The 57671-nt window shown below is 36.4% G+C and carries 62 protein-coding genes and 1 tRNA gene (1 of these 63 running past the window's edge); 8 read left to right on the top strand and 55 right to left on the bottom strand.

Translation table 11 applies throughout. The features are described 5' to 3' along the window. Positions 1-38, bottom strand: the 5' portion of a protein-coding gene (locus I215_RS02060; RefSeq protein ID WP_008990286.1) for a GNAT family N-acetyltransferase. 421 nt of this gene lie to the left of the window's left edge; 38 of the gene's 459 nt are visible here — the first part of the coding sequence; the start codon lies at positions 36-38; the stop codon falls past the left edge of the window. A gap of 91 nt (positions 39-129) precedes the next feature. On the opposite strand from I215_RS02060, the gene I215_RS02055 reads away from it, so the two are divergent. Further along, the gene (locus I215_RS02055; protein ID WP_040459721.1) at positions 130-582 is read left to right on the top strand and encodes a MarR family winged helix-turn-helix transcriptional regulator; all 453 of its coding nucleotides are present in this window, start codon (positions 130-132) and stop codon (positions 580-582) included. Positions 583-608: 26 nt separating this feature from the next. Here I215_RS02055 and egtB read toward each other — a convergent pair whose 3' ends face one another. The 9 genes from egtB to I215_RS02010 all read right to left on the bottom strand — a co-directional run bounded on the left by egtB (position 609) and on the right by I215_RS02010 (position 14546). Next, positions 609-1802 carry an ergothioneine biosynthesis protein EgtB gene (egtB, locus tag I215_RS02050; RefSeq protein ID WP_040459719.1) on the bottom strand — a complete coding sequence of 398 codons (1194 nt, stop codon included), beginning with the start codon at positions 1800-1802 and terminating at the stop codon, positions 609-611. A 19-nt stretch (positions 1803-1821) separates the two neighbouring features. Next, entirely contained in the window at positions 1822-2814 is a 993-nt protein-coding gene (locus tag I215_RS02045; protein ID WP_008990283.1) for an L-histidine N(alpha)-methyltransferase, read from the bottom strand. Between the two features lie 265 nt (positions 2815-3079). Then, positions 3080-4096: an LLM class flavin-dependent oxidoreductase gene (locus tag I215_RS02040; RefSeq protein ID WP_008990282.1), complete on the bottom strand. Its 1017-nt coding sequence runs from the start codon at positions 4094-4096 to the stop codon at positions 3080-3082. 315 nt (positions 4097-4411) lie between these two features. After that, positions 4412-6946 (bottom strand): cellulase N-terminal Ig-like domain-containing protein, encoded by a 2535-nt coding sequence (locus tag I215_RS02035; RefSeq protein WP_156800176.1) that lies wholly within the window; start codon positions 6944-6946, stop codon positions 4412-4414. 42 nt (positions 6947-6988) lie between these two features. After that, positions 6989-8569, bottom strand: coding sequence for a carboxylesterase/lipase family protein (locus I215_RS02030; protein ID WP_008990280.1), 1581 nt, complete (start codon positions 8567-8569; stop codon positions 6989-6991). A 783-nt stretch (positions 8570-9352) separates the two neighbouring features. Then, positions 9353-10720: an NAD-dependent succinate-semialdehyde dehydrogenase gene (locus tag I215_RS02025; protein ID WP_008990279.1), complete on the bottom strand. Its 1368-nt coding sequence runs from the start codon at positions 10718-10720 to the stop codon at positions 9353-9355. Positions 10721-10729: 9 nt separating this feature from the next. Then, a complete protein-coding gene (locus I215_RS02020; protein ID WP_008990278.1) occupies positions 10730-12388 on the bottom strand; it encodes an acetolactate synthase large subunit in 1659 nt (552 codons plus the stop codon). 268 nt (positions 12389-12656) lie between these two features. Beyond that, positions 12657-13595: a helix-turn-helix domain-containing protein gene (locus I215_RS02015; protein WP_040459717.1), complete on the bottom strand. Its 939-nt coding sequence runs from the start codon at positions 13593-13595 to the stop codon at positions 12657-12659. A gap of 108 nt (positions 13596-13703) precedes the next feature. Continuing rightward, positions 13704-14546: an SDR family NAD(P)-dependent oxidoreductase gene (locus I215_RS02010; protein WP_008990276.1), complete on the bottom strand. Its 843-nt coding sequence runs from the start codon at positions 14544-14546 to the stop codon at positions 13704-13706. Between the two features lie 274 nt (positions 14547-14820). Between I215_RS02010 and I215_RS02005 the strand changes: the two genes are divergently transcribed. Then, the gene (locus I215_RS02005) at positions 14821-15318 is read left to right on the top strand and encodes a hypothetical protein (protein WP_008990275.1); all 498 of its coding nucleotides are present in this window, start codon (positions 14821-14823) and stop codon (positions 15316-15318) included. A 315-nt stretch (positions 15319-15633) separates the two neighbouring features. On the opposite strand, the gene I215_RS16455 is transcribed toward I215_RS02005, so the two are convergent. Then, positions 15634-16152 (bottom strand): putative quinol monooxygenase, encoded by a 519-nt coding sequence (locus I215_RS16455; RefSeq protein ID WP_237738912.1) that lies wholly within the window; start codon positions 16150-16152, stop codon positions 15634-15636. A 230-nt stretch (positions 16153-16382) separates the two neighbouring features. On the opposite strand from I215_RS16455, the gene I215_RS01995 reads away from it, so the two are divergent. The 3 genes from I215_RS01995 to I215_RS01985 all read left to right on the top strand — a co-directional run bounded on the left by I215_RS01995 (position 16383) and on the right by I215_RS01985 (position 18390). Beyond that, positions 16383-16751: a YidH family protein gene (locus tag I215_RS01995; RefSeq protein WP_008990273.1), complete on the top strand. Its 369-nt coding sequence runs from the start codon at positions 16383-16385 to the stop codon at positions 16749-16751. A gap of 275 nt (positions 16752-17026) precedes the next feature. Then, positions 17027-17100 (top strand) — tRNA-Arg (locus I215_RS01990). A 90-nt stretch (positions 17101-17190) separates the two neighbouring features. Beyond that, entirely contained in the window at positions 17191-18390 is a 1200-nt protein-coding gene (locus tag I215_RS01985; RefSeq protein ID WP_008990272.1) for a site-specific integrase, read from the top strand. On the opposite strand, the gene I215_RS01980 is transcribed toward I215_RS01985, so the two are convergent. The 6 genes from I215_RS01980 to I215_RS01955 all read right to left on the bottom strand — a co-directional run bounded on the left by I215_RS01980 (position 18385) and on the right by I215_RS01955 (position 26707). Next, complete coding sequence (locus tag I215_RS01980) at positions 18385-20172, bottom strand: hypothetical protein (RefSeq protein ID WP_008990271.1); 1788 nt, start codon at positions 20170-20172, stop codon at positions 18385-18387. The two genes, I215_RS01985 and I215_RS01980, sit on opposite strands and share 6 nt — an antisense overlap. Beyond that, on the bottom strand, positions 20172-22103 hold the full coding sequence (locus I215_RS01975) for a BACON domain-containing protein (RefSeq protein WP_008990270.1): 1932 nt from the start codon (positions 22101-22103) through the stop codon (positions 20172-20174). Before I215_RS01975 ends, I215_RS01980 begins: the two co-directional genes overlap by 1 nt. Next, the gene (locus I215_RS01970; RefSeq protein ID WP_008990269.1) at positions 22103-24898 is read right to left on the bottom strand and encodes a phage tail tape measure protein; all 2796 of its coding nucleotides are present in this window, start codon (positions 24896-24898) and stop codon (positions 22103-22105) included. The genes I215_RS01975 and I215_RS01970 overlap by 1 nt, the downstream gene beginning before the upstream one ends. Continuing rightward, positions 24876-25292, bottom strand: coding sequence for a hypothetical protein (locus I215_RS01965; protein ID WP_008990268.1), 417 nt, complete (start codon positions 25290-25292; stop codon positions 24876-24878). The genes I215_RS01970 and I215_RS01965 overlap by 23 nt, the downstream gene beginning before the upstream one ends. 114 nt (positions 25293-25406) lie before the next feature. Beyond that, positions 25407-25910, bottom strand: coding sequence for a hypothetical protein (locus I215_RS01960; protein WP_008990267.1), 504 nt, complete (start codon positions 25908-25910; stop codon positions 25407-25409). Continuing rightward, on the bottom strand, positions 25907-26707 hold the full coding sequence (locus I215_RS01955; RefSeq protein ID WP_008990266.1) for a hypothetical protein: 801 nt from the start codon (positions 26705-26707) through the stop codon (positions 25907-25909). Before I215_RS01955 ends, I215_RS01960 begins: the two co-directional genes overlap by 4 nt. A 128-nt stretch (positions 26708-26835) precedes the next feature. On the opposite strand from I215_RS01955, the gene I215_RS01950 reads away from it, so the two are divergent. Further along, positions 26836-27213 (top strand): hypothetical protein, encoded by a 378-nt coding sequence (locus I215_RS01950; RefSeq protein WP_008990265.1) that lies wholly within the window; start codon positions 26836-26838, stop codon positions 27211-27213. Here the strand turns inward: I215_RS01950 and I215_RS01945 are convergent. Together I215_RS01945 and I215_RS01940 are read right to left on the bottom strand one after the other, a co-directional pair. Further along, the gene (locus tag I215_RS01945; RefSeq protein ID WP_008990264.1) at positions 27203-27763 is read right to left on the bottom strand and encodes a hypothetical protein; all 561 of its coding nucleotides are present in this window, start codon (positions 27761-27763) and stop codon (positions 27203-27205) included. The genes I215_RS01950 and I215_RS01945 overlap by 11 nt on opposite strands. Further along, a complete protein-coding gene (locus I215_RS01940) occupies positions 27760-28332 on the bottom strand; it encodes an N-acetylmuramidase family protein (RefSeq protein ID WP_008990263.1) in 573 nt (190 codons plus the stop codon). The genes I215_RS01945 and I215_RS01940 overlap by 4 nt, the downstream gene beginning before the upstream one ends. A 48-nt stretch (positions 28333-28380) precedes the next feature. Here I215_RS01940 and I215_RS16080 point away from each other — a divergent pair, with 48 nt between their 5' ends. Beyond that, positions 28381-28518, top strand: a complete 138-nt coding sequence (locus I215_RS16080) for a hypothetical protein (protein ID WP_156800174.1) — start codon at positions 28381-28383, stop codon at positions 28516-28518. 7 nt (positions 28519-28525) lie between these two features. On the opposite strand, the gene I215_RS01930 is transcribed toward I215_RS16080, so the two are convergent. From I215_RS01930 to I215_RS01755, 35 genes are all read right to left on the bottom strand, one after another. Then, positions 28526-28786: a hypothetical protein gene (locus I215_RS01930; protein WP_008990261.1), complete on the bottom strand. Its 261-nt coding sequence runs from the start codon at positions 28784-28786 to the stop codon at positions 28526-28528. Between the two features lie 5 nt (positions 28787-28791). Continuing rightward, on the bottom strand, positions 28792-29172 hold the full coding sequence (locus tag I215_RS01925; RefSeq protein ID WP_008990260.1) for a tail fiber domain-containing protein: 381 nt from the start codon (positions 29170-29172) through the stop codon (positions 28792-28794). A gap of 20 nt (positions 29173-29192) precedes the next feature. Beyond that, positions 29193-32321, bottom strand: a complete 3129-nt coding sequence (locus I215_RS01920; protein WP_008990259.1) for a beta strand repeat-containing protein — start codon at positions 32319-32321, stop codon at positions 29193-29195. Between the two features lies 1 nt (position 32322). Next, a complete protein-coding gene (locus tag I215_RS01915; protein WP_008990258.1) occupies positions 32323-33006 on the bottom strand; it encodes a hypothetical protein in 684 nt (227 codons plus the stop codon). A 50-nt stretch (positions 33007-33056) separates the two neighbouring features. Further along, the gene (locus tag I215_RS01910) at positions 33057-33998 is read right to left on the bottom strand and encodes a DUF6712 family protein (protein ID WP_008990257.1); all 942 of its coding nucleotides are present in this window, start codon (positions 33996-33998) and stop codon (positions 33057-33059) included. 9 nt (positions 33999-34007) lie between these two features. Then, positions 34008-35351 carry a hypothetical protein gene (locus I215_RS01905; RefSeq protein ID WP_008990256.1) on the bottom strand — a complete coding sequence of 448 codons (1344 nt, stop codon included), beginning with the start codon at positions 35349-35351 and terminating at the stop codon, positions 34008-34010. Beyond that, a complete protein-coding gene (locus I215_RS01900) occupies positions 35351-35698 on the bottom strand; it encodes a hypothetical protein (protein WP_008990255.1) in 348 nt (115 codons plus the stop codon). The genes I215_RS01905 and I215_RS01900 overlap by 1 nt, the downstream gene beginning before the upstream one ends. Before the next feature lie 89 nt (positions 35699-35787). After that, positions 35788-36219 carry a hypothetical protein gene (locus tag I215_RS01895; RefSeq protein ID WP_008990254.1) on the bottom strand — a complete coding sequence of 144 codons (432 nt, stop codon included), beginning with the start codon at positions 36217-36219 and terminating at the stop codon, positions 35788-35790. Continuing rightward, entirely contained in the window at positions 36212-36445 is a 234-nt protein-coding gene (locus tag I215_RS01890; protein WP_008990253.1) for a hypothetical protein, read from the bottom strand. The genes I215_RS01895 and I215_RS01890 overlap by 8 nt, the downstream gene beginning before the upstream one ends. Positions 36446-36711: 266 nt before the next feature. Then, the gene (locus I215_RS01885; protein WP_008990252.1) at positions 36712-36978 is read right to left on the bottom strand and encodes a hypothetical protein; all 267 of its coding nucleotides are present in this window, start codon (positions 36976-36978) and stop codon (positions 36712-36714) included. Beyond that, positions 36975-37235, bottom strand: coding sequence for a hypothetical protein (locus I215_RS01880; RefSeq protein WP_008990251.1), 261 nt, complete (start codon positions 37233-37235; stop codon positions 36975-36977). The genes I215_RS01885 and I215_RS01880 overlap by 4 nt, the downstream gene beginning before the upstream one ends. A 549-nt stretch (positions 37236-37784) precedes the next feature. After that, entirely contained in the window at positions 37785-38141 is a 357-nt protein-coding gene (locus I215_RS01870; RefSeq protein ID WP_008990249.1) for a hypothetical protein, read from the bottom strand. A gap of 209 nt (positions 38142-38350) precedes the next feature. After that, on the bottom strand, positions 38351-39853 hold the full coding sequence (locus tag I215_RS01865) for a hypothetical protein (protein WP_008990248.1): 1503 nt from the start codon (positions 39851-39853) through the stop codon (positions 38351-38353). Next, complete coding sequence (locus tag I215_RS01860; protein ID WP_008990247.1) at positions 39846-40406, bottom strand: hypothetical protein; 561 nt, start codon at positions 40404-40406, stop codon at positions 39846-39848. The genes I215_RS01865 and I215_RS01860 overlap by 8 nt, the downstream gene beginning before the upstream one ends. Next, positions 40403-41686: a DNA modification methylase gene (locus tag I215_RS01855; protein ID WP_008990246.1), complete on the bottom strand. Its 1284-nt coding sequence runs from the start codon at positions 41684-41686 to the stop codon at positions 40403-40405. Before I215_RS01855 ends, I215_RS01860 begins: the two co-directional genes overlap by 4 nt. Beyond that, the gene (locus tag I215_RS01850) at positions 41683-42441 is read right to left on the bottom strand and encodes a hypothetical protein (protein ID WP_008990245.1); all 759 of its coding nucleotides are present in this window, start codon (positions 42439-42441) and stop codon (positions 41683-41685) included. The genes I215_RS01855 and I215_RS01850 overlap by 4 nt, the downstream gene beginning before the upstream one ends. A gap of 103 nt (positions 42442-42544) precedes the next feature. Beyond that, positions 42545-42856, bottom strand: coding sequence for a hypothetical protein (locus I215_RS01845; protein ID WP_008990244.1), 312 nt, complete (start codon positions 42854-42856; stop codon positions 42545-42547). Between the two features lie 5 nt (positions 42857-42861). Beyond that, entirely contained in the window at positions 42862-43440 is a 579-nt protein-coding gene (locus I215_RS01840) for a hypothetical protein (RefSeq protein WP_008990243.1), read from the bottom strand. Between the two features lie 2 nt (positions 43441-43442). Beyond that, the gene (locus I215_RS01835; RefSeq protein WP_008990242.1) at positions 43443-43973 is read right to left on the bottom strand and encodes a hypothetical protein; all 531 of its coding nucleotides are present in this window, start codon (positions 43971-43973) and stop codon (positions 43443-43445) included. A 20-nt stretch (positions 43974-43993) separates the two neighbouring features. After that, positions 43994-45010, bottom strand: a complete 1017-nt coding sequence (locus I215_RS01830) for a hypothetical protein (protein WP_008990241.1) — start codon at positions 45008-45010, stop codon at positions 43994-43996. A 20-nt stretch (positions 45011-45030) separates the two neighbouring features. Further along, positions 45031-46341 carry a S49 family peptidase gene (locus I215_RS15655; protein ID WP_156800173.1) on the bottom strand — a complete coding sequence of 437 codons (1311 nt, stop codon included), beginning with the start codon at positions 46339-46341 and terminating at the stop codon, positions 45031-45033. A 66-nt stretch (positions 46342-46407) separates the two neighbouring features. Further along, a complete protein-coding gene (locus I215_RS01820) occupies positions 46408-46944 on the bottom strand; it encodes a hypothetical protein (RefSeq protein ID WP_008990239.1) in 537 nt (178 codons plus the stop codon). A gap of 44 nt (positions 46945-46988) precedes the next feature. Next, positions 46989-47465 (bottom strand): hypothetical protein, encoded by a 477-nt coding sequence (locus I215_RS01815; RefSeq protein WP_156800172.1) that lies wholly within the window; start codon positions 47463-47465, stop codon positions 46989-46991. A gap of 48 nt (positions 47466-47513) precedes the next feature. Further along, entirely contained in the window at positions 47514-47759 is a 246-nt protein-coding gene (locus tag I215_RS01810; protein WP_008990237.1) for a hypothetical protein, read from the bottom strand. A 273-nt stretch (positions 47760-48032) separates the two neighbouring features. Continuing rightward, positions 48033-51212, bottom strand: a complete 3180-nt coding sequence (dnaG, locus tag I215_RS01805) for a DNA primase (protein ID WP_008990236.1) — start codon at positions 51210-51212, stop codon at positions 48033-48035. 53 nt (positions 51213-51265) lie between these two features. Next, the gene (locus I215_RS01800) at positions 51266-51742 is read right to left on the bottom strand and encodes a class I SAM-dependent methyltransferase (protein WP_008990235.1); all 477 of its coding nucleotides are present in this window, start codon (positions 51740-51742) and stop codon (positions 51266-51268) included. Further along, positions 51739-52260 (bottom strand): hypothetical protein, encoded by a 522-nt coding sequence (locus I215_RS15650; protein WP_156800171.1) that lies wholly within the window; start codon positions 52258-52260, stop codon positions 51739-51741. The genes I215_RS01800 and I215_RS15650 overlap by 4 nt, the downstream gene beginning before the upstream one ends. A gap of 28 nt (positions 52261-52288) precedes the next feature. Continuing rightward, positions 52289-52585: a hypothetical protein gene (locus I215_RS01790; RefSeq protein ID WP_008990233.1), complete on the bottom strand. Its 297-nt coding sequence runs from the start codon at positions 52583-52585 to the stop codon at positions 52289-52291. Continuing rightward, positions 52557-53534: an RNA-directed DNA polymerase gene (locus tag I215_RS01785; protein ID WP_040459755.1), complete on the bottom strand. Its 978-nt coding sequence runs from the start codon at positions 53532-53534 to the stop codon at positions 52557-52559. Before I215_RS01785 ends, I215_RS01790 begins: the two co-directional genes overlap by 29 nt. Before the next feature lie 208 nt (positions 53535-53742). Beyond that, positions 53743-54114, bottom strand: coding sequence for a hypothetical protein (locus tag I215_RS01780; protein WP_008990231.1), 372 nt, complete (start codon positions 54112-54114; stop codon positions 53743-53745). A gap of 6 nt (positions 54115-54120) precedes the next feature. Continuing rightward, positions 54121-54591, bottom strand: coding sequence for a hypothetical protein (locus I215_RS01775; protein ID WP_008990230.1), 471 nt, complete (start codon positions 54589-54591; stop codon positions 54121-54123). Positions 54592-54685: 94 nt separating this feature from the next. Beyond that, positions 54686-54889, bottom strand: a complete 204-nt coding sequence (locus I215_RS16075) for a hypothetical protein (RefSeq protein ID WP_008990229.1) — start codon at positions 54887-54889, stop codon at positions 54686-54688. A 298-nt stretch (positions 54890-55187) separates the two neighbouring features. Next, positions 55188-55442 (bottom strand): hypothetical protein, encoded by a 255-nt coding sequence (locus tag I215_RS01765; protein ID WP_156800170.1) that lies wholly within the window; start codon positions 55440-55442, stop codon positions 55188-55190. A 53-nt stretch (positions 55443-55495) separates the two neighbouring features. Beyond that, entirely contained in the window at positions 55496-56080 is a 585-nt protein-coding gene (locus I215_RS01760) for a helix-turn-helix transcriptional regulator (protein ID WP_008990226.1), read from the bottom strand. Between the two features lie 52 nt (positions 56081-56132). Then, entirely contained in the window at positions 56133-56405 is a 273-nt protein-coding gene (locus tag I215_RS01755; protein WP_008990225.1) for a hypothetical protein, read from the bottom strand. Between the two features lie 145 nt (positions 56406-56550). Between I215_RS01755 and I215_RS01750 the strand changes: the two genes are divergently transcribed. Beyond that, positions 56551-56958: a hypothetical protein gene (locus tag I215_RS01750; RefSeq protein ID WP_008990224.1), complete on the top strand. Its 408-nt coding sequence runs from the start codon at positions 56551-56553 to the stop codon at positions 56956-56958. Here I215_RS01750 and I215_RS16070 read toward each other — a convergent pair. Beyond that, on the bottom strand, positions 56932-57135 hold the full coding sequence (locus tag I215_RS16070; RefSeq protein ID WP_156800169.1) for a hypothetical protein: 204 nt from the start codon (positions 57133-57135) through the stop codon (positions 56932-56934). The genes I215_RS01750 and I215_RS16070 overlap by 27 nt on opposite strands. Between the last annotated feature and the right edge of the window lie 536 nt (positions 57136-57671).

Raw genomic sequence — 57671 nt, 5'->3', positions numbered from 1 at the left:
TGAGGATCATCTGTAGAAATTGTTTTTACCGTTATCATTTCTTATTCATTTTAAATTACATTTCGTATATTACTTGACAAAAGCAAATATAATTAAAATTGCTTGACAAAAGCAACAAAATTTGATCAAATGGATGAAATGGAAATCATACATACAATCCGAGCCTTCAACAGAAACTATGTAAGAAGTATCGGACTCTTAGAAAAAACAATGCTTAACTCCGATTATTCGCTAACAGAATCACAAATACTTTTTATAGTCCATCAACAAAAAAAAACAACCGCGACCGATATCAATAAAATCCTAAACCTTGATGAAGGCTACTTAAGTCGTATCATTAAAAAACTAATATCCAAATCCTTATTGACCAAAAAGCAATCCCCTGTAGACAAACGCTGCTATGAAATAATGATGACTAAAAAAGGGATTAAAGTACAAGAGAAGCTCGATCAGCTCTCTACAGAATCTGTTCGGAGAGTCATTTCAACTCTTGCTGTGGAAGATAGAACAGAACTCGCACTATTGTTTAATAGAATCATGAATATGTTATACAAAGACAAATCCACCTCATCCATAAATTAGTGCTGTAATTTACATCTATTGGCATCTTAGGTTAATGATTTTACAAGTCTTATACCAGAGAATTGCCACCTTTGGTGGGACTTAAAAAAATTACGGTAAGTATTGCGACTATGACCTTTCGAAGTGGCTACACTAGCGCCTCGCAATACCATTTGGTCTACCATGAATTTTCCATTGTATTCACCAATCGCTCCTGGTGCTTTTTTAAATCTAGGGTATGGTAAATAGGCGCTTTGAGTCCACTCCCATCGATGACCCCATTCCAATGATTTACTGGCAATCTCCCATTGGGCTTCTGTTGGCAATTCCATACCCTTCCAAGCTGCAAAGGCAGCCGCCTCGTAATAATTTACATGACAAACAGCCTGCTTACCCTCCATCTCCTTTAATCCATTTAAGCCAAAGACCATCCACTGTCCGTCTATAAAATACCAATATAAAGGAGCTTTGACATTATTAGAATTGACCCAATCCCAACCTGCGGCATGCCAAAATCTAAAATTCTCATATCCTCCATCTTCCATAAATTCTAGATATTCCTTATTACTCACAGGATAGGGATCAATCTCGAATGCATCCAAATATACCTGATGCCTACCTAGCTCATTGTCAAAACAAAAACCTTCACCTTGAAATCCGATCTCAAAGACACCCTCAGAAAAACTTAACTCTTTCACCTGTTCCCTAATAATCTCATCGAAAACCTTTTTATCGCTGTACACAGGAAAAAGAGGATTGTGTCCAAGAATATATTTAATATCCATATACAAAAGTTCCTGGTGCTGTTGTTCGTGATGGATTCCTAACTCCAGGATATCTTTTAGCTCACTTTGAGCACTTACATCTTTGAAAAGCAATCGCATATGTTCATCTACATAATGTCTATAAGAATATATTTCAGACACAGATGGACGACTCAGATTCCCTCGATCGGTTCGAATAACGCGCGCTCCAACGGTCTCATAATAACTGTTAAACACATAATTATATTTGGGATCAAAAACTTTGTAACCCTTTAAATTTGGAATAAGGATAAAGGTTTCGAAAAACCAAGTCGTATGACCTAGGTGCCACTTTGGAGGACTGACATCTGCTATTGGTTGAACAACATAATCCTCAATTTCTAAAAAAGAACAAATGTGCTCTGTACTCTGTCGAACGAATTCAAAATTTTTAAGTAACTCTTGTATTTTATTTTCTATTATTGTAGTTGACTCCATAAGCGTAAATTTAAAATTCTTATTCTCGTTTTTCCCAAATAGCATCTACGAACCACCCATTGGAATCTGCTATCATTCCTACGGTTTTAAATCCCGTCTTTGCCGCCAAATCACAGATACCATTTAGGTCATATTTTTGTGAAATTTCCATTTGGATGACTTCATTTTTTTGAAAGTGGATCTGATTCTCCCCGATGCAAACCTGCTGCTGATTTAAACTCACTAAAAAACTTCTACACGCACCACTTATCGGGTCATACACCGGATAATGCTCAAACTGATCCACGACAAAATCGGCATCAAGCTCGCGATTAATCCGCTCTAATAAGTTTAAATTAAACTGTGATGTAATCCCTGAGGTATCATTATAAGCCGCTAAAACTTTTTTAGGATCCTTCTTTAAATCAAATCCAACCAGCAAAAGATCTTTTGGTGAGAGTAAGGATTGTAACTCACCACAAAATTCATTTGCCTGTGGAAGTTCCATATTTCCAATATTGGCTCCAAGAAAAAGAACCACTTTTCGTCGTTTAGAGCTATAACATGCCTCAGCTAACATTTCGACATATTCTCCTTGAAAACTTTGGATTTCCATCCCTGGCAATTGATCATTCAAAGATTCACTCAAATACTCTAGAGCCGATTTAGAAATATCAATAGGCATATAGGTGAAATTCGTCTTGCTGTGAAATAAATAATCTAGTAAATGTTTTGATTTAAAACCATCCCCAGAACCCAATTCAATAAGGTCAAATTCCTCATTATGTTGAGTTATAAGTTTGGCAAGTTGAGCTGTTTTATGTTGAAAAATATCAAGTTCACAATCCGTTAAATAGTATTCTGGTAGCTTCATTATCTTTCTAAACAGTTCAGTGCCTACCTCATCATAAAAGTATTTTGGTTGTAGTTCTTTTGGACTAGCCTTTAAACCATTTAAAACATCCCTCTTAAATCTAATTATTGAATCTTTCTCTGATACGCTAGCCGTTGTATTTATTAAATGTCTTTCCACCTTTAATTGAAGTTTTTTCTTGCTTTTGCTTCTTCTGTAAATTTATCCGTAAATAAAATTACGGCTTTTCTTACATTTCAAGGTTCTCTATCCAAGAAGCTTTTGTTAATTTTTTCAAAATGAATCAATTAACTTATTCCTTTTGCTCTTGAGATAGTATTAGGGAAAAACACTCCATTTTTTAGACTCGAGTATGTCTTTTAAACAACGTTTACAAATACAAACAATTACATCATAAATCACATTTCTTAGTAATGGATTCTGATTAACCTTTCTCAATCAGTGGCATGAGCTCAGTCCCAATAAGTTCAATCGAATCTAATAATTGGCCATGGGTTAAGCCTGCATTATCCATTTGGAAAGTAAACCTATCGATTCCTCCAAGGGCTTCGCTATGTCTTAATATCTTTTCGGCAGCCTGCTCAGGGCTTCCAACTACTAAAACCCCTGACGGACCTATAAGTGAATCAAACTGTTGTTTAGTTACAGGTGGCCACCCCCGTTCCTTACCTAGTTTAGTCCATAATTCTGCATATCCAGGATAATAGTCACTGATGGCTTTCTCGTTTGATTGTGCTATATAACCAGGTGAATGGAGTCCAACCTTTAATTCATCAGATGAGAATCCAGCTTTCGCCCCAGCCTCACGATACAAATCAACCAAAGGACGAAAACGCTCGGTTTCTCCTCCAATGACCGCTACCATTAAGGGAAGACCTAAGGAACCTGCACGCACAAAAGAACCTGGGGTACCTCCCACCCCTAACCAAATTGGAAGTCTTTCTTGTAAAGCTCTAGGGTAAACAGGTTGGTTGTTTAGCTCTGGTCTAAACTTTCCACTCCAAGTTACAAATTCGTGATCCCTTACCTGAAGTAATAAACCTAATTTTTCGGCAAAAAGTGAATCATAATCATTGAGATCAAAACCAAAAAGAGGAAAAGCTTCCACGGCAGAACCTCGTCCAACCACAAGCTCGGCACGCCCCTTAGAAATTAAATCAAGCGTTGCAAAACTCTGATAAACTCTAACGGGATCATCGGTGCTCAATACCTTAACTGCACTACCTAGACGAATCCGACTGGTTCTGGCCGCCGCAGCAGACAAAATTACAGCAGGAGCGGAATCCAGAAATTCCTTTTTATGATGCTCACCAATACCATAGACATCGAGTCCAGCTTGGTCTGCCTTAACAATACGATCGATTAACTCCTGCATGGCATCAGCACTACTTAGTTCCCTGCCATACATTGCAGAGGCAAAACTATCAATTCCAATTTCCATTTGTTTGTTTTTACTGTTTTAAGAACATTTCAAAGTTTAGTCGTACCGTTTAAAGAAACCTTAGGCTTTGCCCTTGAAGATACAAAATCAATTTCAGCCAAAGAAATGCCGAACTCTAGTGCTTAGCATATTAATAATATTAAATCATAATTTGCAATTAACGGCATATAGATTCGATGGAGGTTCTGTTGCAACTACAAAACTCCTTTGAATAACAGGAACAAATGTGCATTAAAAAAGGACCTTAGAGTGGCTATAAAAAATCCCACCCACTTTTTCAAATGGATGGGATTGTTTACAAATTTAATTTCTAAGTTAATCAACAAGGCTTTTTAAAGCAGAGCCAAAGAAGAAATAACTGGTGTTACCCGCAATGGTTCCCTCGTTTTCGCCCCATAAAAATGGCCAATCATCATAATTTTCAAAATGATCAGGTTTTCTAAACAACACCCCTGGAGCAACATTCCCTGGAATAAATGAGAAGTCTGCACGATTGTTTCCGTAAAAAACAGCTTTTGGACGTGTAGCGCCAACAGTTGCCACAAAGGAATAATTATGGTATGGATGACAACCAAATAACCAACTCGCCGCTTTAAAAGCGTGATCAGACTCGATAATGTCAGGGAAATATTTATTAGCCCAGATCACGTTGGTTCCAAAATTCTGTATCATCCCATTGCCTGCCCAATTTCCAAGTCCAATAGGGACGCCATATGGATTGTCCTTTTCTAATTCCAAAATATAATCCTTGTATTTCAACATATATGGTCTTAGTTTTTCTTTAAAGGCATCATCCATGTGAGGTATCCCTTGTAATGCTGAAAAGATTACAAAACTGACATTTTTATCGAGTGCTGGCCAAAGAAGTTCTAGGTACTTGTCTGCGTATTGTTGTTCACCAGTGGAGATATACAATTGTAAGTTAGTAGAAACATCTGCAGCACCTCCTCTCCATCCAAAACGACGCGAATCAGGCTTTTCCTCCAGTAATTTTGTCGCTTCTTTTAGCAGTCTTTTAGATTGTTCTAATGCTCTATCCGCCAGGTCATCATTATATCCTTTTAAGGCTCTAGATACAGAGGCAAACATTGTTGCAGCCCACATATCACGTGAAGGATCACGGGTTGTAAACACCCACATATCATCCTTAACACCACTAGACAACCCATCGGAGGCTACCTCATAAGGACCTAGTTCTGGATTATAAGGAAGTCCATCGGTAATAGAGGCCGCATCTCCTAGGTGATGATAATTATAAAGTACGGAATTCGAGAGCGTTAAAGCCATATGCCCCAGAATTTCTGCCTGAGCTACCAGTTGTTGAGCACCGTGCTCGATAAATTGTAACATATCTGGTGTTCCATCTTGACGATGAAGCTCTACATAACGCTGATCTTGGTCCACAAAAGTTTGATCTCTTTGTGGTTTGAAGCTTTCCCAAATCCTTACAAAGTTTTGAACTACGCTGATATTAGCTCCAGTCTCAATATCGAAATCACCTGCATCAAAAAACCCTCCTATGTTCAAACCTGGAACTAACTCTCCTCCTTTGTATTTTGTGTCAGTAGTCGGTCCTTGCCAGTGCATATCAAAGTGGTCCGTATTTGGTGGCGCTTGGCGGTAACCTTCTTTAAATGGTTCTCCATGCCACACTCTGTACCCTTCTCTAACAAACATATGATTCATGTGAATAGGAATCCAATTATCGCTCGTAGCATTGGTAATCTCATCATAAACGCTATTGTCGATGATAAAGTTATTGGTTTTAACATCCCCATATTGGATATAATATATGCCTGGTGTGGTTAGGGAAGAAAAATCGAACTTAGCATATTGATACTTGTAGTAATCCCCCCAAAGTTCTACATCTCCAGTGAAAACAGTTGAGCTACTTCCGTCTGTATTTATTTTAACGATAGATGCCTTTGATTCTACCTGATCATTTTTATCGAGTTCAATAACGGACACCTTTGGCTGGGTTGGAATATAACCTACTTGTGATAATCCTACATTTGGTTCTCTTATCCATCCTTCTATAGCATTAGGCTCAATGGTCCAGGTTAAAACCTTCCCAGTCTTACCTTTGGGGAGTATACTACGTACTACATACCAACCGTTTTGCGCTAAAGCACGGCCATCAAATACCATTAATTCAACATCCTCAGAAGTGATCTTTACCCGTCGTTCGGGATCCTCTGGAGCCATTAAAAGGCTATGACCCGTCTCAAGTGGAAGTGGTTCGATGAACCTACCTGTCCCTCTGTCATCAGTTGTACTATAACCTTTAAATTGTTTTAGCTTTTCACTATTAGGTTTTGTGGTGTTGGACCCAGCCACATACCTTGAAAAACGATTCAAACGTCCATCCATAAGGTAGGTTTTACTCCAATACTTTGATGGAAGGAATTCCAAATTAAAACCCGCTTTCCCTTCGAGCTCCTCTGGAACAGGCTCTTGTAAATAAACAGAGAGTTCCACAGCATTTCCTTTAGCGGTTACCACCACTCGAGATTCAAAGTTATAATCTTCAAATCGTAAAACTGCTTCGATACTTTGCGAGCTGCGGTCTACCTTGCGATTTAAAACCTCTGGCACCAAATCCCATTGTTCTGGCGCACTCGAGAGTCGTACTGCACCTCCTTGGGCAGTTCTCACCCCGTGCATAATCATTTCTATTCCAGCGTTCTTTTCATCGTTAAATCCGCCATTAAAAATATTGCTGTACACTAGTACATTGAGCCCTTGCTTCTCAAAATACTCAAGGTCATTTATTTTTAATTCTTGTCCTATGGCGTCTTTTGGAACTGATAGAAACACAATTACAAAAGACACAAATAATAATCTCATCATTGGTTTGGATTGATAAATTAAATATTAATTCAAGTGCTTATATTAAAGACCTAGTTCAGGCTTAATAAAACTCATTAACGCTCTATCATGGTTGTGTATAATCTTGCTTTGATTATCAAAGTACATGGTGTTACCATTTTCTTTAGTATAAGTATCCCATTGTGGTAATTTACCTTCTACATTTGGGTTACCCGTTTTTGCAAAATTTAGCCACGCATCACTCATCTTATCTGATAATGCCCATGCCTCTTCTGTATCGCCAGTCCAACCTGGTCGTAGATCTACATTATAGAAAGCCAGGGGAATGTCCAGTCCATGAAAAGAACCTTTAGAGGCGTTGTCTACTTGACTTTTCCATGCTAAAAAGTAAACGTATAATGGAGCAGAAGATTCATCTGCTCTGGCATCAGCAGTTCTAATGGTAAATGGTCTAAATACCGTATCGACAGAAAGTAAATCCTGAGGGGTGTAGTCCGGGTATGCCTGGGCATATAATTCGACATACTGATTTGTTTTATCCCCATATGTTTTTTTCAAACGCTCTTTGGCTTGTTCTAAAGTGAGGTCTTTTTCACCATAAACCGTTGGCATCAATTCATTAAGAGTACTACCAATCATAAGTGGAATATCTTTGGACATATCTGGAAATCCAGGACTAAAAGGCTGCTGAATTAGATCGACGCCATCTTGTGATGGTGCAAAACCAAACATTTCAGGTGAACCTGGCTTTCGTTCACCGTTTATCTCAGCGACAGCTTCATGACCAGCCTTTACCAAATCAGCATAGTCCACATTGGTAATTTTATCCACTTGGTCAGGAGAAATTTCCAACTTTTCTAAAACTGCTAAACCTAGTTTCTGAGATTTTTCTTGTGTCATCACATTAATAAGGGTTCCACTTTGAATAATACTTTTATGGAAGAGTCCTTTTGCAGCTGGCATTCCCATTAAAGTACCCACTTTGCCTCCTCCACCAGATTCACCCAGTATCGTTACATTATTCGGATCTCCTCCAAAAGAGGCGATATTATTATTAACCCACTCCAATGCTTTAACCACATCTAGCATTCCAACATTTGCTGAATGAGCATACTTTTGATCTGCGGCGGATAAATCTAGAAACCCTAGAATATTTAGACGATGGTTCACAGATACCACAACCACGTCTCCTTTTTCAGCTAGAGCTTTACCGTAGGTCATAGGATCATTACTGCTTCCAACAAAGAAACCTCCCCCATGTAACCAAAACATCACTGGACGCTTTTTTGAATCTGATATTCCTTGAGTCCATACATTGACGCTAAAGAGCTTTTCTTCATCCATATTCGACTCATCAATCCATTCTACTACCTGTTTGGCAACTGGCCCAAATTCATTACACTCCCGCACATCATCCCAAGGTACAGGATCCTCTGGAGGCATGAATCGATCAGCTTGGGCATATGGAATTCCTTTGAAGGCGTAAACACCGTTGTCAAGGGTTCCAGATACCTTACCCGAATTGGTTTCAACAATTGGAATTTCTTCTTCTACAGTTTTCTCCTTTGCCTTTTCTTTACATCCTGTAATACAGAACAACGACACAGCCAGACTGCTTAAAATAAGTTTTTTGAAAGTTTTCATGTTTAATGTTTATGGTTAGTAATAGTTAATGGTGTGCTTTAAGGCAATTCATATACCTCACCATTTCAATCGGTGTTATATTCACTTTTAAAAATGATTTGTTTTAATCCTCAGGGATATTCCCTAGAATTAAAGGTATCGGCGGATCTCTCCCTATTTGTTTTTCTATTTGCATACATCCTTAATCTTAGTTTGATGGAATCGCAATTCGGCAAAACTTTAAATGAAAGACATATTTGTTAGCCAAGAACTCCTATTAGAGCTCCCAGTATTGGTTATAAGTGATGTAATATGGAGTTGTGCGAGCAGTTAAAAGACGGGGGAATATACATCAACTGATGTATTCATCTCTAGCGTAGACTATCCAAACTCATCAAAGATCACCATGTCAAACTTTAAAAATTCAGACCCATCGTCCGAAGACTGGGAATGCGATTCTTTTTTTGAATTAGAAACCTGGAAGGAATTTATGTGCTATAGATATAGCTTATAACCACCCCATGAATTCTAAATCAAAACGATATGGATGCTAGTTTGGATTGATATTACAAATGTAAAGAACACACTTTAATTTGAGAAAAACTAAACATTGCTTTAGAATTTCTCTACTTAAAACGAAATAACTCAAAAATAATTGGACAATTATCAAATGTTTTAAAAGGAACTATGGATTACTAGGCCGACATAAATGTGAATGAAATTTTATTAGAATAAGCTTTTAATGTTAAAAAGTTGTACGATCAATGTACTGATTTCCAACAAATCCCCGAGTTATGAGGATCTTTATGATATCCAAATAGATTTAATATTCACAAATTCATGGATTCCATAACTGGAAAGTTCTCTTCCATATCCACTATTTTTAATACCACCAAAAGGTAGTCTAGGATCTGAAACCACTAGTTTATTTACAAAGCTACTTCCGGCCTGAAGTTGAAGTGCTACTTTTTCACCGCGCTCATTATTTGAAGTAATCACACCAGAACCAAGACCAAATTGAGAATTATTAGCCAGATCGATGGCATGCTGTTCATCCTTGGCACGGACCACCGAGGCCACTGGTCCGAAGAGTTCATTATCAAAAGCCTCCATTCCAGGGGTTACATCGGCCAGTATTGTTGCAGGGTAATACGCTCCTTTACCTTGAGGAATAGTCCCTCCTATGACCAGACGCGCACCTTGAGCAATACTTTTTTCAACCTGCTGGTGTAACTCATCTCTTAAGTCTATTCTAGCTAAAGGACCATAATAGGAAGATTCCTCCGTAGGATCTCCCATAATGGCGGCTTCCATTTTTTTACTAAAAAGTTCTAAAAACTTCTCATATACCTCCTGCTGAACGATAAAACGTTTTGCTGCAATGCAGGTTTGTCCATTGTTTTGTAATCTACCCAAAGTGGCTAGTGTCGTTGCCTGGTCTAGATCAGCATCATCCAAAATTAAATAGGCATCACTTCCTCCAAGTTCCATTACGGTTTTCTTCAAGTTTGCGCCTGCGATAGAAGCTACAGAGCGCCCAGCTGCATCACTACCTGTTAGAGTAACAGCTACCACATTTGGATTTTCAATTACCCCTTTAACATCATTAGATCCTATATTAAGATTGGTAAATATTCCATCAGGAAACCCAGATTTTCTGAAAGCTTCTTCTAAGGCCAAAGCACAACCCTGTACATTAGAGGCATGCTTAAGCACCCCAGTATTTCCAGCCATAATGGCTGGTGCTGCAAAGCGTATCACTTGATAAAATGGAAAATTCCATGGCATTACAGCTAGAACTACTCCCATTGGTTGAAATGCAACATAGCTTTTTTGTGCCTCAGTTTCAACAGCTCTATTACTTAAAAACTCCTCTGCATGATCTGCATAATAATGGCAAATCCATGCGCATTTTTCAATTTCTTTCCTAGCTTGAGCGATGGTCTTTCCCATTTCCTGAGTTGCTAATTGAGCATACCTTTCTTTACTGTTCTCAAACTCATTCCCAAGAGCATTAAAAAGTCTAGAGCGTTGTTCGAAACTAGTATTTTTCCATAATTTAAATGCAGAATGGGATTTATTAAGTTTGTCGGCAGCCTGAGCGGCGTCAATTCTAATATATTCATCAATTTTTTCTCCAGTAGCCGGATTGATCATTGTTACAGTTGCCATAATTGCTGTTTATTTTTTGATGTTTTTTGAATATTCTTTTATCAACACATTGAGTATTTCATGGTTCAAGGAATAGTCTACCGCCAGATCTATCAGGTGTATTCCTTTAGAGGCCAAAGCAACCTCTAAGTTCTCTTTAAATTCTTCAACAGAGGTTGGACGGTATCCAGTTAACCCGAAACTTTCTGCATATTTAACAAAGTCAGGGTTGGTATAACTCAATCCATACTTGGCAAATCCTTCATCCTTTTGTTTCCACTGAATCATTCCGTAAGCGTTGTCATTTAAGATAATAACCACAAGATCCAAATTCAGTCGCTTTGCAGTTTCAAGTTCTTGTGAGTTCATCATAAATCCACCGTCTCCATTAATTGAAATCACTTTTTTATCCTGGTTTAATTCTTTTACCATAATAGCCGATGGTAAACCAGCTCCCATTGTGGCAAGAGCATTATCAAGTATTAGACTGTTTTGCACATAGGCAGGATAATTTCTAGAAAACCAAATTTTATACATCCCATTATCTAGTGTAATTATTCCATCTTGGGGAAGAGTTTCTCGAACGATCTTAACAACGCGCTGCGGCAACACTGGAAAACGATCGTCATGTTCATATTTGGAAAGATGACTAGCTACGTTTTCTTTGATCCTTTGAAAAAACTCCGTATCCCAACTCATCGCAATAGGTTTCAAAGCGATGGTTAATTGGGTTAAGTTACTAGCGATATCTCCAATTACGTTGAGTTGAGGGAAGTAGACCGCGTCGACTTCTGCAGGGAAAAAATTAAGATGGATCACTTTACGCCTTTGCTCGGGCTGCATAAAAAACGGTGGTTTTTCAATCGTATCATGACCCACATTTAAAATAAGGTCTGCACCATCAATAGCCTCATGAAGAAAGTCATCATCCGATAAGGCGGCAGTTCCGAGGTATAAAGGATGACGCTCATCTATAATCCCCTTTCCCATTTGGGTGTTGAAAAAAGGAATCCCTATGGTGTCAACAAAAGTAGTCAGGGCATCACTGGCTCTTTTTCTATTGGCTCCAGCTCCAATTAACAAAAGTGGTCTTTGTGCATTTTTAAATAATTCCGCAGCCTGATTTATGGTTCCAACACCGGCAAAAGGAATTTTGTAATCAACAACATCAAATAACCTTGGTTGTTCCACCTGTTCTTTTGCTATATCTTCTGGGAATTCAATATGGACAGCACCAGGTCTCTCTTGTTGAGATAACCGGAATGCTTCTCTTATTACCGCTGGTATATTAGCACTATGGGTGATCTGCTTGGTGTATTTAGTCAAAGGTTGCATCATCTCAACAACATCCAAGATCTGAAACTTTCCTTGTTTGCTCGTTTTTATAGGTTTTTGCCCCGTTATTACAACTAAGGGCATTGCCCCTAATTGCGCATAAGCCGTGGGTGTTACCAAATTAGTAGCTCCAGGTCCCAAGGTAGAGAGACATACTCCTGGCTTGCCCGTCAGACGTCCATAGGTAGCAGCCATAAAACCTGCCCCCTGTTCATGGCGTGTTAAAACAAATTTAATCTTTCCCGACTTACGAATGGACTCTAAGAAATCTATATTTTCTTCTCCTGGAAGACCAAAGATATACTCCACTGCCTCATTTTCTAAAGCCTTGACAAATAGATCTGATGCTTTCATGTTAAACTAATTGTTTATTAATTTTTTCTAGAAACTATAATCATTTTAAAACATTACTATTAAATCAGGAAAGTTTAGTTATGCTAAAGTTAGTGAATTTTTACAACCACTGGGGTATAGAAAAACAGGGATTACAAAATACATTAACTCTATAAATAGCTATTTTTGACGCTTTTCAATATAAAATCAAATTCTTGGATTAATTTAACAAATAGAGCATTACTATGTCGTAGCACCTAATACAAAGTACATACCATTTAAATCACCATTAATTAAAACTTGCTCTGAATTCCTTTGGTGATTGATTGGTCTTTTTCTTAAATAATTTGCTAAAAGATTGGGAATGCTCAAAGCCTAATTCGAAGGCAATTTCTCCAATGGATAAATCTGTAGTTGTTAATTTTTCCTTAGCATTTTCTATCAACTTCTCATGTATATGTTGTTGGGCACTTTGACCTGTAAGAGAGCGAAGCATATCACTTAAATAACCAGGAGAAATTGATAAGTTCTCAGCGAGATAGTGCACTGAAGGAATACCTTTGTTTATTGTTTTTTTATCTTTAAAGTAATCGTTCAAAATAACCTCCATTTTCTCAAGTAAAGTGTTATTGGCTGCTTTACGAGTTATAAATTGCCTTTTATAGAAGCGATTTGCATAATTTAGAAGTAGTTCTATCTGCGATATGATGACGTCCTGACTAAATTCATCAATGCTGTGGTTTAACTCATCTTCGATAATTCTAAAAAGAGAGAGAATGATATCTTTCTCTTTATCCGATAGATGCAGAGCCTCGCTAGTGGCGTAAGAAAAATAACCGTAATGCTTAATGCTTTTAGCCAATGGGTAATTCAGAAAGAATTCTGGATGAATTAATAGGGTTATTTGTCTGTTAACACACTGCTTTTCAAAAGCGGTATCTGTTGATCGATCATGACCGATAATTTGGTTAGGAGCCGCGAAAAGCATTCCTCCATCTTGAAAGTCAAAATAAGTCTGTCCGTATTTTACCGTCCCACCTAAGTTAGGTCTAAAAGATATTTTGTAAAAACTTAAAATATGCGAGTCCTTTGGAGGTTCAAAGTTTAACTGATAATCAATCCCATTAATTAGCGTAATAAGTGGGTGTTGCGGAGCAGGCATGCCTGATGCCTTCATAGCCTGAGCTAAAGATTTAAATTTCTGCGGGATTTGAATATTTTTCTTCACTTTAAAAATTGTGATTTTACTTACAACAGTACCTCAAAGGTAATTAATATTTCTTTTTTTTAATTCAGCCAATACGACCTCGAATTTATCGACTGTATTATTGTAAAATTAACCCTGGGCTTCATTAGAAACCTCAGCCCAATCCTCCCAAGTTTTTAAACGCTCGGAGTATGCCTGACGAATTTCAGGTAAGTTATACCGACCTAAGGATAAACGTAATGGAGGGTTATCGGTATCTACAATCTTAAATACCGCTTGTGGTGTTGCTTTAGGATCTCCTTGCACCAAACTAATAATCATTTGATCAAAAAATTCCTTTTTATATACATCATAAACCCGTGATCCTTCTGCAATATCCAAGGATTTATGACTTCCGAATTCAGTGGCATAAGCCCCAGGTTCGATAATTGTTACTTTAATACCAAATTGTTCAACTTCTTTAGCTAAGCTCTCATGAATAGCTTCAAATGCCCACTTTGAGGAACAATAATACCCGATTACTGGATATGCCAAATGGCCAAGACCACTCGATGTGCCTAAAATATGTCCATATCCCTGTTTACGTAATATGGGTAATGCAGCCTGAATTACTGAAACTGGACCTATTACATTTGTTTCATAAAGTTTTCGAATCGAATCTGCATCCACCTCTTCAATAGTTCCTACTAGAGAATACCCAGCATTGTTTAGAATAACATCCAATCTCCCAAAATGAGTATGAGCAGCTTCAATTGCTGATTTTACTTCGCCGGGTTTAGTAACGTCTAGTTTTAATGTTAATACACTATCGCCATACCTTTGATTCAAATCCGAAATACTTTGTGGATCCCTAGCAGTGGCAGCAACTTTGTCACCTCGTTGTAAAATGGCTTCCGTCCAAACACGTCCGAACCCTCTAGATGAACCTGTTATAAACCATATTTTTTCTTTGTTTTTACTTTTGTACTCCATCAATAAAAAGTTTAAATAATTACTATGGCACAAAGTTTAGAAACATGGAGTCTACTGTTGTAGTGTAAATGTGGCAGTTTGTAGTCTAAAAAAGGATTTGTGAAAAACAAGTGAATTTTTTTACCGAAGCATTCTCTATTGTTTACCCCCACCCTAGGTCGTATTTTTATTGCAATTATTATCGGATTTATGTTATGATAAGGCATAAATAAGTTCACTTCAGTACGCAACTGTTTGAAAAAGTGACATCTAGTTATTAAAAAACCTATTACTCTTGAAAAAAATACCAATTTTCATTTCAATAATTGGATTCATCTTTGGATGTTCCTCTAGTGACGAAGGAGGAATTGATTGCACCCTTTATGACCCTGCATTTCCATCATTGCACATAAGGATCGTGGATAGTGCAGGAACAAACCTAATAGACAATGGGGTTATTGATCCAAATAATATTAGTGTGGAAGGTGATTTTCCCAATGCACAGTTTCAAATCGTACCCGATTATGAATTTGTTTCCTCCGATCCTGATAATGGTGCGTTAAATTATTCATTAAGTGTAGTTATCCCTCGTAAAGCAACATTTAAATACACTATTAATTTGGCTGATATCAATACAACCTATTCTTTCGATTTTACCGCAAAACTAATGCATCTTCCTTGTGATATAAGCTTCTTTACACCTGTAAAAGGATCCTCTAATAACCAACAATTTAAATTGCTTGAAGTTCGGCCGCTTCAATTTGTTGGAGATCTCAAAATTCAAAACTATTAAGATAAATTACCTCGGGTAATAGGAATTAGTTCTAAATAATCAAAGAGATAGAAGGGTTCAACAAGTTCCTAAAATTAACGAGCTCTTCTTAGGCAGGGTGTATCCTTTTAAAAGTCTTCAACTTAATTATAAACAACAACCTAGTGCGATTTTAATTGTCACAATTACTAATGTCCATTTTTTATAATTATAAACAAACTGAGCAAAAACTTATCTGTAAACCTTGTTTAATCAAGGTAAATATTTTAGAACTACGGGAATAGATTAATTTTGAAAACTCGCCCCCCCTTAAATCTGTGTGTGAATGCGGGGCAGTTAATACTTGGCAAATATCAGTGGAGTGATTTCTGAGCCGAGTACACCCATATCCACTAATTTTAGAGACTTAACCATCTCTAAAGTCTGCTCCTTATAGTATTTAAAATGAGGCGTCAGCAAATGCTGTTCATAAGCTTTCTTGTTTACATAAATTTCTAAAATTCTAAATTGATTAGGTTTATCTTTTTGGTACATTGGCATAATTGCTATTACACCCGTCTCCAATTTTACGGAAGCTTCTGCTTCATATTTTAGAATTGCTTTATATTCTTCCAAACTTTCTGGGTACACTTCGATTTCAGATATTCGAAATATCATTTCCGATGTATTCGACTTCTCTATGCTTGGTTGTTGTTTATCCAGTGCTTGCCCTTTTGTTTCAAGAGAAATAAAACTTACTAATATGGCGATAAAGAGATGGTGGATTTTCATAAAACTACGGCTAAAGCCTATTATTAAGAAGGTGGAAGCAAAATACATAATCCTTTTATTGATAAATATCCTTTCTGAAAACATAACTTTGTGTTCAAGTCTATTCTTTACAGGTTATCTTGGAATGACACACATACCTTTGTTTAAGGTATCTTTTAATCAGAGCCCATGAGTAATTCACAAATATGAAATTACACATTTTTAATTGGACTCCAAAAGCCATTTTAAACCAATTTAATATAATTATATTTGGTAAATACGGCAGAGCAAAATTTGTTTTCTATATTCAAGTAAAAATCAAATAAATCAGTAGTATGGAAAAAGGTAGACCTAATGACCATTTGGCAAATGAAAGAACGTTTTTGGCATGGATGAGAACCAGTATTGGTATTATGGGATTTGGTTTTATCGTGGTTAAGTTTTCAATGTTCATCAAACATCTAACCTTGCTTATTGAAGGAAGTATAACACTTTCTGAGGTCAGTAACTCAGGAATAATTGGTGTTTTACTTGTTTTAATTGGCGTACTAACTGCAGTGATGGCCTTAATCAACTATAAAAGGATAAAAAAACAGCTTGAATCAGGAGATTACACTAGTTCCAATCCGCTAACAACCTTTCTTACTATTGGTATGGTCGTAATAAGTATAATACTTATTTGGTTTTTGTACCGCAGTATTTAGTGATATACCACTTAGGTTTAATCATGAATTGTAAATTGGAAAAATAGCGTATATCCCCTGTAGGGTCAATTAACCTGAAATTCATAACAAAAATCAAATTTTAAATTACCTACTTGTCTTTTATTCAGATATTTCCAAAAAGCTCAATAAAAATGTCGTAAAAACCTCAAATAAAAAAATATCATTTAGTTGTTTTATAAAAAAAGGATATTATCTTTGCACCGCTTTTAAGGTAAAGCAAATGACTATTTTTAGTCATTTAGTCAAAAGGTAATGGTCGCGTAGCTCAGTTGGATAGAGCATCTGCCTTCTAAGCAGACGGTCCCAGGTTCGAATCCTGGCGCGATCACAAAAAGCATATTTTAAGGCCTGCGGGTGTTTCTAATGAAACGCCTGCAGGCCTTAACTGCTTTGGGACTAACTCAAAAAAATCGTTTTTATGATAGCCAATGTTTTATACCAATTTGTACCAGAATTTGTCACAGAAAAAATGAGTGGTACAATTTCCATCAATATTAGAATCAGAAAAGACCATAAATCGAAGAATAAACTGAGTTCGATTTATCTTGATATTTATCAGAAGGATCAAAAAAGACATCGCATCCCATTAGGAGTAAGAATCCCTATAAAAGATTTTGACGCAAAAAAACAGCGGGTGAAACCGTCAAATAACTTCTCCAAGGATTACAATTTGATAATTGAAAAGAAGCTATCAGACATCAATAATATAATGGTGGTCTACAGGCTTCGGGGGGATAAACTTACCGTGGAAAAATTATATGAAGAATTATCTAGTCCAAGTTACAACATCGATTTTATCGAATTCTATCGGAAAAATTTAGAGCATCAAAAGGGATCCTCTATTAAAGAATCGACTTATAAGCAACAAAAGAGCTCATTAGAGAAAATTAAAAAGTTTAGAAGTAAAATATTATTCCATGAAATTGATAAGCAATTTTTTATTGAGTTTGTGAAGTTCCTAAAGGTAAAGCAAGGCAATACCAATTCGACTGTAGAAGCATGTACCAAAAATTTTAAGAAGTATCTAAAAATAGCCAATGACCAAGGCATTGAGACGCCATTAAAATATAGCGAAATCAAAAACAAGCGTTTCAATTCAAATCGCGTCTTCTTGGAAGAGCATGAAATACAGCAACTTTACAGATATTATTCAAACGAATTCATACCAGAGAGCTGGAAGCAAATATTACAGCGATTCTTATTTGCGTGTTTTACAGGATTACGAATTAGCGATATCCAACGATTAAAGACTGATAATTTTGTTGGTGACTACTTGGTTCTTACGATGCAAAAAACCGATAAAATTCACCGTATTAGGTTATCAGCAGCTGCGAAAAAGTTCAAACCACTGGATGGCACATTTTCTGGGAAATTTACAGATCAGTATATCAACCGATGTTTGAAAGGAATTTGTAAACAAGTAGGTATATCAAAAAAAATCACCTTTCATGTCTCAAGACATACTTTCGCTACTCAATTTTTAATCCAAGGGGGATCTGTAGTCAACCTCCAGAACCTATTGGGGCATTCAAAGATTAATGAGACCATGATCTATGTACATATAGTTGATAGCATTATGAACGAGGAAGTTTCGTTCATGGATAAAATTTTATTATAGAGTCTCAGATTCTATATCCAGCTCCCAATAGTCCTGTGAGATCCTGGTGCGCTTAATTTCTTTGATCATATGCAATTCATTATATCTGTAGGAGAATGTTTTCAAGGAGAATGGCTCTGAAATATGAGCTGTAATTGTATCCTCGAATGTGAAATTGTTAGTTCTTATCCCTATCCATACACTCCAGAACTCCTCATAAATGTCTTGAAGTGATAACGAGCTTCCTGATATGTTTTCAACACAAGGATTTCTACCAGACTTTAGTCCATCATAAAGGCACAAAAGTAAATCAGGTCTTTCTTCTGGATATGCTCCAGTAATGATGTTGTTGTTCTGCTCCACCAAAAGACTTTTAATTGGCATTTCAATTGCGATAACTTCTTTATTTTTTTGATCTATATCAGAAAAAATTTGACCTGTATTTGAAATCAGAATGCTACTGCTGTCTTCGTAGATGAGTTTATATATTTTGTTCTTGTTTGATTTTTTAATCCTATTAGGATCTTCCAAATGATCATGTTTATCTGGAATTATATTTAAAAGGGATTCTTCTAAAAAATTAACGTTCACCCATTCATCTTCAATAGTTATGTCTAGGTTAAGCCAGTTTTTAAGGTTATTCACAAAGTCACCGAATGTTAACTCTGGAAGGAACTGAGACAAACTGTAGCTTATAGGAAAAGTGTTTAACTGTCCACCTGATAGTTTATATTCAAAAGAGTTATACTCTTCAATCGAGTTCGTAAAATACCGTAGCGTTAATTTGATGTATATGCGATCACCTACGTTGCTATTATCAACATTAATAGTAACACTATCAGAAATGATTACGCGGTTTCCAGAAGTGGAAGATTTGTTGTAATAATACGTTTTCATTTCACTTACAGCATCTTCTTGATATACCTCCATTTTGAAATACTTCGTGTAAGCTGGGGGAAGATTAATTTTAAGATCTACTTTATACGACCCTTCTATTGTGGGTATATGAGACTTTTCATATACACCATATCGAACAGATGATTGTTGGTAATTGCTTGTAGGCGTTCTAAAAGAATCTTGGTCATAGGTACTCCCCTTAAAACTTTCAATGAATTTATCAGGTACATATAATGTTTTTTTTAATTTCTCGTTTTCAAAAACAGATCCCCGAACCTTCTTGCCTTCATTCTGGTATCCAAATCGCAAAATTTCCAATAGATATGGAAATGGACACATGACATTATAATTCTTTGCAATGTTCTGTCCCTCCTCATTCACTATTTCATTCACTACAAAATTGCTGCCATTGTAATTGTTCACCAAACCTAAAAAATGTTCATAATCTCCTTCGCCAGATATCTCTTTTCTAAATACTGTTGGCCAATTGTGCGTTACTTCTGGCCAAGCTTTAGTTAACATAGATTTTGCGTATGCATTAAAATCATGTTGGACAATTACTGGCCATGGAAGATCCTTTAAATTGACGTCATACACAGGTAGTGTTTCATCGCCATAATAAATGGTGATTTCGATAGTCTTTTTAGATATATCACCAAGGAGCAAGGTGGCTGAAAAATAACGATCATCCATATACAGGATCCCCTTGTCACTGCTTAAATAAGAAGTGACATTATCGATATCCGGGAGTCCTAATTTTTCAATAACTATATCATCAAAAGAAATATTTAGAGGTAAACTGTAGTTTTTCTTTAGATCGTTATTGAATCGGTTGCTCTGTTCAATAAACGTAATTTTATAACTACTAAGATCAATTCTATATTCTTTGGATTGAAAGTACACCATTATATTGAAGCTTTTTTAAATGAAAGTGCATATGATTTGTTAAATTCACGAGTTTGAAATCTTGAAAGTTTCTTGGTTGTACATACGACTTCAATCATCTCACCTTCAATCTCCAAGTATATTAATTTTGACCGAAGAATAGTCATTAACCAGTCTAACTCATCTTGACTGTATAAGTTTCCTGTATTTATGGAATATTCTTCAGGCTCTGAAATGTCAATGATTTTAGTATAATCTTGTCCCTCTCTATCAATAGTTGTTTCTTCAACCTCCCTTGGGTTCTCAATTTCAAAGTGGCCTGTAAAATCAAATGACTCTGGCATCTGCCATTCATTGAGCCAAATCAACCTTCTTCTAGTGTAGTCATTCGGTTTAATTTGCACATCAACTTCAATAGGTCCACATGAAATTTTGATTTTATCGCCAACATTAAGTGTGAAATCCGATAGATCAATAAAACATGTGAACAACGCACCAGTCAATCCAGATATTGGGAGGGAAGTTGTAACAGCTCCAGTGATATCTATTGAATCAGGAATGGAATCACTTTTAAACGAAAAAGAAATTAACCCATCTTTAATAGCTGCTATTTTATTGGGAATGTACGTAAGTCTACCTGGAGTTTTTGGTGTCCGACCATTTATGAATTGCACATTCGAAAAATCCGATCTTTTTGTAAGTGGAGATTGACCAATAATTTTATCATATACCGTAAAATCCATCTTTAATGGAGCAACTGGCACAAATACTCGGGTGTTCAATGTCGATAGAAAAGGATTAGGTCGAAGTAACCTGTTGGTTTCTAGCCCCATTTCTATGGTAGCTATATTTTCAACATATGGAGCTTTTTTGGAGTAAGGTCGGATTTGTCCAGAGGATGCTTCAGTTGTGAAATTAATTAGAACCTCTGAGTTATCCTGAGCATTGGTGACAACAAGATTATTTCTATCATCCGCATAATAAAAACCATTTGAAACTATTCCAGAAAATTCTGCCAACGTGATTCGTAATAAAACACTTACCGTTTTAACATTGGAATTAGTTTTTATCGTAATGGTTCCAGGGTAAGTTCCAATTGGAAGCGTCTCTGTATTTATAGTACTCGCAACAATAGACGTTATCCCTACCCCTCCAGACATTGCTGAATACGATAACCATCCAACATTATCAGTAAGCGTGAAAGATTCTGAACTATCTACTTTAATGGCTTTCTGCTTGGTAGGTGGCTCTTGGAAAATCTCAGATAAATCAAATGCTGAGGGAGTTATATTTAAATATTCTTCGGGTTCTATTTCTCCTCTTACTGGTAGAATAACCTGGACGGTCACCCTGTTTTTCCCATCATCAATTTCAATGGTTCCAGTATAATTTCCAGGGGTTAAATCAGTAACATCAACATTTACTTCTATTGATCCATTTTCAGAACCAGTTGTGGATCCTAAAATAATCCAACTTTCTCCTGTGTGTGCTGTCCAACTATTCTCAGATGTAATAGTTAAAAATTTTGCAGGAGGAACGATTTCTCCTATATTATAAACGTTAAACTCAAGTGGATTTGGTGTGACCTTTAAAACTACTGTCTCTTGAATTTCTAATGTCGCTGACACATAAACATAATAAAGCTTGCCAACCACACCCTTGTGTAGAAATGCAATTCGACCATTGTAATTCCCTTTAGCCTTCTGATTAGCTATAGACTCCTTGACCGTTATCTTAAAAGTAGCAGCTTTGATTTCTCCACTATATTTAGCAGGTGTTGTACCTGTCAACACAACGTTTAGCCAATCAGGCTTGGACTTCACCCATGGACCGTCCCCAAAATACGAATATTCTCCAGAGGTGTCTTGAGGAGTAATAACTACCGTGGCAGAAGGAGATACAGAATTCTTTTTATACGTTAACGTTGGTAAAGTTGATGGACTTGCTCCCATTATGAATTGATTTTAGCAGATTGTTTTGTTTTTTGAAGTTTATTATATTCTTTGTCAAACTTGTCAAGCTCTCTAGTGTTCCAGATATTTTTAGCATAAATACCCTCATCAACTAATCGGTTTACAGCATTGGCAAAAACATACATTGCTTCGGAATCTATTGATGAACTTGGAGATTGAGTGTTACTTGGTGTCCCGGTAAGTTTTTCTTGTCTTTTATTTTCTAAGTAATCTATCACCTGTGGGACTTCTGGATCATTTCTAATAAACCTCGGAATGGTATACTCACCTTCTTCTACCACTCCACGAACAAATCCACCAGAATTTTTACCTAATCCTAGGTTTCCGAAACCTGACTCACCACCTAATGCAAATGAAGGAACGTCAACGGTAGGAGGTTTAATTTCGCTTCCAATCCCAATCGCTCCTTTAATTGCACTAATAACCCCAGCCACCTGAGCTGCAAATCCTAAAAGCAACGGAATGTTCTGAGGGAATCCAACGCTCGCGGTGGCCGCAGTTCCAGCAGCAATATCTGAAGTTGATTTAGCCGTGTCTGCAATAACTTTATTCTTAATGATTCCTAACTGAAGTAGAGATTCTTTAGCGGCTAGAACTCCCTTATAAGCCAATAACGCCTGTCCTAAACGGCTCTCTCTTCCAACAAAATCTATACTGCTATTGATTAAATCCTCTTGGAATTTTTTCTTCTGTTGAAATTCTTTAGCCTGAGCTTTGTTCTTCTCTTCTAATCGTTTTTTCTCGGCTTCTTTTTCTTTTTCTAACCGTTCCTCTGCATACTTATCCCTGATTAATTGAATCTGCAATAGTTTTTCCTCCTCCAGCTCAGCTAAAAGTTCAGTTTCTCCAGCAGCATCTTCCCTTAGTTTTTCAAATTTTTCTTCGAGTCTTAAAATTTCTTCCTCCTCTTGACGCTGCTCCTTATCAAATTTCTTCAACTGCTCCTGTAGTTCACGTTCCTTTTCATATTCATCCAGAGACTCCTTTACTTTTTCCCGAATAGCTTTTTCTTTTTCTATTCGCCTTTGAGCTTCCTTATCAACTTTGTCTTCTGAATCATTTTCGCTACCACCACCTGTATTATTTCCTAATGGAGTAATTGTGTCTTGATCTTCTCTAACTGCATTTGCTTTGGCATTTCTTTGAGCATCCAAAGATGCCTGGGCAGCTACAGCTGATTGCTTTCTAATTTCTAAAAGTTCATCAACAACACCTTTTGCAGATTGCTTAGTTTCGTTAAATGCCTTCGAAAAGTTTTCCTTGAAATCTATTGCAGCTTCTTTTGCTCCTGAAAAATTAAAGTTCAATAAATTTTCCAAGACATCTCCTAGACCAGTGAAACTACCTATTACTGCTTTTGCATCTTCAACTATTTCTTTAAACCCTTGCCTAACTATTGTTGGAAATGACTTGAAGGTTGTAGTCATGGAAACTATGCTAACAACAATGAAGTCTTGTACTCCTTGAAAGGAATCTGTTATAAACGAAATTCCATCATAGAATAAGGTTTTTGTCCTTTTCCAGAATATTTCCAAATCCCTAGTAAAGGCTAAATAGTTATCCGATTTTAAAGCTTCATCCTGAGCTTTGGCAAGTTCTAAATTAGCTAGAGATAGTTCTTTAGTTGATTGTTCAAGGGGTGAAAGTTCTTCGTTCGCCTTACCAGCGGCAACGCCCATTGCTTCAAATAATTTAATAGCTCCTCCAGCATCTTCTCCAGCACCCCTAAATAAGTCTGCAGTAAGTTGTGCGTTTTGTTGAATGGTTAAGCCTTGGCGTTGTGCTTCTTTAGTGACTTCACTTAAAGCTTCTTTGGTTGTTATCTCACCTTTGGTGACTCTAGATAGCAACTCTTCTGTAAATGGAGCTCCAAATGCATTTAATAATGCATCTTTAGTAGCAGTAGTTTGTTCTCTTATTGATAAATCAAACTCCTTTAAGGCATCTGGTAATTTATCATCATAAATACCTAAATCATAACCTGCTTCAACAATGTTTTTAAATTCTTGAGCAGAGAATCCTGCTTGGGCAAAGAATGTTGGATATTCTTTTAAGCTTCTAAAATACTCATCATTTTGCCCCTGACCTTTTATTAATCCATCTTCAATCGTATCGAACGCCTCATTGAATCCTATTCCAAATTGCTCTACTAATACCTTGGCGGTACGAATGTTTTCTTCAAAGCTAGTACCTTCAAATGTTTCTGCAAGGGCTTGAGCTCTGAGTCTGGCATCATCTGCAACCTGGCCTGTTAAGCCAGTTATTTGTTCGGTGGCAATAATTGCTTTTGAGGCTGCTTCATTGTAGGCAACCCATTCTCTAGCAGCAATAGCAACTCCAGTAAGTACGGCAATGGCAGCTCCAACAGGAGTCGCAATAAAACTCCACGCTGCTTTGGTTGCTCCTTTTATTCCACCCGAAATTCCTTCAAACCCTTCCTTTACTGATTGAAAGTCTCCATTGCGTATGCCATTAAAGATATTTGAAAGACTTTGTCCATAATCTTCCAACGATTCTGTGCTTTCCTTTACTTCTTTGTCCGTCTTCTTGGTGGCATCCAAAAATTCTAATTGCTCCTTTTTCGCATAGTCAAGTTCCTTTCCTAATCGATCTACCTGCTTTGCAGCTGCCTTCCACTCATCACTCCCAATCGGAGCACGGTTCATTTGAGCTTTAGCTTTTACATATTCTTTTCTCAAATTAGTAAGGGTGCGTTCGACCTCCTTCCCATTGACGTATATATGAAGTCTTCTAGTTATTGCTTTGTCTGCCATTTGTTACAGAAATTATATTGGTAATGTTAGTTTCAACTTCCTCCCCTCGTAATTCGGCTACCTCAGTAGCCAATGTCTCCAAGGCATTCGTTTTATCAAATAAATTATCAAAGTGACCATAGGCCTTTAAATTCATAGCAACTCTATTTTTTTTTATGCCTTCAAAACCATAGTGTTGTATGAATGTTGCTTTCGTGGCTCGAATAACAATAGCATCCAACGCATCATATTTCATGCGAACACCAGTTCCAACTTTCTTGACCATCTCCCCAGTTTGAGAAACGATAGAGGCTTTTAAGACTTTTCGTAAATCATTACGTAAAGTTCTGGAGGCTTTTTGACCTGCCTTTTTTTCTAATTCCGTAAGATTCCTGTTGTTTTCTCCTAGTCTCATTACTCTGCCATATTTACTGCAATTTGCAAGTGATCTAGGGTATAAAAAAGGACATAAAAAAACCACGCCTAAAGAGACGTGGGTAAAACCAATAAGCAATCAACTATGGTTTTATTATGGGCATCGGGAGTCTAAGTCTGTCCAATCCTCTGGATCTATCAGCATATCAATTTTACTGTTGGATAATTTAATCTCAAAACGATAACCATATAACCTATCCGTGAAAATTGGTCCCACTTTGTGATACTGCGTATCGCTTAGATGAAATAGATTGAATACCAAGGAATTTTGAATTCGAGAATCGTAACGCATCCTGGACAAAAACTTTTTTCCTATACGTTCGCAATTATCAAGTTTTATATCTTCATCTGAGTAATCTCCCTGGACAGGTTTATCTAGAATTGAAAAAGCAAAGAGTTTGTTATCTAAAGAGTTATTACTTCTAGATCCACTAAAGTCACCTTCTGGACTTTCTAAGGCTATGCATGGGTAATCAATATTCGATCGGATGCTACCTTGTATTTCAGAGATATTAAATCTGTAAAAAGATTTTGTAGAAGTATTATTATCATGAAGACCCTTCATGTAATCTACGATCTGTTTGTGTGTTATATTCATTTTCTTGGTCGCTTTTTGATTTCAATGAGTTCACGCTCGTAAATTGAGAAGAACTCATTTACTAAGAGATTCTGCACTTTTTCTAACTTACTGGGATCAAACTCAATCTTAGCCGAGATCAACTCCCCAAATGGAACATACTTTGGCTTAAAATTGGTCTTAACCTTGGATTTAGATTTCGGAAAAATGTTAGGATATATCGAAACAATGTAATTACGACAGCCTTCAAATATAGTTGCAATGGCCAATCTTTTTTTAAGGGATACTTTTTGCCACTGATCTGCATTCTTCTCAGCTAGTATTTTGGAGAAGGGTTTGCGCACATCTATATCAGTAGGTATTTCCGATTTAGGTCTGTATAAAATGGAACATAATAAGCTTAACAACACTTCGTTATTTGTCTCCTTCCATTGGTAATAAACTGAATCCGCAAACGCAAATTCTCCAATGGTGCAATTTTTAAGTCTAAAATGAGGTGCGTAATACCGTTTACCTGAGATGATGTAGTAGGGGATAAATTTTGTTCGGTTATTAGAATTAAAAATGAATTTACAGTAATTCGCATATTCACGAATAGGTATCCTTTTTATCGCGTAATAAGTCTTTAATGGACCATTGACTTTGAGCAGCTCTTTAACTATTCGGTAATATAATTTAGTGTTGGCTTCAAGGTGTTTGGATCCGTCTTCAAGATCTTTAACTTGCAAATAATTATGGTGAATATGCAAGCTGATGTTCTCCAGCTGTTTTCTAGAGAGATCATTCCAAGAAGTAGCTAATTTAATATTTAACCTCATTACATCTTATTTTAAGGCAAGATGGCAGCTATGTCATGAGAAAAAAAGGACATAAAATTTTTTTATGAAGGAGATTAAATATATTTGACAACAAGCTTATTTATAATAATCTAAAATTAAACTGTAAAATGAATCCTGAAAACAAACTAGATCATGTGTTAAAATACTTATATGATCAATATCAAAAAGAAAATTTAACGCATGATCATTGTAAAGATATTTGTAAACTAGCACAACTTAATGTAAACCAATCAGAATCCTATATTATATTATCAAAACTCCAACATGACGGTTATGTTGACACATTAAGCCAGAATAAATGGCTATTTAGAATAAATTATAATGGCATATTGTTCCATCGTTATGGAGGGTACAAACAAAAACTAAAGGATGTAAAAAGAGACCGATTCAAAAAAGATATTTACAACTGGATGATAGCCATAGGAACCTCTTTAGCTGGATTATACGCTCTTTGGCAATTTTGGTTAGAGATAGTTAAAACTTAATTCCAGTTCCTACATAGATATATCCATCTGTATCGATAGAAAGCGAATACAGATGCTTTTTCCGGTCTTGATACATAAGCCCTGCCTTTGCTCTTAACCCATCCAATTTGGTATTGGTTCCGAATTCTGGTACCAAGTACAAATTACCTTTTGGCCTTGGTAATGGAACGGTATCAATCACTTCTCGATTAAATATAGTAAGGTCAACTGATTGCTTCAGTAGATCACCCCTAGTCTTACTGTATACTTCTATTTTCGAAAGACTATCCTCAAATACTTGGTTATATTCTCGAATGGCCACAGCGTCTTTATATAAGTCAATCTTTTGGGTGCTATCGGCATATATGAACCGGTCCACATACACGGTGTCCACTATATGGAACTTAACAGGCTTTTCAACTTCAATCGTATCGAATTTAGTGATTACCTCTGGAACCATCACCGATCGAATGATCGTTTCTTTTTTTGGCTTTCGATTACATTCGTTGAAAAGGAGCATGCCCAGAACTAGGCATGCTACATAAGGTAATATTTTTATTAGTAGTTTCATTGCGCATAAATTTTATAAGCCTTCATTAACTTTTCATCATATCTGTTTTGCGCATATGCAGAACCATTATAGCCACGTGCAAAACCTTTCCAGTCTTTGCTTTTTAATTCATCATCTAATCCTGTTGATTTGATAAAACCAACAAAAGCCTCCAGATGTTTTCTTTCTGAGGTATCCATGGCCACCATGAATTCGAATACGTCATTAAATCCTGCACGCTTATAATTGAAACCCATTATTTGGAATTTTCCCCATGAAGCAGATTTTATGGCTGCAATGGGATCCAATTCAAAAGCCCGCCTGAAACGATCATATTCCTGGTAACCGTCACCGTAATATTTACGGGTCCATTTCGAATAGGAAATATCTTTATAGATTTCTCGCTTTGAATATTTACCAGCAGTTTCACCATGAAAAATATGCCCCTCGAAAAGTATTTTAGGAGATCCGTCAGATAGGAATCCAGTCTTTGCTGATTCAATATTAGCTACAGCTTTTATTACGGCCAGTTCACAGCCTAATACATTTGCAGCCCATTTATAATCATTCTCTGTCAGTGTCGGCTTCATCGCTTAAATTTAGATTTCAAATAGTCTCGTAATTTCAAAACAGCAGGCTTGAGGAACACCCATGCAATACCTGAAGCTATTGGAATGATGAATTTTAATATTACGTCTACTGGGCTTACCATAGCTCCAGCTATTGAAGTCAGTAGGATCTTGAGTTCTGTGGGTTCGATATGGCTCATTCTATAATTCATTATTATTTATTAGACATTCTATCTACTAATTTTGAAAATCCATTGGATATCGCATCTACAATTCTATTGTAGAAAGCTGCACCCAAGGCTAGAAAAAAACCCACAATAAGGAGCCACCAGTACACTTCATTCTCGGGTTCTTTGTCCGTGAGTAGGAAGGCCCACATTACACCGTTATAAACAGAGGCGATCATGCAAATCACTCCAATCATCATTGCAATAGTTTTTATCAATACATTTCGTATGTCTAGGAAGTTTTTCATGAAAATTATTGATTATTAATTAATGAATCGATTATTCTCCTTTGTGCTGTAACTTCATATACAAGTAAGTCGATGTATAAAACTTGATGATATCCAGCATCATCGGTTAAAACAAAATGTTTTGTTACGGAATCCTGGAGCAGTTCTTGGGCGATAAATCCTGTCCTGATTTGGTCGTTATTGAGCATGTGGAATTGACGAACTTTTAGATTCAATAAATTAGGAACAAAAGTAGAATCGATATTTTCTTTATTCCGTTCGTCTGAAATCATTGCACCATTGAAAGGCTCTTTATCCTTGTTTAAAATCTGTACAGCCGTGTACATTAAATACATCCCCAAAGCTGCAATTATTAGTCTTGTTATTACAAAAAAATTCTTTTTCATTTTAAAATTTTATTTTCATTTTAATTTGGCAAATCTGAAACTTTGACCGTGAATGGTATTAATACCATACTATATCCGCTAGTACTATTAACTCTCATTCGTATCGTGAAACTTTGTCTAAAGTCTAAACTAGTAGGTGGATTTATAGTAAACCCCTGTGTTATAGAACCGTTAGCGTCTGAACCTGTAACAATTCCTTTCCCAAAGAAATATCCTGCCGACATTCTAGAAGTTAACGTAGCTTTGAAGTGTCCAAAAGCACCTCCACCTGTGGTTGAAAGATCGAAACTCATAGGGTCGCTGTTGTAAACTGTTCCAGCTTGTGAAAACGTAATGAAAACTGACAAGGTCTTATCTTGGGTAATATTAGACATTTCCATTATACCCTCAATATCTAATATACCTCTTCCGCTCTGTTGAAAAGTCCCTGCTGGAACGGTTAAAACATATTGAACGCCTCCCTTTTCCATATATACGCCGTCATCAACTGTTAAGGCTGATGAGATAGCTTCAATGGCTCTAACAACGCCTGTTTGTTGAGTGGATAATGGAACTACTTGTTGCCTAGTAACAAACTCGTTGGCATTAAGTGCATCAGCTCCACTTACACGTCCTCCGAATGACCCCGAGCCACTTGCTGTTATTGTGCCTGTGGCTATAACGTCTCCATTGTAAGTTAATCTCCCATTATCTGTTAGGGATAGATTCTTCCCTGAAATATCATTCAGTATAATAAGATCAGAATTAGTACCTGAACCGAAACCTACATAACCCTGTCTTGTTGTTCCGTTACTCTCATAGAAAGAAACATAAGACACATTCGAGTCGCCTGTACCGATACCGTTCATTCTAAGTGAATTCGCTCCATTAGTTGTTATAAACCCACCAGCAGTTAGGTTGTTAGCTACACTAACGCTGCCGTTAGTGCCTATTACTGTCTGACCTACAGTAGAACTCCAGCCTGCAGGGCGCAAGAATATTGCTCCATTATCACCCGATAATACTGTCTCAGATGAATTATTATAAAGTATAGAATTTCCGTTAGGATTAGTAATTCTAGCGTTACCAGAATTCAATTTGATACTACCAGTCATTGTTCCTCCAGATGTGTTTAGGTATCCAGCACTCGCATGATTTCCCCATCCATAAGCCTGATAACCTTGATTCCAATTATTTGAATTACCTCCTGGAGCTGTTATGATTCCTGTAGATAAAAGAGAGCCATGAATGTTAACTGCCTTATTCGCATTTCCAGTACCAAGAATTATATTTCCTCCTAGTCCTGCTCCGCCGTAATTAATACCTTCTAATGTCATATAAGCACCTGCGGCTAAAGCCCAAGTAGAGCCTCCTCCTATAAGAACTCTACCACTATCATTATTGCTCAGTATGCCCTTGTTGCCACTACCTGTAAGCGTAACCCCTGTATTCCCAAATGTACCTAATCCAGAAGCATTCAAGTTATTAGCTAAGTTAAGATTTCCGTCTGTTGTTAGAACCCCTATTTCTGTATTTGAGCTGTTCAGGAATCTGAATGCTTGATTTGTTCCCGATAGCTTAAAATTGATGCCGTTAGCTGACGATGTTCCTCCAAAATATATTCTTTCATTACCTTGATTGTCGGTAACCCATGCGCCTGTGGCTGGGGTTAAGGTTAAGGTTCTATTAGCTGATAAGTCACCACCGCCTGAAAGATGCGATCCTGCGGTTATAGTCCTGTTAGATGGAACCCCATCTAATGTTGATAAACTTAGGTTCCCGTTGTGATATACTGTCCTTGTAGCCGATCCTGTGTAATATTGAAGTCCATCCTCGCTACCTATTTGAGATACAATTAATGTGTTACCTCCTATATCATTATTGATTCTTAACGAGGAATCGCCGCTACTTCCAAATCCTACATAGCCTTGTCTATTGCCTTCGGAATCATAGAAAGAATTGTACGCCACATTTGTTGTACCTGTTCCAGCTCCAAAGTTCCTGAAACTATTTCCTGCTCCCCGAACGGTTAACACCCCATCGAAAGTATCTGTTGTATTCAACAAGTATTTATCATCACTTTCGCTTTTTGTATATGCACTGTTACCTTGCATTACTGTTCCCGAACTTGTACCGAAATTCTTATTGAAAGCTGTATTCTTAGAAAAGCTTACCTCTCTATTATTAATCTGCCCTTGAAGCCTGCCTAGAGCTTGAATGAAGCTGTTTGTGCTCGTGATAGGTGTATTGGAAATACTTAATCCGTCGAGTGTTGTACCCCTCACACGCCCCTCTGTGAAGTATAGGTTCCCATTTTCCGTCACCTCGCTAGTGTTGTAATCTCCTACTTGTGAAGTCACCGCTCCATCTCGACCCTCGAAAGAAGTCACCGCTCCGCCACCCCCCGCTCCTGGGGTTGACGTAATAGTTACCGTGTTGGTAGCGTCATTGAAACTCACCGATGTATCTCCGCTCCCTACAAAATTAAGTTCAGGTGTACTGCTATCTACTACAAATTGAGAAGCACCTCCACCATTACCAACATCAAAACTAAACGCTCCAACACTAACCTTACTAACCTCTCCCGTTGTTGGATTCACTACGAGTTGATCGTATGTGTCAAGTCCAACAGGCAAGTCTGGTAACATTAACCCTCCGAGCGTTAACTCATTAACCCCATTGTTATCGTCTATATCACGCCTTAGGTATCTTTCATCCGTAGCAGTTATAGTAGTGTAATTAGCGTCATTGTTTAATTCACTAACATTTTCTCCTGGTTGCAAAGAATTATTCCAAGAATCTATATTACCTGCTGTGATATTTTTTACATTGTTGGGAACTGTAGGATCTGTTTCAGATTGCAAGTATCTACCGTCTGCCATCGCATTATTTAAATAACCTGCATCATTATTGAAGCCGCTTATATTTACAGATCCCTGATTTCCTGTAATGGTTTCCCAAGTAACATTTGGGGAAAGCTCTAAAAGGTCACCAACAGGTAGGTAATAATTTAATAGGCCTTGATCGTCTATTAATGGAATCCGAGTTTGTACACTTACAGTATCTCCTTCATTACTAGCGTTTGGATATTTTGTGCCTTCGGGCTGCCATGATTGACCGAAGATATTAAAAGTACAGAAAATCAAGATCGCGGTTAAAATTTGTTTCATTTTATATTTGCGTTAAATTAATAGGGTTCCAAGTTGTTCCGACTCCAGTGGTAACATCCGCTTGATCGTCTACTAGTATCAAATCACCAAAAAATTGAGTCTCTTGATAAGTAAACACTCCCCCAGATGCAATGTCGCCATTGGTAAGTTGTCTGTCATTAGAATTAAAACCTCGTACGTGACGAAATGGATGCCCATCGATAAAGATTTCAATAGATGCATTGGTAACTTGTCCATTAAGTAGAACGTAGTCGCCAAAATTCCAATACCACATTTCACCAGAGTCTTTAACTATATATAGCGTATTTTCGTAGCCTGACGCTGGTCGTTCACCGAGATTGTTTAGCCACACAACACTGCTCACATATTCTCCACCATCCCACTGCAGAGTAGCGTCATTCCAAGTTGCTAATTGGGGAGTGTTGCCAACTCCAGAATCTATTATCGCATATGCATTTTCTTCTGCAGTTGGAAAAGCTGCCTGCAATGTTGCTAAAGAATCAAAGGTTCCGTAGAAAGGGTTTGGTGCAACGGAACCAGTCATACTGTCTAAAATATCAGCGTGGTCGTTTAAAATATCTCCTAACTCCTGAAAGTCTTCTGCCCAAGCTTCAGTGGACCTATCATTAGTAGGTCTAATGTTGGTTTTATTCTCTAATCCAGGTGAAGGTCTTAATGCTGGCATGCTGTGTTTTTATGTGAAATTGCTAACTTATTCAATTGCAAAAAAGGACATCAAAATGCTACTATACTTTTTGTGTTAATAAAGGTGTCAGACTTATTTAATGGAAACTGATTGGAGAAATCAGGAAAGATATCTGGATGATCCTGTAATACCTTTTTTAACTTTTTTAAATATTCTTCACCCGCTGTTATCCGATCATTTTTTAATCGATATAATTCCTCATCCGACAACTTATCAATTTTAGTATTGGATAATGAAGCCTCTTCACTCCGAGTGAACATTCCTGATGATTTAAGTAAAAACACTCCACTAGATGCAGCCTTAGCAACTGTGTAGTTAACCTGTGCAGCCTGCATATATTTAAGTGCAGTGCCTGCTTCTGGTGTCTCGTGTTCCTTGATGATTCCAAGTGTGTTGGAATCTATCCAATTAAAAATTTGTTCTTGACTCTCAAGTATGTAAGGACGTAATGAAAGAAAAGTCCTTCTACTATTATTAATGTTGAAGTAGCGTTGAAAGTCCTGAGTTTTAGAAGTATATAACTCTTTGAATATAGTATAACCTTCAGTTCCAATCCAATCTGGGAAACCTTCCTCAGTGTCCTCCATCAACTTCAAAGCTTCATCAATGGCTGTGAGTCCATTACTCTCATATGCTCGTTGCAGATCTCTTATCTGCCACCATTCAGCAGGCTTTGTATATTCATTTGAATTATTCTGAATCCCATTGTCAGAAACATTCACATTACCCTGTGGAATGTATTTAAGCAATGAAAGATTTGCCGATGCTTCAACAAATAAATCAAAAGCTTCTTTTTGAGCTCCAGTTGTTGGAGCTGCATCTGACCAAGCAGCATATAGAGTTTTTCCAATAATGGCCTTTATATACTGCCTTTCGGCTTGCTTAACAAAAGGCTCGACGCTATCCCAATTGAAATTCAAATTGATATTTACATGAGATTTTATTGTAAGGGTGTCTTTAATAAGTGTCATAACAATGATTTAAATTCCATTTTCAACTCCAGTTGGATTCTTGTCCAATGTGGTAAGCACCGTATTGGCAAAATCACCTTCTAAGTCCTCAGGCCATTTGTTGTAATCTCGGAGCATCCTCCAGATGTCTAAAGTAGTTTCTCGCTTAGTCTTAAAAAGAGAAGTTAATATGCTAAATGCCTCACGTTTATCTGAACCAGATCCTGTGTTTAATTTTCCTCCTGGTATTCCAGCTCCAATTAAAGTTGGATCCACCCCTAATGCATAATCGATTTCCCCATTCGCTGCTGATGCCTCAGGTAGGTAAGCTCCATCTTTTAATTTGTCATCAATTGCTTCTACTTTGATGCCTTGTACCCAATCTCCATTACCATCTTTATAAGTGACTGATTGAATTGATTTACCTGCATTTTTATTTCCAGATAAATGTTCATCGATATTCTCAAGTAATTTTTTTCTGATTTCATTCTTTTTCTCTGGAGTGAAATCTTGCCAATCTGAACCATATGTTCTTTGGAAATACTCCTCGGATATATGGACCACATACTTAATGTGTAGTTGGTTTTCAAAAAGTTTTTGCTTGTATTCAGGGATGGAGTTAGCCACATCCATCCAACCGTTATGGTAGACAGCATGCCATTCTGCTTTTGGATAATAAGACTCATCCATTGTTGGGTAGAAGATTGGCATCACGAACTTATAAATTCTATTCTTCTTGCAGTACTCCCTTATTTGATCGCCTGACCAATAGCTATCAATCACCTTTATTCTATCAACATATTCACTATCCCAGGAGGTGGAGGAGTTCCAGTTATGACAAAAACCAACTTCCTCAATAAGACCTGTTTTTTCATTCATTCGCTTGAAACGACATTTAGCAGATGACAACCTACGAACACTTAATATCTTATTAAAATCTTTTGATAGTATGAATTCAGGGAAAGCAATTTGAAAGGTTTCCAAATCGCTGATAGTCTCCAGCCAACATCGATTCATTTTACTCCTTTGAAAAAAAGTGCGAATATCAGGGTGCTCGCTTGGCGATACTATTATCTTATTTCGTTTACCCTGCTCGGTTGCTTCTTCTCTGAATAGCATAAAACCTTGGCCATAATGAGTGGCCTTTAAGAATCTGAGACCAGCTCCAGCAGATCCGTTTAGACGAACCTTTTTAAGGAGACTCTGAGGGAACATGTTATCATCTCCCCATTTGGCTACATTGCCACTAGCTGAAGTTTCTTCCTTAATTACTGTATGTTGCTCTTCTTTTGGACCAATAGGCTTTCCAAAACTGAAAGCTGTTTGGGATCCTTTACCAAAAGCCACATCTCCATGAATAATAACATTGCTCATTAATAAACTACTTTTTTACCGTTAAAGGTGATAATATGATTGATCAATATTTTTTTGATATCCCCATTAGGAAGCTTGATGTTTCGGGTTTTATTATCCCAATGGTTAGGTCTTCGCCTAATCTTTACTTGCTTTTTGTGGTAGCGTAGAGAGGCTATGGAATCTGTATTTTTATTTTCTTCTTTAATAACCAGTTTAGCTTCTGGGTACTCCTTAAGCTTTCCCCCAGTTTTGGACTGTCTGTTTAATGTCCGGAATGAAATAGAAAAAGGAACAGCTCGACCGTTTTGGTCTAGTGTTCTCATTGTCTCCATTACATCCCTTAAAAAGATAGTTTCAGTTTCCATGGTGCCAAGTTGCAAGCTTTGCCATGGAAAAAAAAGGACATAAAAAAACCACCCGAGTGGGTGGCAATAATTTATAATAAAGTTTGCTTTTACCTAGGAGGAGTCTTTTCGTTGTTGTTGCTTTTGACCTTGCTCATAAACAAGGAGGCTATAGCAATCAACATTACTCCTGAGAAAATTGAACCTAACACTTCATGATCCTCAATAATAAGTGTATATGATAAATACATTCCACCTCCTAACAATAGAAATGAAAAAAACAATCCTAAATAATTAATCCATCTTAAACCTCTTTCAGTTTTAGAAACTAATTTTATTCTATTAGTAAATGATTTATGTCTGAAATCTTGTTCCTTTTCAGCTCTTTGCTTTAGCCAATTTATGATGTCAGGGTCTAACTCAGCCAACTTTTTTATTTCGGCTGCGTCTGGAAGTAAATTATCGTCAAAAACTTCTTCTACGATATGACCTTGATGATTTTTAGAACGAGAAATTTGTGCTCTTCGATGTTGCTTAGCCATTCTCTAGTTCTTCTTTTAATGATTCATGAGCCTTCCTAGTATCTTTTAAAAATTTATCAAAATCTGTCTTTAGAGCTTTTTTGTCATCACCTGAATTAGGGATAATAGAAATGTCAAAAACTTCATTTCTGAACCTTCTAAGCTCTTCATTTTTATGGTCGTAATCACCATTAAAAGCGTCAGCGATGTTAGAGATAAAATCTGATATTTTGATTGTGTAACTCATAGTATATTATATAGTTAGAATTTACTTTGATGTCTCACGACGGTAATCAACCGAACTAAATATATTGCAAATATATAAATATCCATTAGAAATGGATGCAATACTTTGTTAATAAAACAGTAATACTAAAATGTTATAATTTTTAATTAAGTCGTATAAATATTAGAAAAATTACATGCACTTTCAAAACGGTTGATCTTCAATCTTGCTTTTGAAAATAAAAAACCACCCAGTGAGGGTGGCTAACTAAATAATGAACAGGGGGATTATTTTGGATTCATGTAATAAACCAAAATCCTTTTTCCATCTTCATCTGTATCATGAAAAAAATTAAAATTCATTTCCTGAAGCACCTGGTAAACATCATCCTCATAAATCCAGCGAGAGGGAAGAACTCGTGTAACTTCTTCGTGGATCTCTGTTAGAGTTTTCTTCACTGTTACCTCAGTTGCATCATCCTTAGATGCCACTGGAACATAGAAATTACCTAACAGGTTTTTAATTTCCTCGGTGTAGTCGGTCTTCGTACTCATGGTAAAAGATTTACGTTAATCGTTCCATCATCGTTATAAGCTTCCATCTTGCTGAAAAAATTATAAAGTAGCCTAAAGCTAATGAATAATTCCAAACGAGTGGTCTTGTGATCTAACTCATGATGTGATTGGGAGCACTCATACATCTGTGCAATGCTGTCTTTTAAAATTGAAAAATCGCCCTCATGGCCTAGAGCTTTCAAATCTTGAAGCATTAGATTTGAAATTTGCTTTGGTGTTAAATTTTCTGTTGACATAATTGAAAATTTTAAATACACGAATCCCCACCTTAGGTGTGTCAACACAGTCTAGGACTGAATTACCTGATCGTTTCCTACAGGTCACCACTAGTAAGGGATTCGCTATCGTTAAAATTATAAGTCTTAGGATTACTCCTAGAACCGTGTTGACGTTTCAAATATACAAAAAAAACCAACACTGCAAATTTACGGTGTTGGTTCAAATTATGTAATGGTAGGTTTATACTATTGGTAGTAATTTTAATACTTCATCTGCTATAACGGATCTATAACTGTGAGGTTCAATTAGTGATATACATTTTTTATTAATAGTTACACATCGTTCAGTAATTATTACAATATCAATATACGATGACTTCTCTTGTTTTTTATGTAAGTAATGGTCACTTAATCTAATAGGTCTTTGACCTAAAATGGCACTCTTAAAATAATAAGACTTATTTCCAGAAATGGAGCTTTTTACAAGTGAATACCCTCTACCCTTTAACCTTTTGTATAAATAGTTAACTAGGTTCTTAGGTTCATCATCAATTAATAGTTTCATTTCTATGGGACAGTTATGGACAAATCGCATTGAGCTTTTTCAAAGTCTCCACATTTAATTGAATTAACATCTTTGCCATTAACATAAATATGCATTAAGGCCCAGTTGTCATCAGAAGTGTCTTTGGTTTCCGTATAAAAAAATACTAGATCTCCCTTTTTGAAATGTCCTGTATATTCCCATGTTGTCCCTTTTGTCAGGGTCAGTGTATCATGTCCATAATTATCATTTAGATACAAAATGTAAGGGTTCTCATTCGAAGTTTCTAAAGTATACTTAACCACTCTAAGTTCATTATCATCATCTTTTGAGCATGATAGAAAAGCCAATCCGATAAATACAAGTAATAATTTTTTCATTGATTATAGTTTAGGTTATAAAATAGGAAACGCTAAAATACAAAAATATACCATTCTCATTTTTAAATACTCAACCACTTCATTGTTAATTTGTTAGTGCTAAATCTCCGCATTTAATTGTCATAATGTGTCGCGTTACCCAGCGCCGTGGCCTATAAGGTCATGACAATTTCCTTTTCTATTTTTTAAGAAAATATGAAAATCAAGGGTTAAAATGAGGATAAAGGGATGTCTTCCGAGGTGCGGTGTTGATTGACAAAGATTTCATTGAACAATGCATAGATGGGATAGTCAAAAGCATCAGATAAGTGAGTGGCATGTTGCTGCTCAACTCCTTTACGCCTTTCACTACTCTTATCCTTTTCAAGACCTCTGGAAGAATCTTTTATCTCGGCATGTTCTAATGACACTATCAGATCCGCGCAATTACTTTGGTTGATACGTATCTTAGGTAACCGTCTGCGACCATCGTCCTTGAGCATTGAATTAATAAGCCGGAACTTCATCATGTAATCAGGATTTGCACCTACGGTCATCATATGTACTTTCCACCCACCAGAGCGTAATAATTGCTCTGCCTGTTGGGCAAATGTTAGCTTACTGTTTGCGGTTCTCGAATTACCTGTTCGGTCAAAATAAAACTTAACTAGATTTGCAGGAAACCCTTGATAATAAGGCATAAACTCTTCAGTGAATAAATGATCTAGGATCTTCGGGGACTTCACGTAAAAAGACTTAAGAACCTTATAGGTGTCTCCTTGCATTTGTGATACTACCATGCTATTAATGTTGGCTCCCCAGTCAACTGAAATAATAAGAGGGATGTTAGGATTGACATCTCTATCCTGTCTCCAGTTAAATGATTTCGCATCCACTTGGGATAGATCTAATGATTCTAGGTAAGAGTTGTCATGATCAGTGTAATAGTGAATGTCTGGGTTTAATTGAGCGTAATAACCATCCGTAATCTCTTTAGGACGTATGTTGAGCATTTCAGCATTATATATAGTATCACTCGTGTATGACTCCTTCATATATTCGAAATAGTCTGGACGTAAATTTGAAAGATTACATTTAGCTGTTGCTTTCAAATAATAGAATTCATCTGGGCGACGTAATGATTTTTCTTCAGCATCAATAAACCATTTTCCTTTTTTTGTTAGTGGAGTTGAGGATAGAAACAACTCTGAATTAAGGAGGGGTGACTTTTTAAATATAGCTTTCTGAGATCTGTTGGTGTTACGAACATTGATGTTCAGTCTTTCTTCATCTAACAGTGCAGCTTCATCACCAACTATGGCATATGAGTTGAGTCCACGACCACTATCTTTATGATCTAAACTTACTAGCTGAAAAATAGATCCATTTGAAAAATGAATCACATTGTTGAAAACATCTGGACTTTGGAAAGGTAATTCAAAGCCCATTTTTTTTCCTGCCATGCTTCCAACTACATAATCAACTCCCTCATATACACCAAACATTTCCAAACCTTCTTTTACTGATGGCAACAACCTGCTTAGAATTTGACTATATGTGCTTCCCACCATAGCAAAAGATGCTTTAGGCATCTGCTTGACCAGCTGAACATCATGATAACCTAAATAGGTAGTTTTACCAGTACCACGCCCTAGTTCTAAAAATTTTCTTTTCTGGGTTGATTGTGAGGCAAAATATTGGGCAGGATTTAATACTACTGTTTTTCTAATCATCACTTTTTATTTCTTCGTGAGAAATGTCTTCAGCTTCAAAATTGTTAAGATCGACAACTCCCTTTTTATTCATAGCCTGGACAGCTTTCTGGAATGCTTTATTTACCCCAATAGTAATTTCCATATTGGCTAACTTTTCAGGATTAAATAACCCTTCTTCCTTGTCCAGTTCTGCGAGCTTTATCATCCTATCAAGGCATTTCCCCATTACTTCCAATGCCTTATCTTTAGTGGCCATCTGGAAAAGGTTCTGGTTATATTCAAAAATGATGTAGCGCCAACCTTCTTTTCTACTTTTATTAATATCTCCAAATAATTGCAAAGCACTTGAAATATCCCTGTAGGCAGTCGCCATTGATATGTTGAACAATGCCATTAATTTTTTCGTAGCCTGCTCTCTGGAATGAAAATTTAAAAGAAGTGAGAATGCAGACTCCCACCTTTTTTTCAACTCCTGATCTTTTTCTGAAAGATAAATTTTCTCATCTAGATAAGAGGCTAAAATATTTTCAAATGGTGTTGTGTGGTTCGATATGCTTACTTCTTTACTCATTGATACTTATTCAAATCATCTTTGGTTAATTTCTTCCCATTCTTATAGACTTCAAATTTTCTGGAATTGTCTGTCATGTATTTTACATATCTCTTGACTCCTACATCGACATATCTGGGATCTAATTCAATAGCTCGACAATTGCGCCAATGTAATTCACAACCTATCAGAGTGGACCCCGAACCAAGAAAGCCATCAAAAACAATATTTTTTTGTTTACTGCTATTAGTGATGCAATAAGAAATCAGGTCAATGGGTTTCATAGTTGGATGATCATCAGACCTCAATGGCTTATCAAACTCTAGGATAGTGCTTTGTTTTCTGTCACTATTCCATAAGTGAGCAACACCTTCTTTCCATCCGTAAAGACATGGTTCATGTTGCCAATGGTAGTCTTGACGGCTCAGGACTATACTGTTCTTTTTCCAAATGAGACATTGTGAAAACTTAAATCCACTGTCCACTAAAGATTTTCTAAAATTTACACCTTCAGTATCTGCATGGAAAACATAAATAGGAGATCCCTGTTCTGAATATTTAAATGATTGTTCAAAGAATGATTTCAAAAAGGAATAGAAGGATTCAGACTCTTGGTGATCATTTTTAATGCCTTCCCTATTATTGGAAGAACCACCCTGATAGTTTACATTATAGGGGGGATCTGTAACGGTGCAATTGATCTTCTCTTTACCTAATAATTTTTTAAATGTGTCCTCTATAGTGCTATCCCCACAAATTATGCGATGTCTTAAATTCTTCTGAGTGCTAACCATTTCATATAAATCACCTTCCTTAGATATCGGGTCTTTAGGTATCTCAGGTTGGAAATTAGGATCTTCTGCCTCTTGTTTTAATTCTTCAGGAATCAAATCATCTGGGATAAAAACTTCATCCAGGTTTAATCCTAATGCTTCAAGGTTAATGTCTGCAAATACTTCATCCAACACATCCTTATCCCAATATCCTATTTGAACATTGGAGGTAATGTTATATTCTTTAAACTCTTTCTCAGTTAGAGATCGATTAGGCATTCGGACATCGATAATGTCATTCTGCCTACCCAATTCCATTAAAAGTTTAACCCGCTGATGCCCAGCAATGATTTTATTGTCCGTATTTACTGCAGGAATTTCAGCTAAATTGAATTTACTTAAACTCTCTTTAAGCTTCTCTTTTCTCTCTTCCGTCAGGATTCGAGGATTGTATTCATATGGAACTAAATCTGCAACTCTAGCGGTTGTTGTGTGCCATTCTAATGGCTCTAATAATTCTGTGCTCATAACAAGTCGTTAATCTTATCAATATTTAGGGTGTGTTGATGGAGTTTTTTTTCACTTCTATTTATTTGACGTTCCACCAGTCTTATTTTATGTTTATCTGTTTCTGTCGAAACCTTGATGTAGTATGCATCTATTCTTTTCTTAAGCTTGGTTACCTGGCTTCGTAAATTGTTTCTTTTTTTAAACAGTTCTCCGGGAGTTAAGTCATCAAATACTTCTGAAGATGACGGTAAAAAAGTTTTATGATTTTGCCAATGGTGTAACTCCTTCCAGATGTGTTCTCTTTTGGTGTCCAAGTCTTCTATTTGGAGTTGAATGGATAATGAGTGATCTTGAGATCCAGCATCCAGATCATTCAGTGCGAATTTTAAATCGCACATTTGGTAAAATAGTTGGGCGGCATCCTTATATCGAATTCTCAATTCTGGAGGTAGGCTGCCATATTGCACTGATCCAAAAATAGATTCTTGGCTGGCCTCCTTTAACGCCTTTTTCTTATGAAAAATAGAAATTTCTTTATCCGTAGTTAATTTAGGAATAGCTTTCGGCTTCGTAGAAATACTTGGTTTGGGTGATCTATTTTGAATAGAGGATTTATATAGCCGAAGTTCTTTTATCAGCTGTGCCATGTTATGATTACTTTTTCCTCGTTCAAGCTTTTGAATTATCCGAACTTTAGCAGATGGCAATGATTTATAAATAATCACACCATTATTGTAATCTAACGTTTCAAACCATTTTTCTATTGATTCCATACCTCAAATCAACTAAAATGGCAATCGTGAAAAAAGGACATAAAAAAAGTCACTCAATGCGAGTGACTTTAACGACTAAACCAATTTAACATGAAAAAATATTTTAGTCCAGAAAACTACTTTTTTTAGTTTCTGCAATGCTTTGCAAAGTTTTATTACTTTTTACTTGTAACAGTAAATCCACCTCTTTTGCATTTTGGGACTTGATAATAAGTCCAGCAACTTCATTCTCCTTAAGCTTTTCTTTTTTAAGAAGATCCACACCTCCTTCTTGTAATTCAATAAATGGAAAAGCACGGTTGCGATACAATTTCACCATAACATTATTCTCTAATGGTTTGGTGGCAACAACTCGTCCATAATTGGGGATGTTGTAAATGCCAGGACGTATTTTAAAAGGTGCTAGTTTTTCCATAATAATTAAGGTGTTGGTGGAGTGAACTCTGTGATAGTTCCTTCATATACTGGTGCAATGTATGGCTGCACATCAGAAAAAGATACGGTTGTTATCTTATCATCACCAGGAGCTGCCCCACTTGCATAGCCAGAATCAGTATTCATGTAAGAAGGAGATAATTTACTTCCAAGTTGTCTTTGGGTTCCATCTTTTTCAACAATAATGAAAATCATTGGAACACCTTTATATTTCCTTACCCATCCAACAGTTTTTTTGGTCCCTCCTGGAATAGCAGCAGTGAACTTGTTTTCAAAGGTAATATTACCCTTACTACCCTGAGGGGTAGATACAACATTACCACTGTCGGGTTTGAGCATTAGCTTATGAAATCCTTTCCCTTCAGCAAAAGTATGACTACTCTCAGCAGATATACTACCTGCTTCTTCCAATGTAGTGGCTTCACCCAATTTTGGTGGAGCTCCAATAGTTAAGAAATCTGAAAGAGGGCAAGCGTATACTTCAGTTTCTGAAACCCCGCTAGCAATTTCGTCACTTGGGCAGTATTCTAGGTTTTCGGTTGCAATTGTGTCTGTACAAGCCATTTTTAAATGTGTTTTTGTTCTAGATAATTAGAGTTTCCGTAGATAAGTTCGCTCATCACTTCCTTATCCTTTATGATGTCTTCTACCTTGGTAGCCTTTCCATCAATGTTCAAAGTTTTTGGAGCCGATTTTTTAAATCGAAACTGCAAACCTCTGTTGTCCGTAAAAACAGGACGTTGATCATTCTTTTCCTCTTCAAGTAAAGCTGCTTTGTCTAATTCTTTATTTTTAGAATTCACTACGGCCACAATAACTTCAAGTTCCGATTTCTTGTCAGTTACTATCGCATTTAGTTCTTCAATAGATAAATCGTCAAGGGATAGATCACTGATTGGTTCCTTAGCCTCTTTAATAGATTCCAATTCTTCTTGGAGCTTTAAGTTTTCTGCTTCTAACTTCTCGATCAGAGCATTCGAATCAACTTCTGTGTTATCAGGAGTATCCTGATCTAAGTTATCCAAGGATGACTTTACTTTTTCCGTAGAAGCATCAACACTCTTAGGTGCTGATGCTTTATTTTTTTTAGTTTTCATTATAACCTTTGATTTGAAAATTAAGGAGCTGGGGTTACACCATCAATACCATAATATTTTTGATTAAGAGCTTGAGATCCTAAACCATAAGTGGTGTCTGTGAAATTAGACATTACAACCAATTCGTTGATTAGGAAATCATAACCTTTCCAGAACTCCATAAAGATTTTAACCTTATAGTCTTGCTTCTGAACATCAGTTATTGCTGGCTTACCGTCAAAAACATCGATTAATCGAACAAAGTTATTCTCTGTGGTGGTGAAAATATCGTCTGTTTCCATAAATGGAATAGCTACAATTTCACGTTTTCCTAAACGTGTTTTTAAGGCGTTATTTTGGAATTTATTTTGACCGAATTTATCCTCGTAATCCAAAATATAGCGTTCTACATTATTTTCACTCATGAAGATCTTTTTTACTTTTGATTTCAATAAACTTGGTAGCTTACGCTCAAAATCGGTGACTTGATCTACAATGTTAGAATCGGTAAGAGCTGATAAAGGAATTTTGAAAGCCGTGTGATCTGTATCTGGAACTCCAGCTGCTAGATCTAATAGAATTTTTTCAATTCCATTCATTGATTTTCCAAAAGTCTCTAGATCAGCAGAATCATAAACTCCCTTGACTTCTAAGTGAGCCATGTCGGACGTAACCTTAGGAATCAATTCCTTTTCGATAATATATTTGGATATAGGCATATCCTTAGGGTCTTTACCTTCAGCATATAAATCTGCCCAGTACGAACTTAAGATTTCAGCTGGAATAATAGGGAAATTTACCTTTTGATGATAATTCCTTAAGATTTTGTGTTCAATCTGTAAAGCTCCTAATTCATTCCATTCTGGTTTGAACCCCTGAACTACATTAGTAAGTAGTGTCGATCCTTGTGGGAATCTACCCTTTACCTTTGTAATTGGTTTTGTGTGCTTGTCTAATGTAGACATTTCAGCATTCAGTGCTGTGCTGATAAGTTTTGGATTATGTGAAAGATAGGTGTTTACTTCCTTCACTACATCATCAATAACCATAGTTGCCATGACAGTTCTTTTTTTTATTATTAATTGTTTTGATAGATAGATGAATTGAAGTCGACATAAGCGTGTGCTACACCTTCTTCTTCGCTATTTTTTACGGTTGTATGGGTTTCCCCTGGTTGCTTACCTAATTGCAAAATATGATTCTGTAATGCAGTGACTTTTTGAATGGAGGTAGCATTTTCAGCAACTTCTAATCCAGAAGCTTTTATTGCATTATCTAATGCAGTAGAAATTCCTGAAATGTCATTTTGGGCATTAGTCAAATTGCTTTCGGCTGTTGTTTGAGCAGACTGAGCAGTGCTAATTGATTCTACTTGAGACTGCAAATGAGATTCAATTGAATCCAATTGCTGGTCATTTAAATAAGATCCATTATCGGTTGAAGCTAAAGGATCTGTTAAACCAAGAACGGATTGAATTCGCTCTCTTTTTTTTGCTGTATTAGCCATTGTTTCTTGGGTATTTGTGTTTGTATCTGATTTTGAAAGTTCAAAAGCTTTGTCGATTGCGGTCTGAAGTGTACCTATTTCATCAATTAGGCCTAGCTCTAAACTAGTAGTAGCATTATAAGTTGCTCCTTTAAAAACCTTGTCACTAATATTCGATCTCGCACTTTTAATATCGTTGATGAAGTCATCAACAACTGGATCCAGATCTTCCTTAATGTAGATGTCGTAATTTCCTTTTAAGGCTTCGCGATAAGACTTGTTTTTCTCATCACTTTTACTACTATATATCGTATGGAGTTTTGCGCCTTTTTGCTCATAGTACCCCTGTAAGTCCAAAAATTGGGCATAAGCACCGATGGATCCAATGGCATCAGCTCTTTTATTGGCAACAATATGATCTCCAGAAGCACCAATGTAGTAGGCTGCGGAGGCCATAAGTCCATCTGTATAGGTAACTATTGGTTTAGGGTAGTCAAGAAGATAATCATGGAATTCTGGTGTTCCGTATACTTGGCCTCCTCCTGAATCTATGTCCAAAACAACACCCACAATAACATCATCATTTTTAATTCTTTCAAGAATAGCCATTTTACTTTTGGTCCCAGATGGACCACAAGCTTGGTTATACTTGTAAATAGGAGATTTGATCGACAATACTACCACGTATTTTTCTGGATCACTTTCTTCCAGATCATCATATAAGGCATTAATCCCATTACTTTTGAAAGCTTTAGTTAGCTTATCTGAAGATGTTTTTTTTGAGTTTTCAGACATTTCCTTCCCCTCCAAAAGATTGAACAGAAGGGGCAGGTGTGCCTCGGCATAAGATTGATCTATATACCAAGGGGAGTTTAAAAGACTATGAAGATTGTTTATAGGCACGGGCAATTGTATTCATTATGTTACTGAACACAATATTATAGAAGCATGTCTCTTCAAAAAAGGACATTACAAACCTTCGGACAATTGGAATGCCAAACCTCTGTTGAAGATGTTGAATTGAATGTCTTCAAAATTTTTACTATTACCATAACCAGAACCATTTATTTTAATCGAATACCCTTTAACAGTACTATGATTATTGCTGTTTAGTTCATCAAAGGTGAAAATCAATGGTTGATCTGTCGTTCCATATAGAAATGAACTTCCTCTTTTTTTAACCAAAACAACAACTAACCCGTTATTATATTTTTGGAGCAATTCAAGAATTGACTTATTCTGAGGAGTTTGAGTGAATGTAATCGATACTGGAAATAAAGATCCAGTATCTCCGATTTTGGTTTGACCAGTAACTCTAATGTTTTCTGGAAGGAGATCCGTAATGAACGCCTGTGATGTATCTGGTAGATTACTAATTATATCAATAATCTGATCATCTGGAGTTAGATGATTGAAACTATATAATTGAGTTGATTCAATAATAGCTACTTCATGATAAGTGTCCACATGATCTTCGTTTCGGGAGTTGCATAAATTATATATCATACTTCAAAAATTAATAGACAAACCTGCCTTTTGGCAGTTATGTCCTATGGTTGTTTTTCAAGGTTTAAGCTAATTTGGATGTTATCTTTTTTTCGCTTAAAGTCCCTATATAATGTCTCATACTTTATATCATCTTCAGTGATATCATATACTTTTAGGAAATTTCGAATTCCTTGATTGAATTGTTCATTATTGGAAAATTTATTGATCATGACATGACAAAATAACTCCTCCCTAAACATCTTATCAATAGTGTCATTAAATGCTTGGGCAGAACGAGTATCAATATGGACCCCATTCCTTAAGTATTTTTCTTCTTTAATCAATACACTGAACACTTTATCGTATGATTTTTTTGAAACGTGACGAATATCATTATTTCGGTTCAACAATGAAAGGACTATCCCTCCAACAACAGTTTCTCGAGTAGCAATAATATGATCGTCTCCATATCTGTTTTTTAAATACTTATATACGTGATTGGATACTGGAATGTTTTGTGTAATTGTAAAATCAGCCATAGTAATAGAGTTTACCAAATTTAACAAATACATACAATATTCTGTATTTTAATCCAAAATTTTTATAGTTGCATCCAGACACGACACTGGAACCAACAACCTTTTTTGATCTAGAAAAAATTTTAGCTCTAAAGGATCCGTGTCTTCATTAATAATATGCATGCCGGACAAAGTCAGACCATCACTGTTTTTTACAGCATAACACTGACCATACCTTAATGTATTTCGGTTAATCTTTAAGTCATCTACTTCAGCTAACCTTAATGATACTTTTACTGATATAATACCTTCCATAATTTATACATTTTTCTGTTCGCGCGTATAAAGTGAAACTATCCAACACATCCCACACATCCCACACCTTTGATTATTAGTATTTTATCTTTTCAAAATGTGTTGGATGTGTAGGGAATCAAAAACAGTTCCATACACATCCATACACATCCAACACATTTCCAACACTTTAATTATTTGATTTTTAGTATTATAAGTATGTGTTGGATGTGTTGGAATCATTTTCGCTTCAAAATTTTTCATTTATAAAATTATTTTTAAAAAAAAAGCTTGCTAAAATGGCAAATCCTCTTTCTCTAGACCTTCTATACTTAGTTGATTATTTGGGGTCACAGGGGTTTGGTCAAATATAGTACCTTCGTTCATCTGGAAGTCCACGGCATCTGTTATCTCTTCAGCAATGTCTTTTGAGAAGATAGCGAGATCCACAACATAAGCACTCGTGCTTTTGGCTTGGCGTCCAGGTTCCATCCTGATTCCATTTTTATAATCAATAAAGCTTTCGTCTTTTTTAATCTGTTCTTGCATGCTGCTTTTACTCGGTGCGCTTTCTCTATATTGGATGTACCATTGCCTCTGTATTTTTAGATAACAATTGGTGAAGTTAAAATACAGGTGGGTTCCTTCTAATTTTAGATCATGGCCAACCTTGAGTCTATCATCTTTGTGTCCTCTTAATGATGCCAAGAAACAATCCCACCATTTACTGAGTAGACTTGCAGTAGCCAGTTTGCGTTCAAGAGCTTCTATTCTATTTTTAAAATGCTCTAACATTTCACTCTTATTAAATGGTAAGCTAACAACATCTTGGAAAATTTCATACGTGGCCACCAAGACTGAAAAATTTCCTATTATTCGACTTTTGGCATCGGGTAGCAGGGAATTCATCATATCTCTAGCGTTTCGATAGCTTTTTTTGAATCGCTGTTTGAAAATTTCTCGTGAATTGATGAGATCATCTGTGAAATGCGAATACATCTGTTTATTCATGTCTTCAAGAATTTCATAATTCTTAACAGCTTCTTCTGTGAAGTTTTGAACGTTCATGTCCTCCCAGATCACCCTGGTTAATAATGCATCATTATCGGGGAAATCATTTGAAGTTATAATCACCGAAGACAGAATCGGTATACTCTCGGTTCCAACGTGAGAATCAATATTTCCACGTTTATAACCACGTCTATCCCACAAGTCTTTTAGCATTTCATCTAAGCGAACATCCCCACGCTTATATTCAGACAACTGAGCTATTATATTTGAGAATTGAGCAAACTCTCTTACTTGCGCCTTCGCGGTACTTACACCAGAGGCTAATCCAATCCCTGTTTGAGGTACGCCAAAAAATCCTTGAGCACAAGCTGCCAGTTGGTCTTTACCCGTGGAGGGTGGACCAGATAAAAACATTAATGGAAAATTCTTGATGTTATTTACAACGATATCTTGAAAGGGTGTGGCCAAGGCAAATAATAATGCTGTAATAGAATGCTCTCGGTGCACTTTCTTAAGTTGTAAAGAATATTGCCCAAAATTGAAGTCTGGTTGGATGCACATCATCTTCTTCTGTCCTTCATACTTAAACGGATTGTTGCTGTAAATTCTGTTGGCACTTGGCACATAGTAGGAAGTGTTTTCGAATTTAAACACACCATTTTCATCGATATCAATGGATGTTTTGCCAGGAATAGTGATCTTGTTATTCCATGCCCAGAATCCTTCAGGTTGCCATCCTAGAACGTCTATTTTTCTTCCAGTTCCCATTCGGTCAAATAAAAAGGCTCTAATTTTTTGAAAATCTGGACGGCTTCCTGTGAAAAGATAATTCCCATGAGCAGTAACAGCATTGTCAAACTGTTGTTGTGAGTTCATGTGTTCTGAAGGAACGTCAAAAATCTTTTCATGCCCATGGACATTCTTAATAGATACTAATTTCATTGGAAATTTTTCATCCTGCATGTGCTGAATGATATCAATAGAAAAGTTGCTTACAGATTTAAATACATATGGTGGTTCCTCTCCTTTTCTGATCCATATTTGCTCCTTGGCCATAAACAATTGATAATTCTTGATTGTTCTATGGAGCTCTGGAGTCATTTCAATCCCTTTTGGCAATTCATATTCATAATCAAGGGATAAAGTTTCAGTTTCTTTTCGATTTCTTTCTGCTATGAATTTCTTAATCCAGGTCTCAAGTGTTTTTTGTGGAAGGCCACTTTCCTTCTTTAACCATCCAACATATATTTGAAGGATGGCTTCCTCTTCTATTTTGGATATGATTTCACACAAATTTTTTGAAATTGTGCTTTTCTCCACTTCATCTTTCCCAATCATTTGTTCTAAAAGAACCTTGAATCCATCGATGGGAGTAGCTTTTTCTTGGATAACTGATTCAATACCAGAGACTTTTATTTCATCTTTATTTAACCTGGTGAAATCATCAGGATCACAATCAGGCAAATTCACAACAAATGTTCTGAAGCCTTCAGCTAAAAACCTTGGAATATTCTTTAATGTGGATGATCTTCCAGCCTTATCTCCATCCATAGCAAAAACCACGGTGTCCGAGTATTTTTTTAACTCAGCAATTTGGTTGTCATGAATTGAGGTTCCGCAAGGAGCTACTGTGTTGAGAAGTCCATTTATATGAAAACTAATAACATCATTATATCCTTCAACCACATACACTTTACCTTTGTTTCGGATCTCAAATTTCGCAAGGTTCAGGCCATACCAAATTTTGCTCTTATCGTAGAGGATAGTGTCACGGCTATTTAACCATTTCACCTTGGAGTCTTCTGATAAATCACGACCAGAAATACCAACTGGAGCTCCATTCTTGTCAAATACTGTGTAGGTGACCCTGTTGTAATAAAAATCATTACCCTTCGAAATTAGCCCAAGGTCGGTTCCAGACGCAGTTAACCCTTTTTCCGATAGAATTTCATAAATAAACTTATTTCCTGGTGAAAATCCTATCTGGTAGGTATCAACCACTTCCTCAGTGTATTTTCTTTTCTCGAAAACTTCCTTTTTAGCAGGGTGACTTTTAGGAAGTTTCTTGAAAGATTCAGTATACTTTTTAATGGTTGCTTTTAGCAGTGGTCTAAGATCCTCCTGCTTACTAACCTTTTCCATGTATGCTTTAGCCTCTTTGGAATCATCATATACAATGTCTTTTGCATAAGTGTTGGCCAACCACTCAATTGATTCGGTAAAACTCATTCCTGTTTCCATTAAAAAAGAAACTGCGTTATTACCTCCTTTGCCTGACGAAAAACACTTCCATATTTGCTTAGCAGGAGAAACCATGAAACTAGGAGTTTTTTCCGCTGTAAAAGGTGAAGAGCCTTTATAGTTAGCACCTGATTTTTTCAGCTCAACAAACTTTTTAATCACATCTAGTACGTCTGATTCTTCTTGGATGGATTCTATGAATTTTTTTGATATATATGGCATGTGCTTGTTTATTTTTGCTTATTATTTAATATGTTTAGTTGATTTCTCATGATTTATATATTTTTCATAAATGCCATCCACTTAGTTTTACCTTGTTTCCCAGAAGGATGTCCGAATAATGGCTGTTTTCCAATTATTTCAATAATCTTATTGGTAGTGATCTGGACTTCATTCCACTTGAAAATGAGCGTTCCGAATGGCTCTAGTACTCTCATACATTCTTCAAAACCAGCTCTTATATCTGTTTCCCACGTAGGAAGTAGTACGCCGTATTTTTGAGCCATCCAAGTGTCTTGTCCGAGCTTGTGTAGATGTGGCGGATCAAAAACTACCATTTTGAAAGAGTTGTTAGGAAATGGCATGTTTCTAAAATCACCTACGACATCTGGCTTAACGGATAAATGTCGCCCATCACATAGAGTAGCTTCTAATTCACGGATATCCATGAAAAGTACATCTGGATTGGACTTGTCAAACCAAAACATTCTAGAACCACAGCATGCATCGAGTATAAACTTGTCTTTTTTCATTGATACCTTGTATTAGTCCAGTGAATAATTTGCCCTTCTATATCTTGGTCAAACCAATAAATAAAACTTTTTATATCTGGGAAGCCATCTGCGATTGCAAGTCGTTCGATTGTCCTATAGTCAACGGCTCCACCATCAATAAAAATAGTAGGTGTGGAGCCATACCAATCACATAGATATTTCCCGTATGTGATTGATATCGTTTGAATTCCAGTGCAACCAAAAGTTGGTGCAAATTGGAACCTGTTCTTAGTTCGATTATATATCACTGGGTGAATCCAATCACCTTCTTTAAATCGATGACCTTTCCTTATAGTGTGAATTTTAGGCTTAAGATCGATAAAACTATTAGCTAATGGACAACCCAATGCTTGAAGTTTAGGGAGATATTTATCAAATTCTTTATCTACGATGTCTCCAGGTAAAGATCTCCAGATCTTCTCTACAAATTGGTTTGGTGAGTTCGCTATTTCGCTTGGCATTTTGCTTGGCCAATGGGTTGAAAATGGTAAAGTCATAATTAGTCTTTTTTAGTTTAGATACTTATCAAGTAAACTCAAAGTATTCATTGTCCTTAATAATGGTAGTTGAGAAAGGAAAGTTTGATTTCGGAACCTCCTTTATTTGTTGAATTAGGATCTTACTACTTGTGAAAATGATATGCCTAGATCCGTTTTTTTCGATTTGTAAAGTCAAACACTTCGTTCCTGATTTCATTATGCTTTCTCCAATTTTAAAATCATGGACCACAATGGGCACATTGATGATTCGTTCCATTTTTATTTTATCTCCCACAAATGAGGTTATTTTGGGTTTAATGTTGAAATCTTTGAAATTGTTCATGTGTAAGTAATTTTTTAAGTAAGTTTTTGGAATCTGCATGTTTTGCCCACCCCCAGTAAGCGGCAATGGACGCATGCTTTTTCTTTTTAGAGACTGATTTGGCAAACCTCTTTTTTATTGATTTTCGCAATAATGTATGCGTGTGATAATGGACATAACCTACGAAATCAATACCTCTTGAATTGACAGGGAATACCTGATGATTGCCTTTAAATTGTAAGTTCAGCCTATCATTTATATAGTTATTCATTTCTATGAATAGTTGGTGTAAATAGGTTTTGCTTGATGCGAGAGCTACGATATCATCCGCATACCTGAAGTAATATTTTACCCCCTTTTCTTCTTTCATCCAGTGGTCAAAATATGACAAGTAAAAATTCGCTAAATATTGACTGAGGTAATTGCCAATAGGTAATCCTGGAGCACTATCAATAATTTCATATAACAATGCCAACAGATCCTGATCTTTAAATTTTTTCCTAAGTAGACTTTTAAGGATGTCATGATCAATAGACGGATAGAACTTTGTTATATCTAATTTTAGGCAATATTTAGTCCCTTCTACATCTTGTAAAGCCTTTTTAACAGCATTAGAACATGCATGTACACCACGCCCCTTGATGCAGCTATAGGTGTCAGAAGTGAAATTTGCCATAAAAATAGGCTCTAGGACATTCATAATGGCGTGGTGGCATATACGATCAGGAAAATACGGGAGCCTATACACCAATCTCTCTTTTGGTTCGTACACTTTGAATGTCGAATATTCCGAAGTCTTGTATGCGTTATTAGTCAGCATTTCATGTAGAAGGAGAAAATTACCTTCTGGGTTATTGTCAAAAATTCTAACTCCATACTGATTTCCTTTTCCTTTTCTTGCTCTAGCATCTGCCAATCTTAGGTTTTCGATTGTCACTATCTTTGAATAAAGGTTAGTTTGTCTCTTCATGCCTTTGTTTTTTGGGTCGTCTCCCCGATTGGTACCAACGCCCCGTTTAAAATTGTCTTTTTCTGCCAAGTGGCAAGGTTTGCATTGAACATAAATTTTCACCAAGGTGGGACCTGCAATTCGTATTCGTGTTCCAGTTATCGACGTTGTTCAACGACCACCTGGAGGCCGAACGAAACTCAGGATTCAATGCACAACCTTTTCCTACCTATAGTGCTGCTTTGAATAATTCAGAAAATCGTTCCCAAGCATCCCAAGCTATTTCCCGAGTTCTAAAAACTCGGCGGGACCCGCAATACGTATTCGCGGGCCAGAGAACGACGCCGCTCAACGACCACCCGGAGGCCGAACTATAGTCGTACCAATGTTCATACTTAGGTTGTGAAAAATCTGAATAATCAGGCATCCAAGTTTTATCAAGTCCTTCACTGTTTAAAGCCATGATAAGCACGTCGAGTTCAAAATTTAGGATAGTATGTTTTTGGAATTCTTCTGGAAGATTAGAAACATCTGGTCTTACATTTGAATCTATTCCCTGTGCTTTAAAGGCGTCCTCTAAACTGTTAATTTGTGATTTCATGTTTATTTATTTAATTAGGTTAATGTAAATGTGGCTGAACTTTTCCCATGCGTCTTTAGCGTCATCACTGTCGATAAAATAAAGGCGGGACCCGCAATACGAAGACGCGGCCCAGCGAACGACGACGAACAACGACCACCCGGAGGCCGAATTATAAATATATCGGTGGCAATATTTAGGTTGATTATGGTCAGTCCAATCAATTTTACCTTTTCGGTTTTGATTGTAACACCTTGCAATCAGTAAGGCTTGTTTCAATGCACAAGCTGCAATATCATCTGGGTCATTACTGTTACATGTGTAGTCTAATTCGGCTTTACCCATGATTTCACAAACGTCCGAGAAGTCTTCAATAAGATCTCTGATGTCTGTGAAGGTTTCCTTTCCCAATAAATCTTCTAACAATTTTTTACCAGATGTTTTGGCGTTTTTGTGAGCTGCAATAGCGGCTTCTCTTTTAATGTTTAATGTGTCCATTTGTTAATTTTTAAATGTTGATTTAGTGTTGTCAATGCACTGGTGGCAAATTCCCTCAATTTCTTTCCAGGAGTATCCTTGGCATTTCAAGGTTCTAATTACATGTGCCATCCGTGCTTTGGCTTCTTTGATGTTCATTTTCTGCATATGAGTTATAGGGCTTTTCAGAGTACTCGTGCCATTGAGTGGGACTTATTCCTTTCTTGGATCTATTTCTACCAATAAATACAATAGCGGCATAAGTAATGGCAAATAGCGATATGCCCGATGCTAACATAATTCCTGCAACTTCTATCATTTTTATTGAATTTGAGTTGCTGATCTTGCGCCGATTGTAATGCCTAAAATGATCATTACCATAACTATTAGGATTATGCCTATTATAGCGATGCAACCTTCAATGCTTCCGATAATTCCAGCCATATGAGCTGTCATAGCAGATAATATTAATGAGATTGATACGCAAGTGACACAAAGGATTGCGATTATCCGATTGTTCCTTAGTAGTTCTTCGTGAATTTTGGATTGCTGTTCCATTGTTTTAGTTTTTAGGGTTATTGTGTTTTTTAAAGTATTCTCCAACAGTGATTTCATTGTTAACTGGGGGAAGATTTACGGTTCTCAATTTGTTGTATAGTGAAGTTACAAGCCTCCATAGATCGTCGTTTGAGTAATTCTGTAGGATCACTGAATAATTTTTCGGATCCGTTAGATAGCACAATCGTTGCTCCATGCACCTTGATGTGCATTGCCTGCTCGTTGAACAACTTCTGCAATTGCATTTGAAAGCCGCTTCTGGTGATCTGACGCTCTTCATCATTTGAAAATCTTGTGGTGTCATCATAAGTCATGGCGATTTGTGTCTGACACCTAATTATATCCTGTTTGATTTTTTCTATTTTTCTCATGCTACTAGGACTTTTTGGTTTTGTGCTTTAATTGCCAGTGCCACTTTGGTGGCACAATTAGTTTTATGAAGAAGGTTCTGCTTGTGCCAATTAAATGTGCTCATCGAAATGCCTAGGATATTAGCAATAGCTTTATCTGGGAAGTCTTGTGAAATAGAGTCAAGTATGGTTATATCACGGTTGTTCATCCGAACACCATCAATGGTGATTTCTTTACTTGCCCAATGTTGGGAAATACAATTTTTGTTGTCTCTGAAATTTTCCGATGGAGATAGACGACCTTTGGATATGTCTGGTATGGAATCTAAGTCTCCATACATGTAATATGTGTATAGCTCTACTTTTCTTTCCATTGTCTCTACATTTTGAAGATCGTTCATTGCCTGAGGATCTTTTAAAAAAGAATTCTGAAGTAATTCAAACAAGTGGGGAGGAAGATCCTTAAAGTACTTCGTTTTACCATTTTGCAACCACAACACTGTTTTGGTTGATTTAACCCCTATAAATTCAATGTTTGAATCTTTTGGAGATACGCCTGCCATAAATTGTTCGGCTGCATTTTTTTCGATAGTTTTGCTCATAATTTAATTTTATATTGTTTACAATAGGATATGCCGGAGTTCGCGCTCCGGTTTATTTTACTTGAGACAAAAGCACATTAATTCTTTTATCCTCTTTTTTGTTCTCTTTTAAGGTTTCGCTGAAACAATCATATATCGCCAATTCGAGTTTTAGGTTGGTGATTGGTCTGTTCATTATTGCCCTGATCATACTTTCGGAATAAATATTACCTTCTTTGGTTCTTATATCGTTTTTTTTCAAATACTCGATAATCACCTGCGTGTAGCCTTTCCCAGTCCTTTTTAACTCCTTTTTTATTTTCTTTTTCGCTGCTTTGGTAATCATATAAAACTGCTATTTCGTTGTTAACGTTTTTATGTTAATTTTACTAACGTATTATTAACGCTAAACTACATACAATATTCTGGATATGCAAACATTATTTTGCATTTCTTTAGAAAATTGTGTGTAATTAAAAATCTCATGTGTCATGACAGCAGTCGAAAGAATATTAGAAATACTTAAAGATACAGGTCTAAGTACTAGGCAATTTGAGCTTAGTATTGAAAAAACTTCAGGGTATTTTAACTCCTTAACTAAAAGGGGAAGTAGTCCCAGTGTGGACGTTGTGTCGAAGATTGTAGAAGTGTATCCGCATTATAGTGCGGAATGGATTCTTTCAGGAAGAGGGTCAATGTATCTTAAATCAGACTCGAAAAAATTAAACAAAAGGGGGTCGTCGATTGATTGTGATTTAACCATCGATGAAATTATTGATTCCAAAATACAATCGAATTTGAACGATTTGAAGCAAACACTAATTCAAATGATTGTAAATGAAATTGACAAAGAAATTGCTGAAACTAAGCAGTCAATTACTGATCGAATTAGCGATTAATATTGATTGTAAATATTCTTCTTGAGTGCTCGTAATCATCTCTTCATCCTTTACTATTTCGGTAAGGGATGATTTAATTTTTTCGAGTTCATTTATGTATTGCTCATTACTATAGTTTGATTTAGATTTCTTAAGCTCCAAAAATGCATTGACATAGTTGAATAGTTTGTTTCTCATTACTGGGGAATTTTAATTATAGGTAATAGTATCTTTTTAGTTTAAGAAGGAAATAAACTAAAAATGACTAAAATTAATCGAATAGAATACCTATTTGATTCCAGAAGAAAATTTTTGTGTCACAAGTTTGTCACAAAAAAATAATATATAATTGATAATTAAATAGTTGCAAATTGAAAATAATCCTGGCGCGATCACAAATAAAAAGCTTAACACTTGTAATGTCATGTTGTTAGGCTTTTTTTTGTTAGATTTAATTCCCTTTATTTGGTAGTAAATCTTTATGTGACACTTATAGCCCTATTGCTACCTTAAAAACGTTCTCATAAGAAGAGTTTTCTGGTTGACCCATAAAATCCCAACCAGTTAAACCCGTTACAGTTAATACGTGCTGTTTTTTTTCGTTTTGCCTATCATATCTAAGAACAGCTTACCCTCTATAAAGTAGGTAACGAAATATAAATTAAGGTATTTCATTCACATCCTGCCTCCCAACTATCGCCATTATTTCATATTTCAAAGGTATAAATTGAAAT

The sequence above is a fragment of the Galbibacter marinus genome (assembly GCF_000300875.1).
Classification (GTDB): Bacteria; Bacteroidota; Bacteroidia; order Flavobacteriales; family Flavobacteriaceae; genus Galbibacter; species Galbibacter marinus.
Note: the sequence above shows the minus strand (reverse complement) of the source record. Positions and strands in the feature narration are given on the sequence as shown.

Bases quoted from the DNA above. Each gene is read 5' to 3' on its own strand.
- I215_RS16070 (WP_156800169.1), bottom strand. From the start codon at position 57,135: ATGAGAAACAAACTATTCAACTATGTCAATGCATTTTTGGAGCTTAAG.
- I215_RS01810 (WP_008990237.1), bottom strand. From the start codon at position 47,759: ATGGAAGGTATTATATCAGTAAAAGTATCATTAAGGTTAGCTGAAGTA.
- I215_RS02025 (WP_008990279.1), bottom strand. From the start codon at position 10,720: ATGGCAACTGTAACAATGATCAATCCGGCTACTGGAGAAAAAATTGAT.
- I215_RS01915 (WP_008990258.1), bottom strand. From the start codon at position 33,006: ATGCCAGCATTAAGACCTTCACCTGGATTAGAGAATAAAACCAACATT.
- I215_RS01815 (WP_156800172.1), bottom strand. From the start codon at position 47,465: ATGGCTGATTTTACAATTACACAAAACATTCCAGTATCCAATCACGTA.
- I215_RS01950 (WP_008990265.1), top strand. From the start codon at position 26,836: ATGAATCCTGAAAACAAACTAGATCATGTGTTAAAATACTTATATGAT.
- I215_RS01835 (WP_008990242.1), bottom strand. From the start codon at position 43,973: ATGAAAACTAAAAAAAATAAAGCATCAGCACCTAAGAGTGTTGATGCT.
- I215_RS01785 (WP_040459755.1), bottom strand. From the start codon at position 53,534: ATGAAGAGACAAACTAACCTTTATTCAAAGATAGTGACAATCGAAAAC.
- I215_RS02030 (WP_008990280.1), bottom strand. From the start codon at position 8,569: ATGAAAACTTTCAAAAAACTTATTTTAAGCAGTCTGGCTGTGTCGTTG.
- egtB (WP_040459719.1), bottom strand. From the start codon at position 1,802: ATGGAGTCAACTACAATAATAGAAAATAAAATACAAGAGTTACTTAAA.
- I215_RS15650 (WP_156800171.1), bottom strand. From the start codon at position 52,260: ATGACTTTACCATTTTCAACCCATTGGCCAAGCAAAATGCCAAGCGAA.
- I215_RS01865 (WP_008990248.1), bottom strand. From the start codon at position 39,853: ATGATTAGAAAAACAGTAGTATTAAATCCTGCCCAATATTTTGCCTCA.
- I215_RS01930 (WP_008990261.1), bottom strand. From the start codon at position 28,786: ATGAAAAACTTCCTAGACATACGAAATGTATTGATAAAAACTATTGCA.
- I215_RS01995 (WP_008990273.1), top strand. From the start codon at position 16,383: ATGGAAAAAGGTAGACCTAATGACCATTTGGCAAATGAAAGAACGTTT.
- I215_RS01985 (WP_008990272.1), top strand. From the start codon at position 17,191: ATGATAGCCAATGTTTTATACCAATTTGTACCAGAATTTGTCACAGAA.
- dnaG (WP_008990236.1), bottom strand. From the start codon at position 51,212: ATGCCATATATATCAAAAAAATTCATAGAATCCATCCAAGAAGAATCA.
- I215_RS01905 (WP_008990256.1), bottom strand. From the start codon at position 35,351: ATGAGCAATGTTATTATTCATGGAGATGTGGCTTTTGGTAAAGGATCC.
- I215_RS01845 (WP_008990244.1), bottom strand. From the start codon at position 42,856: ATGGAAAAACTAGCACCTTTTAAAATACGTCCTGGCATTTACAACATC.
- I215_RS01800 (WP_008990235.1), bottom strand. From the start codon at position 51,742: ATGAAAAAAGACAAGTTTATACTCGATGCATGCTGTGGTTCTAGAATG.
- I215_RS01840 (WP_008990243.1), bottom strand. From the start codon at position 43,440: ATGGCTTGTACAGACACAATTGCAACCGAAAACCTAGAATACTGCCCA.
- I215_RS01760 (WP_008990226.1), bottom strand. From the start codon at position 56,080: ATGAGCAAAACTATCGAAAAAAATGCAGCCGAACAATTTATGGCAGGC.
- I215_RS02040 (WP_008990282.1), bottom strand. From the start codon at position 4,096: ATGGAAATTGGAATTGATAGTTTTGCCTCTGCAATGTATGGCAGGGAA.
- I215_RS01970 (WP_008990269.1), bottom strand. From the start codon at position 24,898: ATGGCAGACAAAGCAATAACTAGAAGACTTCATATATACGTCAATGGG.
- I215_RS01765 (WP_156800170.1), bottom strand. From the start codon at position 55,442: ATGACTTATGATGACACCACAAGATTTTCAAATGATGAAGAGCGTCAG.
- I215_RS01945 (WP_008990264.1), bottom strand. From the start codon at position 27,763: ATGAAACTACTAATAAAAATATTACCTTATGTAGCATGCCTAGTTCTG.
- I215_RS02010 (WP_008990276.1), bottom strand. From the start codon at position 14,546: ATGGAGTACAAAAGTAAAAACAAAGAAAAAATATGGTTTATAACAGGT.
- I215_RS01900 (WP_008990255.1), bottom strand. From the start codon at position 35,698: ATGGAAACTGAAACTATCTTTTTAAGGGATGTAATGGAGACAATGAGA.
- I215_RS01855 (WP_008990246.1), bottom strand. From the start codon at position 41,686: ATGAGCACAGAATTATTAGAGCCATTAGAATGGCACACAACAACCGCT.
- I215_RS01925 (WP_008990260.1), bottom strand. From the start codon at position 29,172: ATGAAAAAGAATTTTTTTGTAATAACAAGACTAATAATTGCAGCTTTG.
- I215_RS01940 (WP_008990263.1), bottom strand. From the start codon at position 28,332: ATGAAGCCGACACTGACAGAGAATGATTATAAATGGGCTGCAAATGTA.
- I215_RS02055 (WP_040459721.1), top strand. From the start codon at position 130: ATGGATGAAATGGAAATCATACATACAATCCGAGCCTTCAACAGAAAC.
- I215_RS01955 (WP_008990266.1), bottom strand. From the start codon at position 26,707: ATGAGGTTAAATATTAAATTAGCTACTTCTTGGAATGATCTCTCTAGA.
- I215_RS01960 (WP_008990267.1), bottom strand. From the start codon at position 25,910: ATGAATATAACACACAAACAGATCGTAGATTACATGAAGGGTCTTCAT.
- I215_RS01920 (WP_008990259.1), bottom strand. From the start codon at position 32,321: ATGAAACAAATTTTAACCGCGATCTTGATTTTCTGTACTTTTAATATC.
- I215_RS01910 (WP_008990257.1), bottom strand. From the start codon at position 33,998: ATGACACTTATTAAAGACACCCTTACAATAAAATCTCATGTAAATATC.
- I215_RS01790 (WP_008990233.1), bottom strand. From the start codon at position 52,585: ATGAACAATTTCAAAGATTTCAACATTAAACCCAAAATAACCTCATTT.
- I215_RS01780 (WP_008990231.1), bottom strand. From the start codon at position 54,114: ATGAAATCACAAATTAACAGTTTAGAGGACGCCTTTAAAGCACAGGGA.
- I215_RS01750 (WP_008990224.1), top strand. From the start codon at position 56,551: ATGACAGCAGTCGAAAGAATATTAGAAATACTTAAAGATACAGGTCTA.
- I215_RS01895 (WP_008990254.1), bottom strand. From the start codon at position 36,219: ATGGCTAAGCAACATCGAAGAGCACAAATTTCTCGTTCTAAAAATCAT.
- I215_RS01975 (WP_008990270.1), bottom strand. From the start codon at position 22,103: ATGGGAGCAAGTCCATCAACTTTACCAACGTTAACGTATAAAAAGAAT.
- I215_RS01980 (WP_008990271.1), bottom strand. From the start codon at position 20,172: ATGGTGTACTTTCAATCCAAAGAATATAGAATTGATCTTAGTAGTTAT.
- I215_RS01850 (WP_008990245.1), bottom strand. From the start codon at position 42,441: ATGGAATCAATAGAAAAATGGTTTGAAACGTTAGATTACAATAATGGT.
- I215_RS01885 (WP_008990252.1), bottom strand. From the start codon at position 36,978: ATGAGTACGAAGACCGACTACACCGAGGAAATTAAAAACCTGTTAGGT.
- I215_RS02020 (WP_008990278.1), bottom strand. From the start codon at position 12,388: ATGAAAGCATCAGATCTATTTGTCAAGGCTTTAGAAAATGAGGCAGTG.
- I215_RS01830 (WP_008990241.1), bottom strand. From the start codon at position 45,010: ATGGCAACTATGGTTATTGATGATGTAGTGAAGGAAGTAAACACCTAT.
- I215_RS01880 (WP_008990251.1), bottom strand. From the start codon at position 37,235: ATGTCAACAGAAAATTTAACACCAAAGCAAATTTCAAATCTAATGCTT.
- I215_RS16075 (WP_008990229.1), bottom strand. From the start codon at position 54,889: ATGATAGAAGTTGCAGGAATTATGTTAGCATCGGGCATATCGCTATTT.
- I215_RS01820 (WP_008990239.1), bottom strand. From the start codon at position 46,944: ATGATATATAATTTATGCAACTCCCGAAACGAAGATCATGTGGACACT.
- I215_RS01870 (WP_008990249.1), bottom strand. From the start codon at position 38,141: ATGAAAAAATTATTACTTGTATTTATCGGATTGGCTTTTCTATCATGC.
- I215_RS01965 (WP_008990268.1), bottom strand. From the start codon at position 25,292: ATGAGACTAGGAGAAAACAACAGGAATCTTACGGAATTAGAAAAAAAG.
- I215_RS02035 (WP_156800176.1), bottom strand. From the start codon at position 6,946: ATGATGAGATTATTATTTGTGTCTTTTGTAATTGTGTTTCTATCAGTT.
- I215_RS16455 (WP_237738912.1), bottom strand. From the start codon at position 16,152: ATGTTTTCAGAAAGGATATTTATCAATAAAAGGATTATGTATTTTGCT.
- I215_RS01890 (WP_008990253.1), bottom strand. From the start codon at position 36,445: ATGAGTTACACAATCAAAATATCAGATTTTATCTCTAACATCGCTGAC.
- I215_RS01775 (WP_008990230.1), bottom strand. From the start codon at position 54,591: ATGGACACATTAAACATTAAAAGAGAAGCCGCTATTGCAGCTCACAAA.
- I215_RS01860 (WP_008990247.1), bottom strand. From the start codon at position 40,406: ATGAGTAAAGAAGTAAGCATATCGAACCACACAACACCATTTGAAAAT.
- I215_RS01755 (WP_008990225.1), bottom strand. From the start codon at position 56,405: ATGATTACCAAAGCAGCGAAAAAGAAAATAAAAAAGGAGTTAAAAAGG.